A 57671-nucleotide genomic window follows, 5' to 3' on the forward strand; every position below is an offset into this window, starting at 1 on the left:
AGGCGGGCAATGCGCCATTTGGAGTATCTGCGGGTGGAGGCGCGCTCTAAAAAGCGAAATGCATTCGTTTCCGTCCGCAGAAGACGAACAATACGGTGTTCGATCCCCGCTTCATAGCCGTCATAAGGGGAAAAATCGAAGTCGGCGCCGAAATGCGCGCGGTAGAGCAAATACAGGCCGGAAAATAGCGCGGCTTCGTCAAATTGCGGCGGCGTGGCCGCACAGTATTTTGTCGCGCGCGCGGGATTTGTGCCGAAGATGCGGCGAATTTCGCTCGCATGCATTGTAGGAAATGCGCCGTCTTCTTTTCGGGGGATCGGTATCAGTGATATGGGCAGATTCTGATCGGCGATGGCCCTATAATAACCGAAGGCGAGGAGGGCATTGCCCTGAAAAAGATGTCGCCATGCGGTATTTTTCTCTTCCAGCGCCATGCGATACGCCGTGGCATAGGAAGCGCCGTCATTCAGGGACGATTTGAGCCGGTCCCGAAAGTCCTTTGTTTTCGTATAGAGGCGAATGGCCTCGAAGGTGCGCGTATCGCCCCATTCCGTGCCGCAACAAATACTTCGAATGCCCGGCACATGGGCCAAGGCGGAGACGGCGCCATAGGAAAACATCTCTCCATGGGCTATCGCCGTTTGCACGGGATGGGTGAGAACCAGATCGCCGCCGTTTTGGAGAATGTCCTTTGCCCGCGTAAATTTGTCCGTCACCACGGGCATGCCCCGTTGGGTAAATGCGCCGCTTAAGAGGACCACCACGCCGTCTGCGCGCTGTCTTGCTTCTTGTAAAATCTGCAAATGCCCGTAATGCAACGGGTTCATTTCCGCTACGACGGCGGCATAGTTCATGGTATCCGATCCTTTCGTTTATTTCGCCATTTGTCCCTTATATGATATAATAACGGAGGTAAATTTTCTAATTCATGAGGAGGAAATGTATGAATATTTTAGTCATCAACTGTGGGAGCTCTTCGCTGAAATATCAACTGATCGATATGAAAGACGAAAAAGTCCTCGCCAAGGGATTGGCCGAACGCATCGGCATCGAAGGCGGCAGAGTGAAATACGAAGCGGAAGGACACGACGAGGTGGTTATCGAAGAAACCCTCGCAGACCACAAAGCGGCCTTGAAGATCGTATTGGATTCTTTGAAACACGAAGAATACGGCGCCGTTAAGAGTCTCGATGAAATCGACGCAGTCGGCCACAGAGTGGTACACGGCGGCGAAGACTTTGCGGAATCCGTTGTTATCGACGAAAAGGTGATGAAGGTCGTAAACGACAATGTGGAAATCGCCCCCCTCCACAATCCGCCGAACATCATCGGGATCGAAGCTTGCCGCGAAATCATGGGCGATGTCCCCATGGTCGCCGTATTCGACACCGCCTTCCACCAAACCATTCCCGCGGTCAACTATATCTACGCCTTGCCTTATGAATACTACGAAAAATATAAGGTTCGCAGATTCGGGTTCCACGGCACTAGCCACCAATATATCACCGAAAGAGCCGCAAAAATGCTGGGAAAAGATTTGGACGATGTCAATCTGATCACCTGCCATTTGGGCAACGGATCCAGCATCAGTGCCGTAATCGGAGGAAAATGCTACGATACCTCTATGGGATTTACGCCGCTTGAAGGCCTTGCAATGGGTACCCGCACCGGCGATATGGACCCCGCCATCGTACCCTTTATTATGGAAAAAGAAAAATTGACGCCCGACGAAATGTCTTCCGTTATGAACAAGAAGAGCGGCGTTTTGGGCATCAGCGGCGTCAGCAGCGACTTCCGCGACTTGGAAGAAGCCGCAGAAGAAGGCAACGATCGCGCGCAACTCGCGTTGGATATTTTTGAAAATCGCGTGCGCAAATACATCGGCGCATATCTCACCGAAATGGACCACTGCGACGGCATTATCTTAACCGCAGGCGTCGGCGAAAACTCCATTACCACCCGAGAAAGAGTCGCCGCCGGCTTGAAGAGCCTCGGCATCAAGCTCGATACGGAAAAGAACGATATGCGCGGCAAGGAAGCCATCGTGAGTGCACAAGACTCTTCGATTCCCTTGCTCGTCATTCCCACCAACGAAGAATTGATGATCGCTATGGAGACCGCGCGCTTGGTATAAGCCTCTTGACAGAAAAGCCGGATTTAGAATATAATAATTTGCAGCAGTTTTAGAGGTGATAGCTTTGCGTACCGATATTTCTGAATTTTTACGGGGCAGTGAGGTTCACAAGCATCTTGTCGGCAGTCTTCAAAAAGAAGACAGCCCTTTGAAAGTCGACGGTCTGTCTTTGATGGATCCCATCGAATACGAGATGGACATCTACAAAGTCGATCGGGACTTGGAGGTCGATGTGGAAGTGCGATACACCTTAGACCAACGGTGTGATCGCTGTCTGCAACCGGCAAGGCGAGAGATACGAAGTGAATCCCACGTGGTTGTGACGGCAAATGTCACAGAAGAGGACGAAGACGACGACGTACTCGTCGTGGAATCTTTGGAAGAATTCCCCCTTGAAGAGTTGGTATTTTCACAAGTCATTACCTCGGTACCGACGAAAATTCTTTGCAAAGACGATTGCAAAGGCCTGTGTCCGGTCTGTGGTGTAGATTTGAACAAGCATCCCGATCACGAGCACGAGCAGCCCGAGATCAACCCGTTCGAATCGCTAAAAAATCTATTTGAAAAGTAAGATAGGGAGGTGTAAACAATGGCAGTACCCAAGAGAAAAACTTCGAAACAGAGAAAAAACAAGAGACGTGCATCTTCTTATCGTCTGAATAAAACGACTGTCGTGGAGTGTCCGAATTGTCATGAAATCAAAATGCCCCACCGCATTTGTCCGTCCTGCGGACATTACGACGGCAAAGAAGTCATGGCCGCAAGCGAAGAAGCGTAAATGTTCGCAATTAAAAAGGCCGCCGGTATCGGCGGTCTTTTTTGATTGCTTAGATCGTCTTATTTGCAATTTCTTCAAATTCAGCGGCCCAATTCCCCTTCTTGAAAATCGGGAGAACCGTTCCTGCGCGATCGATGCCGTCGATATCCATATCTTCGGCACCGACCATAAAGTCCACGTGGACGAGGCTATCGTTGGCGCCGCGTTCGGCGAGCGCTTCTTTCGACAGTTCTTCTCCGCCCTTTAGGCATGTGGGGTAGGCTCTTCCCAAGGCGAGGTGGCAGGAGGCGTTTTCGTCGTAGAGGGTATTGAAAAATAAGTGGTTGCGATTGGAGATGGGGCTGTCATACGGCACCAGGGCGACCTCGCCCAAGCGCGCAGCACCTTCGTCGGTCTCTAACAAATGTTTTAAGACGTCTTTACCGATTTCGGCATCGAAGTCGACGACTTTTCCATCTTCAAAACGCAGCCAAAATTTATCGATGGTATTGCCGTTATATTGTAGGGGCATTGAGGCATAGACCACGCCATTGGCCGTATCCTTATGGGGAAGGGTGAATACTTCTTCGGTGGGTATATTGGCGACGAAGGGCTTGCCCGCGGGCGTCTTGGAGCCGCCACCCGCCCATAGATGGCCTTCGGGCAGTCCAATCTCAAAATCCGTCCCATTTGACGAACGGTACCGCAGCGTCTTCAACTCGAGCGCGGTAAGAGCTCTCGCTTTTTGATTGACCGTCTCCATATGTGTCTTCCAGTTTTCGATCGCATCGCCGTTTACGCGCGCGGTTTCAAAGATCGCCTCCCACAGTTGTGAAACGGCTGCGGCATCCTCCGCATCGGGAAAGACCTTCTTTGCCCAGGCGCGGGTGGGAACGCCCGCCACCGTCCAGGGGTTTCTATCCGCCATCATGGCTTCGGAATAAAAGGCCATGGCCTGCATGCGATGCTTGGTCGCTTCTTGCAGTCGCTTCCCGTCGATTTGCTTTAAGAGCTCCGGATCGGAACCGGTAAAGGACAAAAACGCGGCGCCTTTGTCCAGGTAATACCGGAACATATCGCGCTCGTATTCGGGTACGGTGTTCAACACCTCGTCGGGAGCATGGGTGTAGCGCAGGAGAACCAGATCGTCATCGGACCAGATGACGTGCACGCTGGGAGCGCCGAGTTCGTAAGCGCATTTTGCGCAGGCCACCGCAAGATCTCGCCCTTCGATGGGAGAGCGGATTACGAGCAGTTGTCCTTTTTCGAGTCCGACGCCGACGCGCACGAGTAGGCGCGCATAATCGTTTAATTTTTCGGTAAAGTTCATATTGCCTCCTTAATATTGAGATATGATTTCAGTATATCACAGATACCCTTTAAGGATGCTTGCGCCACATAATGTGCCGTGTTATAATATATCGGTACAAATACGCACACTTTATGCGAACGCGGCCGTTGCCTTCGGGTCGTCGCGCTCATTAAGTAAAGTGGAGGAATAACAAATTGGAGGAAACATGTCTGTAATTTCTATGAAGAGCCTGCTGGAAGCGGGCGTACACTTCGGCCATCAAACCAGAAGATGGAATCCCAAGATGAAGAAATACATCTTCACCGAAAGAAACGGGATCTACATCATCGACCTGCAAAAAACCGTTCGTAAAGTCGAAGAAGCTTACGATTTCGTAAGAGAAGTTGCACAAAACGGCGGTCAAATTCTGTTTGTAGGTACCAAAAAGCAAGCCCAAGACGCGATCGAAAAAGAAGCGAAAAAATGCGGCATGCACTACATCAACCAAAGATGGTTGGGCGGTCTGTTGACCAACTACCAAACCATCAACAAGAGAATCCAACGCTTAAAAGAGTTGGAAGAGATGGAAACCGACGGTCGTTTCGACGTCCTGCCGAAGAAAGAAGTCATCGGCTTGCGTCACGACAGAGAACGTCTCGAGAAGTTCCTCGGCGGCATTAAAAACATGAACGGTCTTCCCGATGTGATGTACGTCGTAGACCCGAAAAAAGAAAACATTGCCGTGCAGGAAGCACAAAAATTGGGTATTCCTATCGTAGGTATCCTCGATACCAACTGCGATCCCGACGAACTGGACTATCCGATTCCCGGTAACGACGACGCCATTCGCGCCGTTAAGCTGATTACCGAGACGATTTCCAACGCCGTCATCGAAGGAAGACAAGGCGCACAAGAAGAAGCAGAAGAAGTACAAGTGGAAGACATGCAGTCTGAAGACGAATCTGTCGAAGAAACTGAAAATCAAAATACAGATAGTGCGGCTGAAACAGAAGAACAAGAATAAGTTGATTTATAAGAGTTCTAAAGGCCTTTAGGACTCTTATTTTTATGAATAGGATCATTGAAAGGGGTACAAGATGGAAATCACAGCAAAAATGGTGAAAGAACTCAGAGAAAAAACCGGCGCAGGCATGATGGACTGTAAAAAAGCGCTCCAAGAAGCCGAAGGCGATATGGATCGTGCCGTCGATATTCTCAGAGAACAAGGACTCAGCAAGGTCGCTAAAAAGGCGAGCAGAATCGCAGCTGAAGGCATCGTCGACAGCTACATTCACAACAACCGCATCGGCGTATTGATCGAAGTCAACTCCGAAACCGACTTTGTCGCTAAGAACGAAGACTTTAAAAATTTCGTGAAGGATATGGCTATGCAAGTGGCCGCAGCGAACCCCAAATACGTCACCCGCGACGAAGTGCCGGCAGAAGAAGTAGAACACGAAAAATCCATCTTGAAGGAACAAGCACTGAACGAAGGCAAGCCCGAACACATCGTCGAAAAGATGGTAGAAGGCCGCCTGGAAAAATTCTATGAAGAGATCGTCCTCTTGGATCAACCCTTTATCAAAGACGGCGATCAAACCGTCAACGATCTGCTGAGTGCATTGACCGCAAAGATCGGCGAAAAGATCAGCATCCGTCGCTTTGTCCGCTATGAAGTGGGCGAAGGCATGGAAAAACGCGAAGAAGACTTTGCAGAAGAAGTCGCAAAGCAAATGAAATAAGCCCGCGACATGACCATGGAACCGAAATACAAGAGGATCGTCTTAAAACTCAGCGGGGAAGCCATGGCCGGTGACAAGGGAATCGGAATCGATTCGTCCGTGGTTCGCCTATATGCATCGGAAATCAAAAAGATCTCCGAACTGGGCGTAGAAACCTGCATCGTAGTCGGCGGCGGAAACTTCTGGAGAGGGCGCGACAGCCAAGATATGGACCGCGCCACCTCCGATTATATGGGGATGCTCGGCACCGTAATGAATGCCCTCGCCCTTCAAGACGCTCTGGAGCAGATGGACGTCATAACCAGAGTGATGACCGCCATAGAAATGAAAGAAGTGGCCGAACCCTATATTCGTAGACGCGCCATTCGACATCTGGAAAAGCAGAGAGTCGTCATTTTCTCCGGTGGCATCGGCAATCCCTACTTTTCTACGGATACCACGGCGGCACTGCGCGCCGCAGAAATCGACGCAGAGGTCATTTTGCTCGCCAAAAAGGGCGTAGACGGCATTTACGATTCGGATCCGAATGTAAATCCCGACGCGGTAAAATACGAGAGACTCGACTATATCGAAATCCTGAAGAAAAACTTAAAAATTATGGATTCTACGGCGACTTCTCTCTGTATGGAAAACAAGATTCCGCTGATTGTGTTCGGCATCGACAACGAGAACAACATCTACGATGTCGTCATGGGCAAAACTTTGGGAACCCATGTTGAATAGACTGTAATAAGGAGGAAGTTTATGGAGTTTGGCGATATTAAACGCGATATCAAAGACAAAACCGAAAAGACCATTGCAGTATTACGCGAGGAGTTGACCTCGATCCGTGCCGGTCGGGCGAACCCCTCTTTGTTGGATCGCATCACCGTCGAGGCATACGGTCAACAGACCCCTCTGAATCAAATCGCCGGTATTACCGCTCCGGAAGCTCGTCTTCTTACCGTACAGCCCTGGGATCCTTCTCTGATCGGCGCGATCGAAAAGGAAATCTTAAAATCGGATTTGGGTTTGAACCCTTCCAACGACGGAAAGATTATCCGCCTCGTCATTCCAGCGCTTACGGAAGAACGCAGAAAAGATTTGATCAAAGTCGTAGGAAAAGACGCAGAAAAATCCAAAGTCGCGATTCGCAACATTCGCAGAGAGTCCATCGACATCATCAAAAAAGCCGAAAAGAACAAGGAAATTTCCGAAGATGAATTGAAGGCCTATGAGGAAGAAATTCAAAAGGAAATCGACGCCGCCGTCGCCGAAATCGACAAGGTAGCCAAGGCGAAAGAAGAAGAACTGTCAGAAATCTAAAGAAACTAAATAGAACCCCTTCGGGGGTTCTTTCTTTTTAGGAGGAATCTCGTGGATACGGAAACCAGAAATATGCCCGATCATATCGGCATCATTATGGACGGCAATGGCAGATGGGCACAGAAGCGCAATCTTCCTCGCGGCTACGGCCACAAAGAAGGGGCTATGCGCGTTTTGGACATCGTAAAGGCGTGTTACAAAAAAGACATCCCCTATCTTTCGCTCTATGCGTTTTCTACGGAAAATTGGAAGCGTCCGGCGGAGGAAGTGCAGCATTTGATGGCGCTTCTGCAAAAGTTTATCGCCAAATACATCGCCGAAATGCACGAAAACGGCATACGCCTGAATGTAATGGGAGATATCGAAGCTTTGCCCGAAAAAGTCAGAGAATCCGTCCAAGGCGCTTTGCAGACGACCGCCGATAATAGTAAAATGGTCTTAAATATAGGGCTGAACTACGGCGGACAGGACGAAATTCTTCGCGCGGCAAAATCCCTGGCAAAAGACGTGGAGGCCGGCAAAATCGATGCCGATGCCATCGACAAAGAAGCCTTTGAATCGCGCCTTTACACCGCCGGTGCACCGCCGCTGGATCTTTTAATTCGCCCCAGCGGCGAGCTGCGGGTCAGCAACTTTATGTTGTATCAGCTGGCATACAGCGAATTTTGGTTTTCAGACGTCCTCTGGCCGGACTTTACCCCGGAAGTGCTGGACGTCGCCCTTCGGGATTACCAAAACCGAAATCGCAGGTTTGGGGGCATTTAATTGAATAATTTTTGGGTAAGGACAGCGACGGCCGTCGTCTTGTTTTTGATCCTCGCCGTCATCCTCCACTTCGGCGGATGGGTGTTAAATATCGCCGTATTGTTGATCTCGCTGCAGCTCTGTCACGAACTGAGCAGGGCGTTTCAGCACAAGGGACATTATATTCCCGAACGCTATATCTTGTTTTCCTGTTTTCTGCATTATGTGGTCTTTCAATTACAATGGCCGATGTTTATCGCATTTTCCGTATCCACCTTTCTATTGGTGCTCTTCTTGCTTCGGAGTCGGTATTTTACATTAGAAGATGCCGCGATTTGTTTTTTAATTCTGGTCTATGTGCCGTATTTTCTGTTTCCGATCATCTACCTGGACCACACCAACTATATTTATTTGGTCTTCGTCATTACCATCGCCACCGACAGCTTTGCCTATCTCGCCGGCACGTCTTTCGGCAAGCGAAAGCTATGTCCCTCTATCAGTCCGAATAAGACCGTAGAAGGGGCGCTGGGGGCGATTCTCGGTACGGTAATCTGCGGATTGATCTTTTGCGGCGTCTTCGGATTGGGTATTACTGTATTCCACGCGCTGTTTATCGGATTAGCTTCGGTGACGGCACAGTTGGGCGATTTATTCGCATCGAAAATAAAAAGAGAGACGGGAATCAAAGATTACGGCAACTTTTTGCCGGGCCACGGCGGTCTATTGGATCGCTTTGACAGCATCTTATTGATCATTCCCATGGTCTATATGCTGTATTGGTTCCCGCTCTAGGAGGTTTTATGACGACTATACTCGGTTCGATTTTTGTATTCGTATTGATCATCGCCCTACACGAATTGGGGCATTTTGCCATGGCGAAGGCCGTCGGCATTAAGGTCAACGAATATTCCATAGGCATGGGGCCCGCGCTGTGGAAGAAGCAAAAAGGCGAAACACAATACAGTTTGCGGGCACTTCCCATAGGCGGATACGTCGCCATGGAAGGAGAAGAGGATGCCTCGGACGATCCCCGATCCTTTAATAACGCATCGGTCGCGGCGCGAATGGCCGTGGTGGTAAGTGGTGCGGCGATGAACTTCGTATTGGCCTTTGTCGCCTTTACCTTATTTTTAATGATCAGCGGCTATCCGACGCAAACGGTAGATACCGTAATCGAAGGATCTCCCGCACAAGCGGCGGGGATGCGTGCAGGCGATACGATCCTTTCCGTTGACGATCGCGAGGTCCGAAGCTGGGAAGATTTTTCCGGCTATGTCGCGGATAAACAAGGAACGCTCTCCGTTTCGGTGAATCGTGACGGCAATACACTTTCTTTTTCTGTAATGCCGAAGACGGAAAACGGAAAGAGCATCATCGGCGTCAAGCCGACGAGTGAATTTCATCCCATACGCGCAATCGCGGATGGTGCGTCCATGACGGGCGGCGTCGTCCTTACGATTTTCGACGTATTGGGAAAACTCTTTAGCGGCGCCGTCGGCGTCGACAATCTATCTGGTCCGGTAGGGGTCGTAAAGATCATCGGAGATTCCGCAAAATACGGCTTTGCCTCGCTGATGTTTATCACGGGGTATATCTCCGCCAACCTGGGTTTTATGAACCTGCTGCCGATTCCCGCCTTGGACGGGGGAAAGCTCTTGTTCCTTTTGATCGAGGCAATTCGCGGAAAAGCGGTGGACGAAAAGCTGGAAATGGGTCTTTCTCTGATCAGCATCACCCTTTTGTTCGGCCTGATGATCTATGTGACAATTTTTGGAGATATTGCCCGATTTATAAAATAGAGGGAGGATATCGATGGCTGAGAATACGAGACAAATCATGGTGGGAGACGTCGCCGTCGGCGGCGGCGCGCCGATCAGCATTCAGTCCATGACCAATACCAAGACGAAGGATACCGATTCGACGGTTCGACAGATTCACCGCTTGGAAGCGGTGGGTTGCGACATCGTTCGGGTGGCCGTAAACGATGCGGACGATGCAAAGGCACTTCCTAAAATACGATCGGCGATTTCGATCCCCGTAATCGCCGACATTCAATTCGATTACAAATTGGCCCTCTATGCCGTAGAACACGGCGTAGACGGCCTTCGGATCAACCCCGGAAATATCGGTGAGGACTGGAAAATTCGAGAAGTCGCAGAAGCCGCAAAGGCCCAGGGGCTTTCGATTCGCGTCGGTGTAAACTCCGGCTCTGTCAAGCGCGCTTTTATCGACAAATTCGGGGGCGTCAATCCCGATTCTATCGTCGGATCCGCTTTAGAAGAAACAGAGATGTTGGAAAAATTTGGTTTTCGCGACATAAAAGTTTCGCTGAAGTCATCGGATGTCCACCAATCCGTCGAAAGCTACCGCAAATTTGCCGCCCTTACGGACTATCCGCTGCACTTGGGCATTACCGAAGCCGGTGCGGGCGAAAGGGGCATCGTAAAATCCGCCATGGGTCTCGGGATTTTGCTGTACGAAGGCATTGGCGATACGATGCGCGTCTCCTTGACCGGCGACCCGACCGATGAAGTACAGACGGCAAAGTTGATTTTATCGGGATTGGGGCTGCGAACAGACGGAATCGAGATCGTCTCCTGCCCGACTTGCGGTCGCACCGAGATCGATTTGATCGGTATCGTAAAAGAAGCGGAAGAGCGTTTTAAGGATCTCGACTTTCAGGGCAAAATCGCGATTATGGGTTGCAGAGTCAACGGGCCCGGCGAAGCACAAGAAGCCGACTACGGCATTTGCGGCGGAAACGGCCGCGGCGTGATCTTCAAAAAAGGCAAGGTCATCCGCTCGGTTTCGGAATCGGAGCTGCTCGACGGACTGATCGAGTGCATAGAAAGGGATCGTCTTGAAAAATAAATCCGAAAATCCATCAGAGCGCGCTCTGGTGGATTTTATGCTAAATAGAAACATCAAAGTGAATAAGATCGTCTACGCTCCCGATCGCGCGGAAATCGTCTGTTATAGCGAATCCGTAGACGACGATTCGCAGCGGTTCAGCGATCTGATGACCCGCTGTTTTTCGGGTGTATCGATTCGAATGCATCATGAACAGACACCCGAGGCCGTCCCCGTCAAAGACCTCTCTTCCGAAGATATATTGGAATTTTTGCGGGGTCGCATCGCTTCTTCGCAGGCTTGGCTCGACGCAAACAGCTGCAAAATCGAAAAAGACAGCATTACCCTCCGCGTGCCGAATGTTACCATGGAAAGAAATATTGCCGCCCTCTCTTTAGAAGCGGAACTGGAGAAAATCAGCGGCCATTCCTATCGGATTTGTTGCAAAGTGGAAGAAGCGGAGGCGGAGATAGAAGCACTGTGTTCGCAGATGGACGACGAGGAGTCCGAATTCTGTGCGCGCTATCAGGCGGAGGCGGCAAAGTTTGAAAAACAAGAAGCCGCTCAGATCGAGGAGAATTATATCTTCGGCAAGGACAATTTCGACGCACCCATGCCGCTTTCGGATTGTCGAGGCGGAGAAACTGTGACCGTAGCGGGACAGGTGTTTCAAACGGATCGCCGCAATATCAAAAACAACAAGACGCTTTTTATATTATCGATCTACGATGGAAGCGACAGCCGCAATGTAAAAGCCTTTGTCAAAGACGAAGAAGCCGATGCGTTTGCCGCGCATTTTAAGACCGGTGCGGACATTCTCGTGCGCGGAAAATTCGAATACGACAGTTTTGACCGCAACGAGAGCATTATGGCGAGGAGTATAAAGAACATCTTCGTAGAACGGCGCACCGACACGGCACCCGAAAAGCGGATCGAGCTACATCTGCACACCAAAATGAGCAATATGGCGGGCTGTGAAAGTATCGGCGCCTTTGCCCGTCGCGCAAAGGAATGGGGCCACAGTGCCATCGCGATCACAGACGACAATGTGGTCCAGGGCTATCCCGATGCGATGCAGGCAGCCAAAAAACACGATATGCGCATTCTCTATGGCATCGATGCCGATATCGTCGACGACAAAGAGAAAATTTTTAAGAATCCGGACGGCGTTCGACACGATCTAAGCTATATCGTCTTCGACTTGGAGACGACGGGTTTTTCTCCGCGCTTCGACGAAATTACGGAGATCGGCGCCGTGAAAATCGAGAAGGGACGAATCGTCTCTCGATTTTCGACATTTGTTAATCCCGGACGGCCGATCCCGGAAAAGATCGTCGAATTGACGGGCATCACCGACGATATGGTAAAGGATGCGCCGAAGATCGACGAGATCTTGCCGGAATTTGAATTCTTTATCGGCGAAGGGATCTTGGTCGCCCACAATGCCACCTTTGACTCGCGCTTTTTGGAATTTCGACGTCCCGAAAAACCGCGCTATGCGACCATCGATACGCTCTTGTTGTCCCAATGCCTTCCGATTTCTGTAAAAAACTACAAACTCGGGACCCTGGCAAAGCGCTTCGGCATCTCGCTAAACGGCGCCCACCGCGCCGTCAACGACGCCGAGGCGACGGCGGAGCTGTTCTTGGAATTGCAAAAACTCGCCGCCCGAGAAGGCGTAGATGCACCGGAGTCGTATGAAGAACTCTACCACCCCCATCCGGAGCGCCTTTTTCCGACAAAACTGACCCTTTTCCCCAAAAATTTAGAGGCCCTTACCGAACTGTACCGATTGGTCTCGGATTCGCACACAAAGACGTTTTTCCGCACGGCGCGCATCCCGCGCTCTAAATTGGAAGCCGTACGGGAGGATTTCATCGTAGGCAGCGGGGGAGAAAGCGGAGAACTCATAGATGCCTATCTGCGCGGCGCCTCGGACGCGGAATTGAAGGATCACATTCGCCGCTGCGATTATGTCGAAGTTTCCCCGCCGCCTCGGTATAGAAAAGCCTATTTCGACGGTCTGCTCCAGTCACAGGCGGATGCGGAAGAGATGATTTGCCACATTTTGCGTCTTGCCGATGCAGAAGGCGTACCCGTCGTCGCCTCCTCCGATGTGCGCTATATGGATCCGGATGATTATTTGTATTTTGAGATCTTGAAGCACGCAAAATTTAGCGGCCGGGCGATGGGCAATTCCCATGCCTATTTTATGACGACGGACGAAATGCTCGCGGCTTTTGATTTTCTGGGGCAGGAGACGGCGCATCGGATCGTGATCGAAAATCCTTTCGACATCGTCTCGGCAATCGAAGAAATCCAACCGATCCCTTCGGGTAAATTTCCTCCGAAGATTCAAAATGCCGATGTCGATTTGCGCAACGATACCTACAAACGGGCGCGGGAAATCTACGGCGACCCGCTGCCCGAAATCGTCGAACAAAGGCTCGAGAAAGAACTTACCAGTATCATCGGAAACGGCTATGCCGTGATGTATCGCATCGCCCAAAAGCTCGTCAAAAAATCCAATGACGACGGATATTATGTGGGTTCGCGGGGATCGGTCGGTTCCTCTCTCGTTGCGACGATGACGGGCATTACCGAAGTCAACCCGCTTTCGCCGCACTATGTCTGTCCGGACTGCGGATTTAGCGATTTTTCGGTGGAGGAGAGCATCAGTTCCGGTTTCGATCTGCCAAAGAGAAACTGTCCCGAATGCGGCGCGCCCTTGCGACGGGATGGGCACAAAATCCCCTTCGAAGTCTTTTTGGGCTTCTATGGCGATAAGGAACCGGATATCGACTTGAACTTTGCCGGGGAATACCAACCCACGGCGCACAAGTTTATCGAAGACAGTTTCGGCGAAGGCTTTGTGTTCCGCGCCGGCACCATAGGCACTTTGGCGGAGAAGACCGCCTACGGTTTCGTGCGGAAGTATCTCGAAGAGAATAATATCCTCAAAAATCCCGTAGAAATTCAACGCCTCGCCAAGGGCATCGAAGGGGTCAAGCGGACCAGCGGACAGCACCCCGGCGGCATTATGATCGTGCCCAAAGACGAAGACATTCACCATTTTTCGCCGATCCAATTTCCGGCGGACGATGCGAAGAAAAACGTGATTACCACGCATTTCGATTACCATTCCATCAGCGAAAACATTTTGAAACTCGACATCCTCGGCCACGACGCGCCGACGATTTTGCGCATGTTGGAAGATCTTACGCATACGCATATGGAAGATGCCGAAATCACCGACCCCGCGGTGAAAGGGCTGTTTCTTTCCGCAGAGGGTCTGGGGATGGACGAAGACGTCTTCACCTGCCAGACGGGGACTTTGGGAATTCCGGAGTTCGGCACGAACTTCGTCGTGCGAATGCTACTGGAGACCAAACCCGACAGCTTCGGTTCTCTCGTCAATATTTCTGGGCTTTCTCACGGCACGGACGTGTGGACCGGCAATGCCCAGGAGCTGGTGAATAGCAACCGAGCGAGCATTTCCGAAGTCATCAGTACCCGAGAAGACATTATGAACTACCTGATTCGCGCAGGGGCGGAAAACAAAGTCGCCTTCGATACCATGGAGGCGGTTCGAAAGGGCCGCGGCATTCCGGAAAAGTATGCGGATATCCTTCATTCTCTGAAATTGCCGGAATGGTATCTGGAAAGCTGCCAAAAAATTCAGTATATGTTCCCGCGCGCCCACGCCGTCGCCTATGTACTCACCAGTCTGCGGATTGCCTGGTATAAGGTGCATTACCCCCTTGCCTTTTATGCGGCCTACTTTACCACGAAGCTTTCGGATCTGAACGGCGAGGTAATTTTAAGCGGATCGGAGGGGGTCAAAAGGCGCATGCAAGCCATTGAAGCGCTGAATTTTGAAGCGACCAAAAAAGAAAAGGATGAATTTCAACTGCTGCGCTCGGTCATGGAGATGTTTGCGCGGGGGTATGAATTTGCTCCGATTCTGCTTGAGAAATCCCATCATAGGAAGTTTTTGATCGAAGACGGAAAAATTCTTCCACCATTCGGCGCATTGCCCGGCGTCGGCGAAACCGTAGCCCGGGAAATCTATCGGGAAAGAAAGCAGGCGCCGTTTTTGTCGGTAGAGGATCTCGTATCCCGTACCGGCGCTTCGAAGACGGTCGTCGAGATGCTTTCTGCCCACGGCGTACTGGACGGAATCCCGAAAGACAATCAGTTGAGTATGCTCGATATCATTGGCGGCATGGCCAAAATGTGATATACTGAAGTGAAGTTAGACGAGTGAAACTAGAGTGGGGCCCCCACTCTAGTTTTTTATGGGAGGTGAGTTCTTGAAAAGTTCTCAAATGCGGGAGAAGATCTGTGCCGCTGCCGAAAAAGCAGCCGCCCGATTGGATTATGAAGTGGTCGAAGTGGAGATTCTTCGAAAAGAGCCGGCGCGTATCATCATTACTGTGTATCACGCCGACGGGGTGGATATCGACGACTGCGCCGAAATCTCTCGAGATGTCGACGAACAAATCGAAAACGAAGACCTATTTCCGGGCGCCTATACCCTGGAGGTACAGTCTCCCGGACTGGACCGGCCGATCCGAAGCCGCGACGATTACAGAAGAAATCTGGGCAAAAAAGTCGAAGTCCGACTGTATAAGAAATTAGAGAATAAAAAGGACTTTGTGGGAATTCTCGCGGATTACGGCGAGGATACCGTAGATATCCGAGAGGAAGACGGCCGAATTGTCACCCTCGATTCAAAATCCATCTCTTTAATGCGACAGGTCATTGAATTTTAGGAGGCAATGAAACGATAATGAATGAAGAGTTTATTTACGCTCTGAAAGAAATAGAAAATGAAAAGGGAATAAAAGAAGAAGTCATTCTGGAAGCCCTGGAGTCCGCATTGCTCTCCAGCTATAAGAAAAATTTCGGAACGGCTCAAAATGTCGTGGTAGAGATCGATCGGGAAAACGGAGAAATTTCTATTTCCGCCGAACGCCTCGTCGTAGACGAAGTATTCGACGAAAATACCGAGATCAGCCTCGAAGAGGCGCGCGCTACGTATCCGGAGATGGAGACGGGAGATGTATATTACGATAAAATCGATCCCGAAAAATTCGGACGCATTGCCGCACAAACGGCGCGACAAGTGGTCATTCAGCGCATAAAAGACGCCGAGCGAGAAGTGATCTACGACGATTATGCCGATCGGGAAAATGAAATCATCACCAACGAGGTGCAGCGCACCAGCAAGGGGAATGTGTTCGTCGACTTAGGCAAGACCGAGGCAATTCTTCCCATATCCGAACAAATTCCGGGGGAATCGTATCGGCAAGGCGATCGATACAAGATGCTGATCCTGGAGGTCAATCGACAGCCGAAGGGGCCGCAGATCGTCCTTTCTCGGAGCCACCCGAATTTGGTACGCCGCTTATTCGAGCTGGAAGTACCGGAAATCCACGACGGCGTGGTGGAAATTTATTCCATTGCCAGAGAAGCGGGCAGTCGCACGAAGCTCGCGGTCTTCTCGAAAGACGAAGATGTGGATCCCTTGGGCGCTTGCGTGGGCTTCAAGGGCAGCCGTGTAAAGACCATCGTCGAAGAACTCCACGACGAGAAGATCGATATCGTGATCTGGGAAAAGGACATCGGCAAATTCATAGGCAATGCGCTGAGTCCTTCGAAGGTCGTGGACGTATTCATCAACCAAAAAGAAAAATCCGCCCTCGTGGTAGTACCCGATTACCAACTGTCTTTGGCCATCGGAAAAGAGGGCCAAAATGCGCGGCTTGCTGCCAAGCTGACCAATTGGAAGATCGATATCAAATCCGAAACGCAATTTCAGGAATATCTGGATGCGCTCGAGACGAATATAGCGGATTTTCGCGCGTCCTTTGAAACACAACACGGCGCATCCCACGATACCGACGTCTCGGGATATGGCGATACAGAAGACGGATCCGATAATTTTGCCAGCATTGAAGGCCTGACGGGCTTGGACCTTTCGAATCTGTTTGCCGATGCACAACCGGAGGAGAATGCAGAAGAGGCGGCGCCGGCTGATGCCGAAGAGCTAGCAGATGCGGAAGCCATTGATGCGGCAGGCGATCCGGACGTTCACGAAACGGAGCAATAGCGGGGAATACAATGGCGAAACCGAAAAAAATCCCCATGCGCAAATGCGTAGGTTGCGGCGTAGCAAAGCCGAAAGCAGAATTAATGCGCGTAGTCAGAAATCAAGAACAAGAGGTTTTTATAGACGAAACAGGAAAGGCGAACGGTCGAGGTGCCTATATTTGCAAGGACGAAGCTTGCCTGCATAAAGCACAAAAATCGAAGGCCTTTCATAGAGCGCTGGGAGCGGAAATCCCGGCGGCGACTTTTGAAGTATTGAGAGAATCTTTGAAAGATCTATAATCCTCTACTTAGGAGGTGTTCTCATGTCGAACAAAAGAGTATATACCGTAGCGAAAGAGATCGGTATGGCGAGTAAGGATTTAATGGACGTCTTAAAGCAGGCGGGCATGTCCGTAAAAAGTCATATGAGCACTCTGTCGGAAGAAGAACAAAAGCAGCTGTATGATTTTATTCGCCGGGCGCAAAACGCCCAGGAAGAAGCGCGGACTGCGGCCAATGTGGCGGAAGAGAATCGAGTCGAACCCGAAAAGCAAGCCGAAAAGCCGTCTCGCGCTTCAAAACATGGGAATGTAACATCGGACAAGGCAGAACAAGAAAAAGACGAAGAACTATCCGAGCCGAAACAAGAAAAGCGCGAAAAGAAATCCGAGTCGCCGAAGAAAGACGGTTCTAAGGAGAAAAAGACGAAGAAAAAAGATGTTTCTCGTCCGAATCTCCACACTCGAAGCGATGACGACGAAGAGAGAGAAGAAAAGAAATCGCGCAAACGCGACGGCGGAAAGAAGAAACATAAACAGCGGGATCAGGAGCCTCAAGAATTCGATAAGCCCAAGCATCCCAAAAAGAAATCGCGCAGCCAAAAGCGCAAGGAACGACAAGCGCGAGAAATGGAGAAAGGGGATCAGGCCATTAAGATTAAAGCACCGCTTACGGTTAAAGAATTTTCGGAATCCATCGGGGTCAATATTGCCCAGGTGATTACGAAGCTGATCGGCTTGGGCATTATGGCGACGCAAAACGAATCGATCGACGAAGACGTAATCGCGATTCTCGCCGACGAATTCGGCAAAGAAGTCGAATTTATTTCCGAAGAGGATTCCGACATCGAAGAATTATATGGCCTGGATCCGGAAGATCCCGAGGAATCTTTGAAAAAGCGTCCGCCGGTGGTTACCGTTATGGGCCACGTCGACCACGGCAAGACGTCGATTCTGGACGTCATCAAAAAGAGCCATGTTACCGCTTCTGAAGCCGGCGGCATTACTCAGCATATCGGGGCTTACCAGGTCTCCGTGCATGGAGAAAACATCACCTTTTTGGACACACCGGGCCACGAGGCCTTTACCGCCATGCGCTCCAGAGGGGCATCGGTTACCGATATCGCGATCCTCGTAGTGGCGGCTGACGACGGCGTTATGCCGCAGACCGTCGAGGCAATTCACCACGCCAAGGCGGCAGAAGTCCCCATTATCGTCGCCATCAACAAGATCGACCGCGAAGGCGCCAATCCCGATCGCGTGCGCCAGGAACTGGCCGAAGAAGGTTTGGTCTCTGAAGACTGGGGCGGCGATACGATTATGGTCGAAGTCTCGGCCAAGACCAAAGAAGGCATTCCCGATCTATTGGATATGGTCCTATTGGTCGCAGAAGTACAGGAACTAAAGGCCAATCCCGATCGGCTCGCCGTCGGTACGGTGGTTGAAGCACGCCTCGACAAGGGAAAGGGACCCATGGCGACCATACTCGTACAAAAAGGGACCCTTACCGCGGACAGCTTTATCGTTTCGGGAACCAGCCACGGCCATATTCGCGCCATGACCGACGATAAGAAAAAGCGCCTGAAAAAGGCGGGTCCGTCTACCCCCGTCGTGATTCTCGGGCTGGACGATGTCCCCAATGCCGGGGATACGGTCTATGCCGTCAAGGACGAAAAGACCGCCAAGGAAATCGCAAGCCGCAACATTGCCGCATTACGGGAAGAAAAACTGGCGACCAAAAACAAGATTTCTATGAGCAATCTCTTCGAAAAAATCAAAGAAGGGGAACTCAAGGATCTGAACCTGATCGTCAAGGCGGACGTCAAAGGAACGGTAGAGGCGATCAACCAGTCTCTGCTCAAACTGAACGAAAACGACGAGGTCAAGGTCAATATCATCCACTCCGGCGCCGGCGGCATCAACGAGAGCGATATCAACCTCGCCTCGGCTTCCAATGCCCTGGTCATCGGATTTAATGTACGGCCCAATATCAATGCGATCGAACTCGCCAAACAAGAAGAAGTCGACGTTCGCACTTATCGCGTCATCTACGACATTATCAACGATGTAAAGGGTGCCGTAAGCGGCATGCTCACCCCCGATATCGAAGAGGAAGTGTTGGGTCGCTGCGAAGTGAGAGACACCTTTAAACTTCCGAACAACAACATCGTCGCGGGGATCTATGTCTTGAAGGGAAAAATCGTCCGCAACGGCATGGTGAAAGTACTGCGCGACGATATCGTCATCCACGAAGGCCCGATTGCTTCCCTGAAGCGATTCAAAGACGATGCCAAAGAAATCGCCCAAGGCTACGAAGGCGGTCTTATGGTGGAAAACTTCAACGACATCCAGGTCAAGGACTTATTGGAATGTTATATTGAAAAGGAAATTAAGAAGGAATTATAGATATGAATAACAAGAGGATCCACAGAATATCTGAAGAAATCAAACGAGAACTCTCCGATATTATTCAAAACAAGTTAAAGGATCCGAGAATCCCGCCTTTAACCAGCGTCTCCTTTGTATCGGTTACCGGAGACTTGTCCTATGCGACCGTAGGCATTTCCGTTTTCGGAGATGATCAGGCGAAAGAAGACGCGCTCGAGGGACTAAAGAGCGCCAAGGGATTTATGAAAAAGGAATTGGGACGCAATATGAAGCTGCGGGCCATGCCCGAATTGCTGCTCGAACTGGACGACAGCATCGAAAAGGGGATCGAACTGCAGCAGCAAATCGACGCCCTTAAAGATTCGGAGTAGTCTATGGAACAGACGCAATTTGCAGAAATTCTGCGCCAAAAAATTGACGAGACCGATCGGATCGCCATACTGTCTCATACCAGCCCCGACGGGGACAATTTGGGCAGCTTACACGCGCTCTACGGCCATTTGAAAAATGCAGGAAAAGACGTCGTCTATTTGGGAAACGATACGGTGCCCTCGAACTTGCAGTTCTTATCGTCGGTGGAGGCGCGGGTTCCGGTCGATACCGTCGATGAGGACTTTCCCTTATTGATCGCGTTGGATTCTTCCGACGAAGATCGCTTCGGAAAAACGGCAAAAGCATTATTTCTGCGAGCAACATATTGTGTGAACATCGATCACCATTTCAGCAACACCCAATATGCGGATTTAAACTTCGTCGATGCCGATGCCACATCCACCGGAGAAGTTTTGTTCCGAATTTTAGAAGCGATGGGCGCAGAGATCACGCCGAGTATGGCGACGGGGCTGTATACGGCATTTTCGACGGATACGGGAAGTTTTCAATACGACAGCGTGACGGGCGATACCCACCGCATGGTGGCAAAACTCTACGATTACGGCTGCGATCACTATACAATGGTCAAAAACTTCTACCAATCCGAATCGCCGAATAAACTATCCCTCGTCACCGCCGTGCTTTCGAAGATTCGCTATTATTTCGACGGTCGCGTCGCCGTCTCCGATGCATCCCTCGAGGGTTTTGAACGCACCGGTGCCAAATCCGACGATACCGAGGGCATCGTCGAAAAAATCCGCAATGTAGACGGGGTAGAGCTCGCCGTATTTCTCAAAGAGAAGGAAGACGAGATCAAATTGTCTTTTCGCTCCAAATCCGAAACGGACTGTACGAAAATCGCCGAGGCCTTCGGCGGCGGCGGGCATATTCGCGCAAGCGGCGCCACCACGCATGGATCTTTGGAAGCCGTTGAGAAAAAGCTTCTCGAGGTCTTAGATGAAACATTCGGAAAATAAGTCGGCGATCGGCATCGTGGCCGTCGACAAACCCGCGGGTTGGACCTCTCACGATGTAGTGGCAAAATTGCGCCGCCTCTACCATACGAAACAGGTGGGGCATACCGGCACGTTGGATCCGATGGCAACCGGTCTTTTGCCGGTCTGTGTCGGCAAGGCGACCAAGCTCGTAGAGTATATCGCCAGGGACCGAAAGACTTACCTTGCAAAGGCGGTTTCTGGAATCCGAACCGACACCGGTGATACGACGGGAATAGTCTATGCCAAGAGCGATCTCCCCGTTCCGGACGATCTGGCGGAAATCCTCGCCTCCTTTGTGGGAGAACAAGACCAGATTCCGCCGATGTATTCGGCGCTGAAGTATAAAGGCAAAAAGCTGTACGAATACGCGCGCATGGGGATCTGCGTGCCCCGCGTCCCTAGAAGGATATGCGTCTACGATTTAGAGTGCATCGATGGCGCTGCCGATGCAATCACATTGCGCGCGAGTGTCTCTTCCGGCACCTATATTCGAACGCTTATCGACGATATCGGCGTGGAGGCAAGCTGTTATTTTACGATGGCGGGATTGCGGAGAGAGTCGGTGGGCAAATTGCATGTCGAGGAAGCACATACACTCGATGCCATCGAAGCGATGTCGGAGGCGGAACGCGAAGCGCTTTTGCTTCCGATGGACCGCATGCTGGGGCATTTGCCGGCAGCGGAGTTTCCGGCGTCGCAACGACTTGCGCTTTCGCAGGGAAAATCGTTCGAATCACCGTATGTCGAAGAAGGCGAGAACACATTCCGCGTCTATACCGACGGCGAATTCCTGGGACTCGGCGAAGTGCGAACCAAAGACGGAAGGCGAGAATTCAAGATGAAAAAGGTATTATGTTGAGGTGGGTATGGAAATAATACAGGTGGATCTCGAATCGAATATATCGCCGGAGACGTGTATCGCCCTCGGAAATTTTGACGGCATGCACCTCGGGCATCAGGCGCTGATACGAGAAGTTCGCCGCATGGCGAAGGCGGCGAACATATCCGCATCGGTTTTGATTTTCAAAGAACACACGAAAAATACCTTACACGGTGGTAGGCAGAATCTTTTGACGCTCCGCGAACAGAAATACGAGATCCTGGACGCCTGCGGCATCGACCGCGTCTATGAGATGGACTTTACCCGCGAAATTATGCAGTTGTCGCCGGAAGATTTTGTGTTGCGCTTTTTGATCTCGCATTTGAAAATCCGAGGCGTGGTCGTAGGCTACGATTACAGATTCGGCCATATGGCTGCGGGAAATGTGGAGAAAATGGAAAAACTCTGTCAATCCGGTGGCATCGATCTCTCGGTCATTCGCCCCGTGCTTTACGGCAGCGAGGCCGTATCCAGCACACGCATTCGAAACGCCGTCCGCGAAGGCGATATTCTTTCCGCCACCGGTATGTTGGGCAGGCCCTATACCATACGCGGATCCGTACAGCCGGGCAAGCAGCTGGGTCGAACGATCGGAATCCCCACGGCCAATGTGCACTTTCCCGACGACTATATCGTGCCCAAGTTCGGCGTCTATGCCGCCAAAGTCCGCATCGACGATCGCTGGTACGATGCGGCGACCAGCATCGGCACCAACCCGACTTTTTCAGAGCAGGGCATAAAAATCGAATCGTATCTCTATGATTACGGGGGAGAGGAATTTTACGGCAAGGTGATCGACATCGCCCTGGTCGATTACATTCGCCCCGAAATCCGTTTTCCCGATGTTTCGTCTTTGAAACAACAAATGGATGCGGATCTGAAGGAAATTCCTTTGAGAATTCGTGATCGGCAATTTACTTTGCCGCCCGTTCATGCTAAAATGTGAGGGTACTAGTTTTACTCGGATTGTCGATCCTCGACGCGATCTTGGTGAGACCGAATGATTTATTTAGGAGGAAAAAATGTTATCTACTGAACAAAAACAAGAGATTATTAAAGCGTACCAAAGAGAAGAGGGAGACACCGGTTCTCCGGAAGTTCAAGTTGCTATTTTGACGCACACGATCAATGCATTGAACGATCACCTCAAAGAACATACGAAAGACCACCATTCCAGAAGAGGTCTTTTGAAAATGGTCGGTAAGAGAAGAAATCTTCTGCGTTACCTGCGCAATAAGGACGTAGAGCGATACAGAACCCTTATCGAACGCTTAAATATCAGAGGATAAGAAACCACATGAAAGAGCGGGAGACCGCTCTTTCTTTATAATGAAAAGAGGGTTTTATGCATAAATCGTATACGATTAATTTTAACGGTGCGCCCCTTACGGTAGAGATCGGAAAAGTCGCCAAGCAGGCCAATGGCGCTTGCTGGATCACCCAGGGCGGGAGCGTCGTCCTCGTCACGGCCACCGCATCGACCAAGGCCAAAGAAGGCGTGGACTTTTTGCCCCTGAGCTGCGACTACGAAGAAAAAATGTACGCATCGGGAAAGATCCCCGGGGGATTTAAAAAACGCGAAGGCAGGCCCGGTACCGACGCGATCCTCACGAGCCGGTTGATGGACCGTCCCATCCGGCCGCTGTTTCCGGGGGATTTTCACCACAGCATTCAGGTCACGGCTACCGTCTTAAGCTACGATCCCGAATACCCCACGGACATCCTGGCGATGATCGGCTCTTCTGTGGCCCTTTCCGTCTCTGATATTCCCTTTGCCGGACCCACAGGCTCCGTGCGCATCGGACATATCGACGGCGAGTTCGTCGTGAATCCCTCTGTCGATGCGATCAAAAATTCCAAATTGAACCTCACCGTCTCCGGCACCGCCGACGCCATCATGATGGTCGAAGCCGCCGTAGACTTGCTCCCCGAAGAAGAGGTATTGCAGGCGATTCTCTTGGCCCATACGAAAATCAAAGAAATCGTAGGCTTTATAGACGGTATCAAGGCGGAGGTCGGCAAAGAAACCATGGCCTATGAAGGCCTCGTCGTCGACAGCGAATACGAAGAACATATTCGCAAAAGCATCTACGATCAAGTGGAGATCGCACTCGATATCGCCGATAAGACCGAGCAGGGCCATGCCCTGGGCCGCATTAAAGAGGCCCTGGTGCAAAGACTGGAAGAAGACGAAGCTTATGAGGAAGCACAGGTAAACCGCGTCTTTGAAGACGTGACGCAAGAGATCTTCCGCAAACAGATTTTGGTGGGAAAACGCCGTAGCGACGGCCGGGCCTTTACCGAAATCCGTCCCTTGTCGTCGGAAGTGGGGCTTTTGCCGCGCACACACGGCAGCGGATTGTTTACCCGGGGCCAAACCCAAGCACTCAGTTCCGTTACGCTCGCGCCGCTCACCGAGGGGCAGATCGTCGACGGATTGGATCCCGAGTATACGAAGCGGTATGTGCACCACTATAACTTTCCCTCGTATTCCGTCGGCGAAACCCGCCCGCCCAGAAGTCCTGGCAGACGGGAAATCGGCCACGGCAATTTGGCGGAACGGGCATTGATTCCGGTGCTGCCCAAAGAGGAGGACTTTCCGTATTATATTCGCGTCGTCAATGAGATCTTAGAATCCAACGGCTCTTCCTCTCAGGCGAGCGTCTGCGGCTCCACTTTGGCATTGATGGACGCCGGCGTACCCATTGCGGCGCCTGTGGCGGGCATCGCCATGGGATTGATCGACAACGGCGATGCGCCCGTCATTCTTACCGACATTCAGGGGCTGGAAGACCACTATGGAGATATGGATTTCAAAGTGGCCGGCACCGCCGATGCCATCACGGCGCTCCAGATGGACATTAAGATCGACGGCGTATCCGAAGAAATCTTACGCCGTGCGCTTGCACAGGCAAAGGAGGCACGCCTTGCGCTCCTCGAGCATCTCCACGGCACCATTGCCGCACCCAGAGACGATCTGTCTCCCTATGCACCGCGCATCCACTGCCTCTATATCGACCCCGATAAGATCGGCGAAGTAATCGGAAGCGGCGGAAAGATGATTCACAAAATCGTCGAGGAAACCGGCGCACAGATCGAAATCGAAGACGACGGACGCGTCTCGATTATTTCCGGCGACGAAGGCGGCGTAAAGGCGAAGAAAATTATCGAAGACATTGTGCACGAATTGGAAGTGGGAGAAGTGTTCGAAGGCACCGTCAAAAAAATCGTGGACTTCGGCGCCTTTGTAGAAATTCTTTGGGGCAAAGAAGGTCTATTGCACATCTCCAATATCGACCATAAGCGCATCAACAATGTCGGCGACGTGCTGGCAGAAGGGGACAGGGTGAAGGTAAAGGTGACGGCTCTCGACAAGGGCAAGATCAGCCTCTCTCGAAAGGCTCTGCTTCCCAAGCCCGAACGCAAAGAGAACGAACGCGCCGAACGCAGAGATCGCGGTGACAGATAATGAATAAAAGAAACTAAACCGCTTCGGCGGTTTTTTCATGGAGGAAAACAATGAAAATCAAAATCGTCAATCGTTCCAAACATCCCCTGCCCGCCTATGCTACCGAGGGCGCAAGCGGCATGGACCTGCGCGCCGATCTCGATGAAGATCTCGCCATCGCACCGTTTGAGCGGATAAAAGTGCCCACCGGCTTGTATCTCGAGCTGCCGGAGGGAATTGAAGGACAAGTGCGTGCGAGAAGCGGCCTGTCCTTTAAGAAGGGAATTACCCTCATCAATGCCGTAGGGACCGTAGACAGCGATTATCGCGGCGAAATCACCGTTCCCTTGGTCAATCTATCTCAGGATACCGTCGTGATCCAAGACGGAGAGAGAATCGCTCAATTGGTACTGGCACGCTACGAAAAAGCCGATTTGATCGAGGTAGAAGAACTGGAAGAATTGGACAAAACCGCCAGAGGTAAAGGCGGATTTGGGCACACCGGCCGCCTATAACTTCGCTTCTTCGAGCGGACGCGCTGTGTTATAATAGACTCGAACATATATTTGACGGGAGGGCGGACATTGGCAAAGAGAAAAAACACAAAGCGAAAGACGAAATCCGCTGCATCGGATACACAGCGGCCGGCGATGGTCGGTGGGCTTTTGATCTTGGTGGCCGTATTGTCTTTTTTAAGCATTTTCAGCGATAAAATGGGCATCTTCGGTGACTTTGCTTCCAAAGGCATCGGATTATTCTTCGGAAAGACCGGCCCCATCTTTTGCGGCCTCTTGCTGTTAACCGGACTGTTTTTAATACTCGATACCGATCGAAAAAAGATCGTACAGGTTTTTTTGCCTGCCATTACCGCCCTCGCCATCGCCATGCTGCACTTTTACGATCCCTACAGTCGCGCGCTCGATTGGGAAGCGCGAATCGATTCCTTACAGGCCGCCCCGATCGACGGAGGCCTCATCGGCCAAGGATTCAGTCGGCTGTTGACGGGTTTGTTCGGTACGATGGGAAGTCGAATCCTTTTGATCCTCCTTCTTCTCGTCAGCTTGTATCTTTTGATTTCGGATCGACAAAAAATGATCTGGAAGCGGAAGATACTATCTGCCGTCGAATCTGTCGAAAAACGTCTTAAAGCGCGAAAGACCGCTGTTCCTCGAAAAAGGCCGAGTCGCGAAACCGCACAAAAAAAGAAGATCGAAGAGGATTCTGTGCCCGCATTCGATTTTGAAGCCGAAGCTCACGAAGAGGCCGAGCCCTTGACGATACGCGACTATATGCCCGATGCAAAACCGGAGCGGGTCGATTCCTTGGACGAAGCGGAAAAAGAAGCGTTTCGCAAAGACGTTCGCACAGAGGTCGCGGAAAATGTATACGCCTTTCCGCCGCTGAACCTCTTGAAGGAAACAGAGCGCGAAAATGCCGCCGGAGACGAGAGCGTCCGCAAAAACGCCGCCGTTATCCAAGAGGTGATGGACAACTTCAATGTAGACTGCCGGGTGACGGCCATCAACAAAGGGCCCACAATCACTTCCTATGAATTGGAACCCTCACCGGGGGTAAAAATCAGTCGCATTGTGTCCCTGCACGACAATCTGAGTCTGTCTCTTGCGAGCCCGGATATCCGGATCGAAGCGCCGATACCGGGAAAGAGCGCCATCGGCATCGAAGTGCCCAATGCCGTAAAAGACAGCGTGGGACTGCGAGAAATCCTGGAGAGCGACGCCTTTCAAAAGCTGCCGTCTTCGGTGCCGTTGACATTGGGCAAAGATGTCAGCGGACACACGATCTTATCGACCATCGACAAAATGCCGCACCTGTTGATCGCAGGCGCGACGGGATCGGGGAAATCCGTATGTATCAACTCGATTTTGATGGGGATCCTCTACAAATCGCCGCCGGAAAAGGTTCGTCTCATTCTGATCGATCCCAAAGTGGTCGAACTGGGTATCTATAACGGGATACCGCATTTATTGATTCCGGTGGTTACCGACGCGAAGAAGGCCGCCTTCGCATTGGCTTGGGCGGTAGAAGAGATGGAGAAGCGCTATAAGGCCTTTGCCGATGCCGGGGTACGCGATATTTCAGGCTACAATCGAAAGATGGACGCAGAAGGCGAGCAGGAAATGGCGAAAATCGTCATCGTCGTAGACGAGTTGAGCGATTTGATGATGGTCGCCGCCAAAGAAGTCGAGGACTATATCACGCGACTCGCGCAGATGGCGCGGGCGGCGGGGATCCACTTGATCCTCGCGACACAACGTCCTTCCGTCGATGTCATTACCGGTACCATCAAAGCAAATATTCCCTCTCGGATCGCTTTTTCCGTCTCGTCGCAGATCGATTCCCGCACGATTTTGGATATGTCCGGCGCCGAAAAACTTCTCGGAAAGGGCGATATGCTCTTTTACCCGGGTTCTTACCCGAAGCCCAAACGACTGCAGGGCGCCTTCGTCTCCGACGGCGAAGTGGAGCGGGTACTGGAATTTGTCAAGAACCATACGGAAACGGCAGAATACGACGAGGAAGCCATGGACACCATGGAAAAGAAAGTAAAAAAATCCGTTTCCGACGAAGATCCGCTGTTGGGTGAAGCTGTAGATATCGTATTGACACAGGAACAGGCTTCCATCTCCTTTTTACAGCGAAAACTCAAGGTCGGCTATGCCAGGGCGGCGCGGATCGTCGATCAGATCGAAGAGATGGGAATCATCGGCCCGCACGAAGGGCCCAAACCGCGCAAGCTGTTGATGACCAAAGAAGAAATCGAATCGATGAGAAATGAGCAGGAGAATCTATGAAAAATGTTTCAATCGTAACCTTGGGGTGCTCTAAAAATGACGTCGACTCCGGCCAAATGCGCGGCGTCTTGGATCCATCCCGATTTCAGTTTACCGACGACGTATATGAAGCGGAAGTGATCGTGGTCAACACCTGCGGTTTTATCGACGCCGCAAAAGAGGAGTCCATCGATACGATACTGGATTTGGCGCAACTGAAAGATACGGGAAAATTAGAGACTTTGCTCCTCGCCGGCTGTCTCGCCCAGCGCTATCCCGAAGAACTTTTGGAGAGCATACCCGAAGCCGACGGCATCTTGGGGCCCGGTCATATTCGCTCTTTGAATGAAGCCATCGAAGAAGCAGAAAGCGGCGATAAGCCCGTGTTCACTCAATCCCTTTCCAATGCCTATATCGAGGGCATGGTACGGGAAAATGTATCGATTACGGAATACGTAAAGATTTCCGAAGGCTGTAACAATCGATGCAGCTACTGTATTATTCCCTATCTGAAAGGGAACCATCGCAGCCGAAAAAAAGAGGAGATTCTCGAAGAAGTCAATATGCTGGTCGCAGAAGGTGCGCGCGAGATCATCTTGATCGGACAAAACACGACCGATTACGGAATCGACCTCTACGGTCGATACGCCCTCGCCAAGCTGGTGGAGGCGCTGTCTACGATCGACGGTCTCCGTTGGATCCGCATCCTCTACGCCTATCCGGACCACTTCGATGCCGATTTGATCCGACAGATGCGCGACAATCCCAAAGTGCTTCCCTATGTAGACATCCCCCTGCAGCACATCTCCGATTCGGTGCTTCAGCGCATGCACCGAAAGGTCGACCGGGCGCAGATCGAAAACTTATTCGCGACTTTGCGCGAAGAGATTCCGGACATCGCCATTCGCACTACATTTCTCTTGGGCTTTCCCGGAGAGACGGAGGCGGATTTTGAAACGCTATTGAATTTCATCGAGCGTCATCCTTTCGAACGGGCGGGGGCATTTACCTATTCCCGCGAAGAGGGAACGCCGGCTGCCGAATACGCAGATCAAGTACCGGAGTCGATCAAAGAAGATAGACACCGCCGCTTTATGGAAAAACAGATGGAGATTTCAGAAAACCGTATGGCGCGTCTGATCGGAAAAACGCTCACGGTACTGATTACGGAATGCGGGGAAGGGGAGTATATCGGCAGATCCTATTTAGACGCACCGGATATCGACGGCATCGTCGTCGTCCAAAGCGACGTCGTGCTGCGGGAAGGAGACTTTGTGAAAGTTCGCATTACAGACGCATCGAGTTACGACCTGGGCGGTGAATATCTTGAACATTGCGAATAAGCTCACGATGCTGCGCATTCTGATGGTGCCGCTCTTTGTCCTATTGATGCTCTTAAAGACGCAGGAAATGCGCTATATCGGCGCGGCGGTTTTTGTGGTCGCCGCATTTACAGATTTTCTCGACGGATACTTGGCGCGAAAGTACGATCTCGTCACCACTTTCGGGAAATTTCTCGATCCTCTTGCGGATAAGATTCTCACGATTTCCGCCTTTATCCTCTTGGTGGAATTCGGCGTCATTCCCGCCTGGGGGGTGATCGTCATCGTAGCGCGCGAGTTGGCGATCACCGGATTTCGGGTTATCGCAGCCTCTGAAAATGTAACCATTGCCGCGAGCGGATTCGGAAAGATCAAGACCATCAGTCAACTCTTGTGTCTGATCGCTTTGTTATTTGCGCCCGCCATTCCCGAATCTATCGGTATTGTACTCTTTTATATCGCCGTCATTCTTACCGTTCTAAGCGGAATAGATTATTTGGTGAAGAATAAAGACCTTTTGGATTTGAAAAATATTTAGGAGAAATTATGATTTCTGAAATCATCACCATAGGTACGGAGATCCTTATCGGTTCTATTTTGAACACAAACGGTCCCTATCTGTCGCGAAAACTGACGGATTTCGGCTACGACGTCTTCTACCACGCATCGGTACGCGACCGCTATGAAGACATTCGCGATGCCATTGAAACGGCTCTTACGCGAAGCGATCTGATCTTTTTATGCGGCGGCTTAGGGCCCACCCAGGACGATATGACCAAACAGGCACTGGCCCACGCACTGAATATCGATCTGTACTTCGACGAAGAGGAATGGCGAAATATCAGAGACATCGCCATGGCCCATGCGCGGACGATCACCGACAACAACAAAAGACAGGCGGAATTTCCGAAAGGCGCCGTCGTCATTCCCAACGACAAGGGAACCGCGCCGGGATGTAAGCTGAATTACGGAGAGAAAGTCTTTTATCTTCTTCCGGGTCCTCCCAGAGAATTTGAACCCATGGTGGATTTGATCATCGATCGCTATTTGGAAAAGACCACCGGCGAAAACTTTATCGAGAGCCTTCGCCTGGTGAATATCGGCGAGTCCAATTGCGAAGATATTTTCCGCAAGGAAAAGATCGAAAACGACATCGTCCAAATCAATACCTTTGCCAAGACCGGCGAGGTCGAGATTAAGATCATGGCACACTCCGAAGGGGAAGAAGACTACGAAGAGACCAAACGCGCTTTTGACGAAGCCGTAGAAAAAGTAAAATCCCTATTTGCCTACCACATTTACGGCAATGGCGAAAAGAATCTCTTCGAAACGCTGGTGCAATATTTGGCATCCCGCAATATGACGATTTCCTTTGCCGAATCCGTAACCGGCGGACTATTGGCGCATATGATCACTTCGGTGCCGGGAAGTGCCGATGTCATAAAAGAGAGCTATATTACCTACAGCGATCAGGCGAAAATCGCCCTACTCGACGTTTCCGCCGATACCATTCTCGACAAGGGCGTCGTCTCTTCCGAAGTGGCGGCCGAGATGAGCCGAGGGCTTTATGCGCGTACAAAGGCGACATTTTGTATCTCTACCACGGGAGAAGCGGGCCCGGATACCGCGACGGATCGCGAAGCGGGCACCGTCTGCTATTCGATTCGAAAAAACGGCAGGGAAGTCGATGCGGAGGAAAAGATCTTCCGCGGCGATCGCAATACCATTCAATTTCGCAGTGCGAAGAATATCCTCGCGACAGTTTTGTTACAAGAATTAGGAGGGGAATATGGACGAGAGTAAGAGAAGGGCGCTGGACGATGCCATCGCCAAGATCGAAAAAGAGTACGGAAAAGGCGCCATTATGCGCTTGGGAGAAAATGTCAATCTAAACATCGAGGCCATACCCACCGGCTCTTTGAGTTTGGACATCGCCCTGGGCGTCGGCGGCATTCCCCGCGGCCGGATTATCGAAATCTACGGACCGGAATCTTCGGGCAAGACGACCATTGCCCTGCATATGATCGCCGAGGCACAAAAATTGGGCGGTACCGCCGCGTTTATCGACGCAGAGCACGCCTTGGATCCCGCTTATAGCAAGGCGCTGGGCGTAGACATCGAAAACCTGATTATCTCTCAGCCCGATACCGGAGAACAGGCGCTGGAAATCACCGAGAGTCTGGTTCGCAGCAATGCGGTAGACCTCATCGTCGTCGACTCCGTCGCTGCATTGGTTCCAAAGGCGGAGATCGAAGGAGAGATGGGCGACAGCCATATGGGTCTGCAGGCACGACTGATGAGCCAAGGCCTCAGAAAGCTCACCGGCGCCATCAGCAAGTCCAAGTCTTCGGTGATCTTTATCAACCAGTTGCGCGAGAAGATCGGCGTCATGTTCGGCAATCCCGAGACGACCACCGGCGGGCGCGCATTGAAGTTCTTTACTTCGGTGCGGATGGACATTCGCCGCATAGACAGCATTAAGCGCGGAGACGAAATTATCGGAAACCGCGTGCGCGTAAAGGTCGTAAAAAACAAGGTAGCGCCGCCCTTTAAGCAAGCGGAATTCGACATTATGTACGGCGAGGGAATCTCCAAGGTCGGAAGCATCCTTGATGCAGCGGTCGCCAGCGGCATCGTAGACAAATCCGGATCCTGGTTCAGTTATGGCGATGTAAAGATCGCTCAGGGGCGAGAAAATTCAAAGAAGTATTTAGAAGAGAATCCGGATCTATTGGCGGAAATCGAGGGAAAAGTACGCGAATATTACCGTCCCGAAAGCCAAAAGGATCAATCGACAGAGGATACGGAGAAGACACAGGGGGAATGATCGATTGAAGTTCCTTTACTTCACCGACAGCCATATTCGAGGAACGAATCCGAAATCGAGAACGGATTCGTTTTTCGATACGGTAAAAACAAAACTCGAAGAAGTGCGATCTCTTACACAACGGCACCAAATCGATTATGTGCTCCACGGCGGCGATCTGTTCGACAGACCGGACACATCGCTTTCGGTCATTCACGAGATCGCACCGCTTTTACAGTCGATCCCCGCTCCGATACTGGCGATCAGCGGGAATCACGACATTTACGGACACAATCCCATAACGCTGCCGCGCACCGTGATGGGGCTTTTGGACGCATTGGGGATTGTCACGGTCATTAATGGCAAAACAATGCTCTTACAAAAAGACGACACCGTCGTCCAGCTCACCGGCGCGCCCTATATCTACGGCATCGACCGGGAAGAACACAGAAATTTATATTTTGTCAAAGAAAAAGATCCGCGTGCGGATTTTGCCATTCACCTGGTGCATGGATTTTTGATGCCCAAAAAATTTCCCTTAATCGCCCATACCCGCGTAGAAGAAGTCGCCGATACGGCGGCGGACCTGACGATCAGCGGGCACTATCACGACGGTTTTCCGCTGATGGAAATCGGCGATAAAAAATTTATCAACCCCGGCGCCATGGTGCGCATTTCGAATACTTTGACGGAACTGAAGAGAAAGCCGAAGGTTCTCTTGATCGATGTCGAAAAGAGCGACTGCGAGATTCGAGAGTACCCATTACAATCCGCCTTGCCCGGCGAGGAGGTGCTCGACCGTAAGGAAATCGAGATGCATAAATTCAAGCGAAGAGAGCTCGCCGAATTCAAGGAGTCCATCGAGAGGACGGGGAATTTCGAACGCATCCACTTTATGGAGGTCATTACGGATATTGCGGAAAACGAAAAACTTGATCCCGCCGTCAAACGAGAAGCCCTACAGCGGATCGCAAAGGTTGAAGAGAGTAGGGGAGGACTATGAAATATATAGAACAGATCGATCTGGTCAATTTTCAGTCCCACGAACGGACGAGCCTAACACTGTCTCCCGGCGTCAATGTAATCGTCGGGCCTTCCGACAGCGGGAAGACCTCGATTCTTCGCGCTCTGCGGTGGTGCCTGTTTAACGAGCCCGCCGGCGTAGAGTTCGTGCGAGAAGGAGAGACCGAGGTATCGGTGACCGTGCGCTTTCGCGACGGCATTGCCGTAACGCGCCGGCGCACCAAGTCCAAGAATCAATACGTTTTAAAAGACCAAGAAGGCGAAGAGACCGTGTTCGAAGGCTTCGGAAAAAACGTACCGGAGGAAGTGGAAGATGCCTTGGGGATCCGAAAAGTATTTTTGGACGATAAAAAGGCATTTCCCCTAAATTTTTCCGACCAACTGGACGGTCCGTTTCTGCTTCAGGAAACAGATGCCTATAAAGCGCAGGCCATCGGACGCATGGTCGGGATCGATATACTGGATGAAGCCATGCGCGACGCCCAAAGGGATGTCAAGCAACTGGGCCTGGAAAAATCCGTGGCGGAACGCGATTTGGAAGCGCTATCCGAGGAAGAAAAAACGTTTTCGTACTTAGAAGGATGGATCGACAAACGAGAACAGCTAAAGCGTGTAATCGCCTCAATCGATGCCCTCTTGCAAAAAGAAGAAAAGCTGCGAGACATGGTGGTAACCGCACAGAGGATCCGAGCAGAAAAGGCACGGGTCTCGCAAATCCTTGCAGATAGCGCGGGCGTCGATGCCGCCGGCGAGAAACTGCATACGATCCGCGAACAATTTTATCGCTACGACAAATACCATGGGCTGTCCGTTCGCCGCACAAAAAACATTGCCGAGAAATCAAAAACGAAGAATATTTTGGCAACATTTCGGGACTTCGATCGGTTTACGGATGCCCTGAACCGATTGTCTTCCGCCTATACTCGCTACCGAAAAATCTTGCCGTATCGCGAACGCAGCCGCGCTCTTACATTGGAAAAAGCAAATTTGAAGCGAATCCTTTCCGATGCCGAGCGCCTGGAACGCATACCTGCAAATCGCATCAACGAGTTATACGGCCGATTGCTCGAGCTTAAGTCGCTTCAAAGCGCCAAAGCGGATATAGCGGATCGCATAGAGCGGGGAAAGGCATTTCTAGAGGGCTTCTCGACGATCGATTCTGCAGGGGAACGAAGAGATCTACTCATAAAAAAACACCAGGCGTTTATGCGGCGCCTGGCCATGCTCGAGGAAAAAGAGTCTTTAAACCGTCAACGAAAGATCGTGCAAGCACAGTATGACCAGGCCAAAAGCGACCTCTCTGCAAACAAAGCGGCCTATCTGGAAGCGCTGAAACACGTAGGCCGTTGCCCTTTGTGTCGCCAAACGATCGACGAAGAATCGCTTCGGGAAATCAGCTTGGCATTGGAGGAATAATATGGATTTTGAACAACAAATCAATGAACTCAACCGCCGATATGAACGGGCGAAAGACGTAAGAAATCGCGCACTATGGCGCATGGAAGAATTGGAAAAAGAAGAAAAGGAACTCAACGAAAGAATACTCGCCGACGGATTGGACCCGAACACCTTAGAGAGCGACATTGAAACGATTCAGGCAGAAATCGAAACGCTGCTCAAAGAAGCGGAAGCATTGCTGCCGGAGGACCGGTAATGGACCCGAAACAAGCGCAGACCCTCGACAAAATCCGCTCACGTGCCGAGGCATTTTCGACAAAAGTCGATCGGGAGCAGGGAAAGCGCGAGTCCGTTCGCGAACAGATGCGACAAAAAGAAACGCATATCAAGGAAATCGAAGCGCAAGAAAAGCTGTTAAACGGCGTCGTCTTTTTGCTGCAAAAGGCAGCGGACTACTCTCGCATCCAGGCAAAACACCAGATCGAAGACATCGTCACGCAGTCAATTGCCTATATTATGCAAAACAGCTCCCAATTTACAGTAGAGCTCTCGCAGAGTCGAAATCTGCCGGTGGCCGAATTCTTTGTCGAATCGGATTATGGCGATTATAAAGTCAAGACAAAGCCCGAACTCAGTCGCGGCGGCGGCGTGGTAGATATCGTTTCACTGGCGCTGCGCATCGCTTTTTTGGAGAATCACCGACCGAAGATTCAGGGCCCCCTCTTTCTCGACGAGCCGGGAAAGCACATTAGCGATGAATACATTTTCAATATGGGAGAGTTTTTAAAGGAATCTTCCCGTCTTTTCGTGCGGCAAGTCCTTATGGTCACCCATAATGAACACCTGACGAATATCTGCGACAAAGCGTTTCGCGTCGAAATTCGAAACGGTAAGAGCACGGTGTATGAGGTGATCGACGATGAAAAAGAGATGGCTTGAGAATTGAACAAGGTCATCCGCTCCATTGTATGGTATAATGTTTTCATGGTTTATACCATTTGAAACTTGAAAACTGAATAAGGAGGTGTTCCATTTGCCGGAAATTGTCATTTCAATTCTCGTGGCATTGTTTATTGGAATCCTCGGGGTAGCTATTGGTTATTTCGTACGTAAGAATTTAGCGGAAGGAAAGTTAAATCGAGCTGAAGAATTAGCCAAGAATATCATTATTGATGCGGAACGTGAAGCCGAGAACAATAAACGGGACGTGATGCTCCATGCGAAGGAAGAGATCCATCGCCTGAGAGACAGCGTGCAACAGGAAAATAATGCTAGAAAAACGGAGCTGCAGAAACTCGAAGAGCGTCTTTTGTCTAAGGAAAATATCTTGGATTCCAAGAGCCTGACCTTAGAAAAAAAGGAGGCCCAAATCTTTGAGCAACAGACGCGCATCCAAGAGAAAGAGAATTCCATCGACGCCTTGATCGAGGAAAAGACGGCAGAAATTCAACGGGTCTCGGGCCTTACCAGAGAAGAAGCCAAACAGCTTCTCCTCAACGAACTGGAAAGCGAATTAACCCAAGAATCTGCCGTGCGCATTCGCGATTACGAACGCCATGTGAAGGATGAAAGTCGCAAATTGGCACAGGATATCATCGTGCGCACCATTCAGCGCATCGCCGCCGATCAGGTGGCTGAAACTACGGTATCGGTGGTTACATTGCCCAACGACGAGATGAAGGGCCGCATTATCGGACGGGAAGGACGAAATATTCGCGCCATAGAGGCCTTGACCGGCGTCGATCTGATTATCGACGATACGCCGGAGGCGGTCGTAATCTCTTCCTTTAATCCCATTCGACGTGAAATCGCCCGTGTCGCGTTAGAAAAATTGGTCCTCGACGGCAGAATTCATCCCACGCGGATCGAAGAAACCGTCGAAAAAGCCAAGCAGGAAGTCGACGAAATCATCAAAGAAAGCGGCGAGGAAGCTACATTTGAAGCCGGCGTGCACGGCCTGCACCCGGAACTCGTAAAATACCTGGGGCGTCTGAAGTTCCGTACGAGCTTTGGACAAAACTGTCTACAGCATTCCGTCGAGGTTTCTAAGATCGCCGGATATCTGGCCGAGGAGATCGGCATCGACTCCAAATTGGCGAAAAGAGCCGGATTGCTCCACGACTTGGGCAAATCTATCGACCACGAAGTCGAAGGCCCCCACGTGGAACTGGGCGTCGAACTCGCCAGAAAATACAAGGAACCGGAAGCCGTCATCAACGGCATCGAAGCCCATCACGGCGACGTAGAATTCGATTCCTTGGAATCGATTCTCGTGCAAGCGGCCGATGCCATCAGTGCTGCCAGACCGGGCGCCCGAAGAGAAACCATCGAAACCTATATCAAGCGACTCGAACAATTGGAAGAGATCGCTACGGGTTTCGAAGGCATCGAAAAATCCTTTGCGGTACAAGCGGGCCGAGAACTTCGCATTATCGTCAAGCCCGAAGAAATCGACGAAGCCCATATGACTTTAACGGCGCGAAAGATCGCCAAGGAAATCGAATCCCAATTGGATTTTCCCGGACAGATCAAAGTCAACGTCATCCGCGAGACGCGCGCCACGGAATACGCGAAATAAAACCTGCCTTTGGCGGGTTTTTTCTATATATGGCATATGGCAACTGCGCATCTCCTATTCAAATACAGCAAACACCATACTTTCGACGACGGGAGGAATACATTGCAATCCAATTTACTGGAAGATTACTTAAACTACCTTCGCGCCGCCAGAGGGCGCTCGGAAGGCACCATAAAGGAATACTATTACGATATTCGCCTTTTTCTGCGCTATATGCGCAGCCGAAAAGAAGGAATCCCTGCCGATAATATGGAGGAGATCCCTATCGAGGACATCGACGCAGATTTTCTCGAATCCGTAGAAAAACAGGACATCTATGCCTATATCTCGTATCTCGACGGTACGCGCGGCAACAGCGGCCGAACCAAATTTCGAAAGATCTCGTCGGTCCGTTCTTTTTTCGACTACCTCTGCTATAAAGTGGAAATCTTATCGAAAAACCCCACCGAAAATATCGATATGCCCAAGATCGAAAAGTCTCTGCCGGTTTATCTGACCCTCGAAGAGAGCGTGCGTCTCTTAAAGACCGTACAAAACTCCGAGCAGAAAGAGATCTACCGCAGCCGCGATTATGCGATCACCACTCTGTTTTTAAACTGCGGGCTGCGGCTCAGCGAGCTTTCCGCCTTAAATCAGGCGGATCTGAACCGCAAGGGCACGCTGCGGGTACGGGGCAAGGGATCCAAGGAGCGCCTGGTATATATGAACGAAACGGTTCGCGATGCCGTAGACCGCTACCTAAAGCGACGCGAGGAGGCGGCACTGGACGAGGAACCCGCCCTGTTTCTCAGCATGCGCAAAAACCGAATGAGCAATCGCTCCATCCAGCATATGCTCGAAAAGCATCTGAAAAACGCCGGCTTCGATACCAGTAAGTACACAGTCCATAAATTGCGCCACACCGCTGCCACATTGATGTATCAGTATGGGGACGAGGATTTAAAGTCCTTACAGGAGATTCTGGGGCACGAATCGATCTCTACGACGCAAATCTACACCCACGTCGACGAAGATGATATACGCCATACCATGAGTAAGAATCCCTTGGGCAATATCCAAGAGGTAGAATCTATGCTCGACGATGTCGAGAAAGAGTAAAGGACAGGAACAAATATTCGAACATTTGATCCGAATAGGATATGGAGAAACCATCAAAGGACGCGAACAAGCAAGCGCTAAATTATACAAATGCAAGAAATTCAAATTGCGAAACGCGTATGGAATTTATATTGCGACCGACGACTGCATTCGACGTTTCAGTTTTATAAGTCGCAACAAGTTCCAATCCATAGAATGGCTTTTTAGGGCGGCAGGATTGTCCGTTTCTCGTAAAATTTCAGTAACTCGTTCACGGTCAAAAAACGCTAATTTTGAGAGAAGTGGTTCAAAATTGCAGTATTTAGTCACAAAATTTATATTTTGTGACTAAATTTATCCCGCTCTTCGCCACCAAAATTCGATATATTCCCGTCCTCCTCCCCGCAATTTCCAGTCGAACAAAAAGGCGGCGACGAATTCAATTCGTCGCCGCCTTTTTATGACTTCAATGCAGCTCGTGCCGCGTATAGATTTTCAATCGATCGCCGGGGCGCAAGTCGGCGCCGTTTTGCAGGGCGTTGTCTTTGAGAATGCGGTCTACGACAAACCGCACGTCCTCGTCGGGCCCAGAATATGCCGATGCGATTCGCCACAGGCTGTCGCCTTCTGCGACCACATATGTCTCTTCCTCTACAAAGTATGTCGGCAAATTTTCTGGTGCCCCTTTTAGTCCCAGTATGGACATCAGAATCAGAGCCGCAATCGGCAATAGACGAAGTCGCTTTCGTCTTGCTCTTTCTGCAACAAGCTGATGCGATGCCCTGCGACTTTTATATTCGTATCCTAACATCGTCCACCTCCGTAGTCCCTTGGACGGTACATATGTTTTGAATATTTGTTCGTACGTTTGTTCTAATTATAAACGAACGTTCGGAACGCTGTCAAGGTTTTTAGAATATATGTTTGAAATATATGTTCGTTTTTGCTATACTAAAATCAGCTTTCAGAGAGGAGAGATATCTATGTACGAAGATCTCAATAAACGCGAGATGGAAATACTGTTTTATATAAAGAGATTTATCGACGCCAACGGCTACCCCCCTTCTATCCGGGAGATCTGTTCCGGCGTAAATATTAAAAGCACCTCTACCGTCCACTCCAGTTTGGAAAAATTGGAATTGAAAAACTATATCCGCAGAGCTTCGACGATCAATCGCGCCATCGAAATCATCGATCAGGACGACAGTTTTTTGATGCCGAAGAAAAAGACGACCGATGTACCGATTTTGGGCAAAGTCGCCGCCGGGATCCCCATCTTGGCGACGGAAAATATCTCCGATACCGTTCCCCTTTCGGTCGATTTCGTACGGGATCGGAATCTCTTCTTTCTGACGGTACAAGGTGAGAGCATGATTAATGCGGGAATCTTGGACGGCGACCAGGTGCTGATCGAACAGACGAGCGCCGCCAAAGACGGCGAGATCGTCCTCGCCTTGATCGACGACGATGCGACCATCAAGACCTTTTACAAAGACGAAAAAAACCACCGCTTCCGATTGCAACCCGAAAACGACAGGATGGATCCGATTTATGTCGATCATCTCCAGATCCTCGGAAAGGTGATCGGGTTATACCGCACATTTTAAAAATACCTGCAGGGAATGTCCCGGCAGGTATTTTTTTACAGATTTTTTAAGACGCGCTGCAATGCGATTTTAATATGTTCGTAGGTAAGGCCGCCTTGAAAATAGACGCGATACGGCGCTCGCATGGGTCCGTCGGCCGAGAGTTCGATGCTGGAGCCTTCTATAAATCCCCCCGCCGCCATAATCACCTGATCCTCGTAGCCGGGCATATCCCAAGGATACGGCGTTACGTGGGAATCTACGGGAGATGCCTGTTGTATGGCGCGACAAAAGCGCACCAAGTTTTCCGGCGTCTTTAGGGCAATGGACTGTACGATGTCGCTACGCGGATCGTCAGAAGCGGGAATACAATCGTAGCCCAAGGTTTCAAAGGTCTTTGCGAACAATATGGCGCCTTTGATACATTGGCTGACGCGGTGGGGTGCGAGAAATAGACCCATTAAAGTGTTGCGGGTCTGGCCGAATGTCAGCCCGCATTCTTTCCCGATGCCCGGTGCCGTCAGCTCCCCCGCCACCCGCTCTACGAGATCGGAAGGACCGACGATATAGCCGCCGGAAAGGGCGAGTCCGCCGCCGGGATTTTTAATCAAAGAACCCGCCATAATATCTACGCCCACTTCGGTGGGCTCTTTGTATTCCGTAAATTCTCCGTAGCAGTTGTCGAGAAATATCGTGCCGTCATACACCGTACGGATCGCCTGCACCGCACGGCCCAGCTCCTCTACCGTAAATGCCCGGCGGTCGGAGTAACCCGTAGAACGCTGCATGATCACGAGGTCCGGCAAGGTCTCTTCGGCCGTCAAGAAATCGGGAATGGCGTCGAAATCGATCTGCGCCTCCTTGAGGGGAAGCTCTCGGTATGCCACGCCCTTTTCCCGCAGATTGCCCGGCGCGTCGCCGGAGGTACCCAATACTTTATGCAATGTGTCGTAAGGACTTCCCGTCACGGACGCGATGACCGACCCGCGTTCGGTCAATGCCTTCAGTACGAGTGCGATGGCATGGGTGCCCGAGACGATATTGGGGCGCACCAGGGCATCTTCGCTATGAAAGATTTCTTTATATACCGTCTCTACCTTTTCTCTTCCGTAATCGCCGTAGCCGTATCCGGTGGTCCAATGAAAATCCGTCGACGCCAATCGAACGGCGTTGAGCGCATTCAATACCTTTTCTTGATTGGCGAGCGCCACGGCGTCTAATTGACGAAAGGTTCCCTGTAAACTGTCTTCAATTTGTGTAATATCCATATTGACTTCCATATTTTTCCTTTACCAGTTGTATAATCTTCTCTATCGCTTCTTTTTCTCCCAGATCGGACATGGGAATAAAGATCGCATCGGTTTCTCGACGAAACCAGGTGCATTGCCTCTTCGCTAAGTTTCTGGAATGTTGCTGCACTTTTTGGATCGCGGTTTCTCGATCCCATTCTCCTTTGTAGTAGGCGACGATTTCTTTGTAGCCGATGGCGCCCATGGGCTTTACCTCGTCCTTATAACGGGCATAGAGCGCCCGCACTTCTTCAAACAGCCCCGCTCGGACCATGCCGAGCACACGTCTGTTGATCCGGTCGTAAAGTTCCTCTCGCTCCCAATCGAGCACGATATAAAGCGGATCCATATCGACGCGCTTTTTGCGCAAATTTTCTGTTTTCTTTCCGCCGCTTTTGATCTGCTCCAGTGCGCGCAGCACACGACGCGGATTGTTGAGATCGGTCTTGGCGGCCGTTTCGGGATCTTTTTCGCGCAAGAGATGTGCCATAAAATAAAGACCCCGTTTTTCGTAGAGGGAACGAACGGCATTTCGTACGGCGGGATCGGGCTTGTCGTTAAAATCCAGTTGGTAGAGCAACCCGTGTATATAGAGCGCCGTACCGCCGGCGACGATCGGCAGCTTTCCCGCATCGGACAGCGCATCGATAATCGACTGCGCTTCTTTGTGAAAGATCGCCGCGGAATACGGCTCCTTAGGATTCTTCGTATCGATCAAGTGGTGGCGAATTCCCCGCTTTTCCGCCTCGGTAATCTTGCCCGATCCGATGTCGAATCCCCTATACACTTGTACGGAATCTGCAGAAATGATTTCGGTATCAAACCTGCGCGCGACTTCCACAGAAATATCGGTCTTTCCCGAGCCGGTCGGCCCGGTGATCAATAAAAGGGGTTGCATTATACCTCCCGTAGAAACAACTTTTCCAGCGCCCGCTCTTTGAGATGAATCATCGTCGGACGTCCATGCGGACAAGTATAGGGGCTCTCGGCGCGACTTAAGCGCAAAAGCAGTTCTTCCGCTTCCCGACGCGAGAGCATATCTCCGCCTTTCACGGCAGATCTACATGCCATGCGCATAATTTTATAGATATTTCTCTCTTTTACGTCGATCCCCTCTTCCAAAGAGGCGACGGTATCGAGAAAAAAGCTGCGGAAATCCCGGATCAAAATATGCTGCGGCACTTCGCGTATCAAAATATCCTGTTCGCCGAAGATTTCCGGCACAAAGCCCAAAATCCGATACTCTTCCCTATGTGCCTTTACCGCTTCCATCTCTTCTCGGGAGAGGTGAAAGCGCATGGGCTCGATCAGCATCTGCGTCGCCACCGCCGCATTTTCGATCTTGTCGCGATATTCTTCATATAGAATCCGCTCGTGGGCGGCGTGTTGATCGACGATCAAAATCTGCCGTGTCCGCCTGTCTTCAAAGAGAATATAGGTCATAAAAGCGATGCAGAGAAATTCATAGAAAGCCGGTTCGATGCGGCGAGGATCCACAGATTCCTCTCGTCTTATATCTCTCGCTTCTGCGTTCTCTACAGTGGCAGTCAGTCTCGAATTCGAAGGTTGGTCTTCACCCTCTGCCTTCTGCGGCGATGCGGGCGAATAGGAGAGCGCCGCTTCTTTTGCCATGGCCGGTGCGTCGGGCTCTTGTTCTCTCCGCGTAGCTTCGCTGATTTCGAAGATCGTCTTTTCGGGAACGACTTCTTTCTGTTTTTTTTTGGGATCGGCGATGGATTCGACGCCGGGGATCTCCTGGGATCCGTGCAGATATTTGCGAACCAAACGCTCTAAGATCGTCACCAATTGATTTTCATTGGAAAGGCGTATGGTCTGCTTTTGCGGATGGATGTTCACGTCGATCAGGACCGGATCGATGTCGATATACAGAATGTATACCGGATAACGATGGAGGGGAATTACCGAGCGGAATTCCCTGCGGATGGCGGTCGATATAACGCCGCTTTTTACGGCTCTTCCGTTGACGAATAGAAATTCCCGATCTCCCGACGCTCGGTGCAGCAAATTGTTGCCGATAAAGCCCGCAATGCGATAGGATTCCGTTTCGAATTCTACGGGAATCAGATTCTTTGCGATATCCCTTCCCAAGATCGAATAAATGTGGTTGATCGTGTTTTTTGAGGGATGGGAATGCAAGAGCGTCTTTCGGTCCCACTGTAGATGAAAGGCGATCTCTTCGTGTCCCAATGCCAAAGTCTCGACGGTCTCGAGAATGCTTCTCGATTCTTTCGACGGGCTGTTTAAAAACTTCTTCCGCACCGGCGTGTTGTAAAACAAATCCCGTACGACCATCGTGGTGCCGTCCGGTGCGCCGATGGGCTTTGTATCGATAACCTTTCCCCCTTCGATGGTATATCGATGGGCGAATTCGTCCGCATCGGTTTTGGTGATGCATTCCATATGGCTGACATTGGCGATGCTCGATAAGGCTTCCCCGCGAAAGCCGAGGCTGCGAATCACATCCAGATCGCCGATGGTGCGCAGTTTGGAAGTGGAATGTCGTAAAAAGGCTTTGTCGATTTGATCGGCGGCGATGCCGTCGCCGTCGTCGGAAATGCGGATCTCGTCGATTACATCCTTTCCCAAACGAATGCTAATTTTACGCGCATTCGCATCGATGGCGTTTTCTATCAATTCCTTGACGACAGAGGCGGGGTTTTCGATGATTTCTCCCGCCGCGATCTGGGAAATGGTCCTATCGCTTAAGGGTAAGATTTCACGCACGTCTTGCCTCCTCCTGCAGTTCCCGTAATAACAACAAGGCCTCGATCGGGCTTGTCTCATTTATATCCAGGGCACACAACTTTTCTTCGAGCGGAGAAGGCGCCGGCGCCTCGACTTTAGAATCTGCGAGGTTTTCGATCTTCCCCGCCCCTTCTCGTACTTCCAAATGCTCGAGTACGATTCGCGCTCGCTTAATCACTTCTTCTTTGACGCCGGCGAGTTTGGCCACGTCGATGCCGAATGAATAATTGCTCTCGCCGCGTACGATTTTGCGGAGAAAGTGAATTTCGCCGTCTCTCTCTTCCGTGGCGACGGTGACGTTTACAATGCCGTCGTGGCGCTCCGCCAATTCCGTCAACTCAAAATAATGGGTGGCAAAAAGTGTCTTTGCGCGTACGACATTCGCGATATATTCCGCAATCGACCAAGCAATGCTCAGGCCGTCATAGGTACTCGTACCCCGCCCTACCTCGTCGAAGAGAATTAGCGATCGAGCGGTCGCGAGACGAAGGATTTCCGCCACTTCGGTCATTTCCACCATAAATGTGGACTGCCCGCGGGTCAAATTGTCCGATGCGCCGATCCTCGTAAAAATCTGATCCACGATGGGCAAATTCGCCGCATCCGCGGGGACATAGGAGCCGATCTGCGCCAAAATCTGAATCAATGCCACTTGTCGCATATAGGTCGACTTTCCCGCCATATTCGGACCGGTGATGATCTGCAGTCTAAAACGCTCGCCGTCTAACAAGGTATCATTGGGAATATATTCCTCTTCTGCATGTACCTCCACCACCGGGTGCCTGCCGCCTTCGATGTCGATAACACCGTTTCTATTGAGTATAGGACGAATATAATCATAGCGATCGGCCGCCGACGCAAGGGAACAGACGGCATCCAAAGCCGCCAAAGACGCAGAGAGCGATTGGATATCTTGCAGCCGACTTGTGATTTCTTCCCGTATTCTTTCTAAAATCTCGTATTGGCGATCCAAAGCCGATTCTTTGGCGTGTAGAATTTCTTCTTCCTTTTCTTTGAGCGCTTCTGTAAAAAATCGCTCGGAGCCCACCAAGGTCTGCTTTCGGACAAAATAATCCGGCACGCGTTCGATATTGGATTTTGAAACTTCGAAAAAATAACCTAATATTTTATTGTATTTGATCCGCAGATTTTTGATGTCCGTCTTTTCCCGCTCGAGAGATTCCAGCTCCAATATCCAATTCTTTCCGCCTTCCGATAGCCCATAGAGTCGATCGAGTTCGGCATCGAAACCCTCTCGAATGTATCTCTGTTCGCGATAAGCGACCGGCGGATCGTCGGTAAAGACCGCTTTCCATGCCTCTCCCCGCGCGAGCAATTCGTCTTCGGGCGAAAAACTCTGTATCAAACTCTCAATGCCGGAGTCAGTGATCGCCGCTTTGATGGCCTTCGCCCCCCGCAAACTGTCTGCTAGATGAATGATTTGCTTCGGCGTAATGCTTCCCTTGGAAATCGAAAGGGACAAGCGATCGATGTCGTAAATCGTCTTCAAGCTGCGGACGATATCGTCGAATAGGATGCGATTTTCGTGTAAGGCGGTAATGCGGTCGTATCGTTCCTCCAATGCCTGCGTGTCCATAATGGGATGAAGAATTTGGTCTTTTAGGCTGCGGCTTCCCATTTTTGTTGCCGTAAAGTCCAATACGTCGTAGAGGGAATACTCTTTTGTGGCATTAAAACTATTCTCTACCAACTCCAGATTGCGGATTGTCGTCTCCGACAGATCCATAATGCTACGCTTTTTTGTCTCTTTTCGGCAGTAGAGGTGATCTTGCCGATGCAGTTGCGTCCGTTCCAAAAAGTCTAAGAGCAAGATCAATGCGCCGTCGCTTTGGGAACATGACTTTAATAGCTGGGGATAGTCTTCTGCAATCTGCGGATTCTTTACATGCCACGGCCGCAAGAGATCTACGTCGTAGCGTTTCGCCATATCCGCGAGCGACCGATTGTGATCCATGGCATCGTCGGTCAAAATCTCCACCGGACGATAGACGGCGATCTGCTTTTCCAAGAAACTGTCCACGTCGCGGCTGTCCCACACCACGCCGGATTCAGACACACATTCGCCAGAAGCATAGTCACAGTGGATCATTTGCAGAAACGCGCCCTTTTTGCAGATCACGCTCAGATGGCGCGCGCCGACATCGCCTTCTCCTACAAAAGTCCCGGGGGAGACGATTCGCGTCACTTCTCGCTTTACGAGTCCCTTTGCCTCTTTCGGATCTTCCACCTGGTCGCAAATGCTCACGGTGTAGCCGCGCTTTACCAATCGCTTGATGTATTGGTCCGCCACCTTATAGGGGACGCCGCACATGGGAATTTTTTCGTCGAGTCCGCCGCTTTTTTTGGTCAGCGTCAGGTCCAATAGTGATGATACGACGATCGCATCTTGAAAAAAGAGCTCGTAAAAATCGCCCAGACGATAAAATAGAAAGGCCTCGGGATTTTCATTTTTCGTATCGACATAATGACGCATGGCAGGCGTCAATCTGTCCAAATCACTTTGCTTCATCTAGAATCTCTCCCTCCAAAGAGAAGGTGTTGCCGCCGGTGATGCGAACCGGTACGATCTTTCCGATATATTTCTCGTCGTAGGGCACGTGGACCAGTTTAAAGCCGGAGGTTCTGCCGCTCATCTTGCTGTCGTCGTTTTTGCTGCGGGAAGCAAAGAGAACATCTTGTGTGCTCCCCACTAAGTCGAGATATTTTTTGCGCTGAATCGTATATACGGTATTGAGCAGACGCTGAAAGCGCTCGTCTTTTACCGATTTGGGCACTTGCTCTTCCATCCTATCGGCCTTCGTGCCTTCGCGCCGAGAATACAAAAAGGTAAAGGCATTGTCGAAGCCCACCCGCTCGACGAGGTCCAGCGTATCGGCAAAGTCCTCTTCCGTCTCCCCGGGAAAACCGACCATAATATCGGTAGAAAGGGCGATATCCGGCCGCACCGAGCGGATCTTGTCGACCAATGTGAAATAATCTTCTCGCGTATAGTGGCGATTCATCGCGCGCAATACGCGATTCGATCCCGCCTGTACCGGAAGATGCAGATAGTTCGCGAGCTTCGGCAGATCGCGAAAACATTCGATCAATTCGTCGGACATATCCTTGGGATGCGAAGTGGTAAAATGGATCCGCTCGATCCCCTCGATTTCTGAGACCGCACGCAATAGGGCGGAAAAACTCGTCTTTTCGGGGAGATTTTTTCCGTAGGAATTCACATTTTGTCCCAAAAGCGTGACTTCGTTTACGCCGTCGGCGACCAATGCGCGGATCTCTTCCAAAATGTCTTCCGGCGTCCGGCTGATCTCTCTGCCGCGCGTATAAGGCACAATGCAATAGGTACAGAAGTTATTGCAGCCGAATATAATATTCACATACGCGGAATTGGAGGCGCTGCCGGCATAAATGCGATTGTCGAAGTTCGTGTAGTTGTCTTCGATTTCGACGACGGTGGCGTCTTTATGGTCGTTTTCCAGAATCAACTGCGGCAGGCGGTAGATATTGTTGGTTCCGAATACCATGTCCACGTGGTCGAAGGTTTCGAGCAGCGCATCGCGGGATTCCTTTCGCTGCATCATGCAACCGCAGACGGCGACCTTCAGCTTCTTATTCTTCTTTTTAATATGCTTTAGTTTTCCGATATGTCCGATTACTTTGTCCTCTGCGCTATGGCGCACCGAGCAGGTATTGATTACGGACAGATCGGCATCTTCTTCGCGATCGGCTTTTTTGTAGCCCATCTCTTCCAAAAGGGTGATGATTTTTTCGGAATCGTGTTCGTTCATTTGGCAGCCGTGGGTCGTCACCATATAGGTTTCGCCGCCATGGGTTTCGCGAACGCGTAGGATCATTTCATGCAGTTGATCGGTCATACTTACTCCTTTATATATTGATACTGCCTATTATAGCACAGAGATCTCTACGCTCTCGGCAATAAAAAAGACATCCGAAGATGTCTTTTGCAAATTCTATTCTTAGTATGCCACAAACGCCTTTGCCTTGGTATGGCAGATGGGGCAATCTTCTTCGTCGGCATCGAAGGTAATGTAACCGCATACCGGACAGAGCAGAATGGACTCGGCGTCGAGGTCGTTTCCTGCGTCAACGGCTTTTTTCGCTTCTTCGTAGCGTTCTGCGTGGATCTTTTCCGCTGCAACGGCATATTCCATCGCTTCGATGGCTTCGGTTTCTCCTTGCATCTTTGCCACTTCGATATAAGCGGGATACATTTCGGTAAATTCGAAGGTTTCTCCGTCGATGCCCTTTTGGAGGTTTTCGGAAGTGTTGCCGATTCCGAAGCCTGCCATACTGATTACGGGGAAGTCGCCATGTACGTCTCTGAGTGCTTTGAAGTGCAAGGTAGCGTGGATGGTTTCCGCATCACTCGTGCAGAGGAACAATCTTTCTACATTGGGGAATCCTTCTTTTTTTGCGGTTTTCGCCCAAATGCCATAGCGCATATGTGCTTGACTTTCGCCGCCGAAAGCACTTCTTAAATTATCTTGAGTCATTGCGTGCATACATATCCTCCTTATAATCCGTGTTGTTTAGGTACACTTAAATTATAAACCATAAGCGAATTTACATCAAGATTATAAAAATTGTCTTACAGGCGTTCCTGTACCCCTTCGATCTTCGCCGCCTGATCCGCCGCCGTCAATGCGTCGATTACATCGTCCAGATCTCCGTTGTTGATCTCTTCGATGCGGTGGCTGGTATAGTTGATGCGGTGGTCCGTTACCCGTCCTTGGGGATAGTTGTAGGTGCGAATGCGTTCCGACCGATCGCCGGAACCGATCTGCGATTTCTTTTCCTTACTGACCGCATCGGTTTGCCGTTGCAGTTCCATATCGTAGAGTTTCGCCTTCAAAATTTTGAGCGCTTTGTCTTTATTTTTCAGCTGGCTCTTTTCATCTTGACAGCTGACCACGATGCCCGTAGGAATGTGCGTCATGCGCACGGCGGAGTCGGTGGTGTTTACCGATTGGCCGCCGTTTCCCGAAGAGCGGAATACGTCGACGCGTACGTCGTTCATGTCGATGTCCACTTCCACATCGTCGATCTCCGGCATGACCACGACGGTCGCCGTAGAGGTATGAATCCGCCCGGAGGATTCGGTCTCGGGCACACGTTGCACGCGGTGTACGCCGGATTCATATTTTAAGCGGGAAAAAGCGCCTTTCCCCTGAATCAATAAGATCGCTTCCTTATAGCCGCCGATGCCGATCTCATTGGAAGAAAGGAGTTCGCTCTTCCAATGTTTGGCATCGGCATAGTGAATATACTGACGCAAGAGAACCCCGGCAAAAAGAGCGGCTTCGTCGCCGCCGGCGCCGCCGCGTATTTCGACGATTACGTTTTTGTCGTCGTTTTCGTCCTTGGGGATCAGAAGGAGTTTCAACTCTTCTTCAAGTCGCAAGAGCTTTTCTTCCCCCTCTTTTACTTCTTCTTTGACGAGCTCTCGCATATCTTCGTCGATCTTTTCTTCAAAGAGCCCTTTGTTTTCCGCAAGCTCTTCGTCGACGGTCTTGTATTCTCTATATTTATTTACGATCGGCTCGATATCCGCATGTTCAATGGCGGTCTTTTGCAAAAGCTTACTGTTCCCTTGCACTTCCGGGTCCATCATCATTTCGGTCAATTCGCGATACCGATCCTCATATACCGATAAATTCTCAAACATCTTTTTTCCTCCCGACGATTACGCGGTCATGTCCGCCATAATCTTTTTTGCCGTAAATATCTTCGAAGCCCGCCGCGGACATCAACCCGCTGACGGCATCGTATTGATCATAGCCGATTTCGAATACCAAATATCCCCCGGCGTACAAATACGCCGGCGCCTCCATGGCGATCTTTTGATGAAAATCGAGCCCGTCTACGCCTCCATAAAGCGCGCCGTGGGGCTCATAGTCGTATACGCCCGCATCCAGCGCCTTCATATCTTCGGCGGAGATATACGGCGGATTCGAATAGATCAGCGCATAGCGCCCCTCAATTCGGTCGAAGAGATCGCTCTGTAAAAACCGTAGATTTGTGGCATCGTGCTTTTCTCGATTGATTTTCGCCACGCGCAGCGCTTCATGCGAGATATCCGTCGCCGTTATCTCCGATCCCGGAAACAATTTGGCGAGGGTTACCGCCACGCAGCCGGAGCCGGTTCCGATCTCTAAGATCGCGTCTTTATCTTTCGCCACTTCCAAAATCGCTTCCACGCTCCGCTCCGTATCGAATCGGGGAATCAGGACGTTTTCGTCGACATAAAATTCGCGACCGTAAAAATACGCACTCTGAAAAATATAATCGATGGGAACGCCCGCCGCATACGCCGAGAGAACTTTTCGAAGACGAAATACTTCCTCTTCCGAAAGTTCCCGTTCGGGCTCGAGCAAAATTTCCTTTTTCCCGATCCCCAAGGCACGGTCAAAGAGCGCATAAACGCGGTGGCGCACTTCTTGCGCATCTCCGACGACGCAGAGCGCTTCTTTCAGGGCGCAGCTCAATTCCATAAATCGCTCTCTCCCGCTTCCGGAAGAACCGCTTTCAGAGAAGCGATTCCCACGGCGATCTGCTCTTCATCGGGTTCGCGCACGGTAAAGTGTTTTTGAATGGCGAGCCCGGGATAGCGAAGAAGTTTCGTCAGGGCATTGTCATATTTTCCCACCAGGCGATTGACTTCGTATCCGATCCCCGCGATCAGCGGGAATGCGAGAATTCTGGAGAAAATACGTCCGAGCAAAGTCGGCCAACCGAAAAAGGAAAGCACGAATATAGAAAGAAGCACCACCATAAAGAGAAAGCTCGTACCGCAACGGGGATGGAGGCGAGAATACTTTTTGACTTCTTCTACTTCCAGCGGCGCGCCGGCCTCGTAGCAGGCGATCGATTTGTGTTCCGCACCGTGATAAGCGAAGACCCGCGCAATGTCTTTCTGGCGAGAGACCAATGCCAGATACAAAAAAAAGACGAACAAGCGGAATATGCCTTCCACCAGATTCAAAAGAAACACGCTTTCGATCCGGCTTTCAAAAAATGTCGCCATAAGGTTGGGGAGAATCATAAAAAACAGTACGGCGAGCAAAAACGATACACCGACGGTAAAAATACTCTCCAGTGTCTTACTGTGTTTCGGTAAATGGCGCTCAAAAAAACTCTCTTCCTCTTCTTCTTCCCAAAAGGAAGCGGCGTACATCATCGCATCGATGCCCGTTGCCATGGCTTCGACGAGCTTCACCACACCGCGCACAACGGGCAGATTTAAAAACCGATAGCGATCCAAGACGCTGTTGTTTTCATCGACGCGCAGGGCGATTTCGCCGTTCGGCTCCCGTACCGCATAGGCCGTTTTGGAAGGCCCCTTCATCATAACCCCTTCGATCAGCGCCTGTCCGCCGATAGTAGTCTTAAAAGACTCTTTCATAGAAGCTCCTTATAAAAAATGGTCCGCTTGTTACGGACCATTTCGCTATCTCTTGTATTTCTTGTTGAACTTGTCGATACGTCCGCCGGTATCGGTAAACTTTTGGCGCCCGGTGAAGAAAGGATGACATTCGGAACAAATTTCCACTTTTAAATCCTCTTTTACAGAGCCCGTTTTAAAAATATTGCCGCAAGCACAGGTGACCGTAGCTTCTTTATATTCGGGATGGATACCATTTTTCATCTGTCCACACTCCTTTCTTTAAGATTTAATGTTCATATTACTAACTCGAACATATTACCATATATGCGCAGAGAAGTCAATTCTACTTGGCATATTCCGGCTTGTGGCGCAGATCGTGAATGCTGTCGATAAAGCGAATGGTCTTGGAGGGCAGGCGCAATACCATGGATTGGGTGGTTGCCTTGTTGTCTTTTTTGAAGCGCACACCCTTTAGCAAATCCCCTTCGGAGACCCCGGTGGCGGCGAAGATCACATCGTCGCCGATCACCAAATCCTCTATGGTATAGATCTTTTCCAAGTCGGAGTGAAGCTCTTGGCACCGCTTCTTTTGCGCCTCGTCGTAATGCATCAACTTTCCTTGGAAGTCGCCGCCGAGACATTTTAAGGCAGCCGCGGCGATGACGCCCTCCGGCGCGCCGCCGATTCCCATGATCATGTCGATGCCGCTCTCTTCAAAACAGGTATAGATCGCCGTTACGATGTCGCCGTCGGTGATCTTTTTGATGCGCGCACCGGTGGCGCGAATATCGCGAATCAAATCTTCATGACGGTCCCTGTCGAGTACGGAGATCGTCATCTCTTCCGGCGACTTGCCGATGGCTTCTGCCACGCGGCGAATGTTATCTTCTACGGAATCCTCCAGGCGAATCTTTCCCTTTGCCTTGGGGCCGCAGGCGATTTTTTTCATATACACATCCGGCGCGTGCAAGAGGCAGCCCTTGGGCGCCACGGCGACGACGGCGATGGCGTTGTTCATACCATTGGCGATGGCCGTGGTTCCGTCGATGGGATCGACGGCGATGTCTACGGCATCGTCGGTTTCTCCGCGCGTGCCGATCTCTTCGCCGATATAGAGCATGGGCGCTTCGTCGATTTCCCCTTCTCCGATCACCACGGTTCCGTTAATGTGAACGGTGTCGAACATGCGACGCATGGCATCGACGGCCGCACCGTCGGCGGCATTTTTGTCGCCCTTGCCCAAATACTTCGCACCGCTTAGTGCGGCTGCTTCTGTGACTCTTGCTAAATTTAAACTTAAATCTCTATCCATTGATTCTCTTGGTCCCTTCGAAATCCTTTTGAAACTGTGCGATCCCCTTATCCGTCAAGGGATGTTTCAGCATCTGCATGAAAACCTTGTGCGGGATCGTCGCGATATGCGCCCCGGCCTTGGCGGCGCCGATAACGTGCATGGGGTGACGAATGCTCGCGGCAATGACGCGGGCGTCCAAACCGTAAAAGTCGATGATGTCGACGATGTCTTTTACCACGGCGACTCCGTCGTGGCCGATGTCGTCGAGTCTTCCCAAAAAGGGGCTGATAAAGCTCGCACCGGCGCGCGCCGCGAGCATCGCCTGATTGGCGGAGAAGATCAGCGTGCAGTTGGTGCGAATTCCCTCTTCTTCCAGTTTCGAAATCGCACTCAAACCCTCGGCGCAAAACGGGATCTTTACGACGATGTTTTCGTGAATGGCGGCGAGCTCTCTGCCTTCCTGAACCATACCTTCCCAGGATTCCGAGAGGACTTCAGCGCTGATGGGCCCGTCGACGAGAGAGGCGATCTCTTCGATGACCTCTTCAAATACCACGCCGCCCTCTTTGGCGATAAGGCTGGGATTGGTCGTGACACCGGAAAGTATTCCCCATCGCTCAATTTCCTCGATCTCTTGGATATTGGCCGTATCGATAAAAAATTCCATTACTTCCAAGCCTTTCCGTCGCTGCCAAATACGCGGATCTTTTCTTTGACGGTTTCGGACATGGCGCTTCTCGCCGGTTTCAAAATCTTTCTGGGGTCGATCTCGTCGGGATTCTCGCGAATGAAATCGCCGACGGCACGGGCAAAGCTCGCGCGGATATCGGTGTCGATATTTACCTTACGGATTCCCAAAGAAATCGCCTTTTCCAAGGTAGAATAAGGCACGCCGCTGGAGCCGTGGAGTACTAAGGGAACGGAAACCACACTGTCGATTTCGCGGATGCGGTCGAAGTCTACCTTCGGCTCGCCCTTGTAGACGCCGTGCGCCGTTCCGACGGCCACCGCCAGAGAGTCGACGCCCGTTTCTTCTACGAAAATGCGGGCTTCTTCCGGGTCGGTATAGGCGACTTCCGCATCGGATACGACGACTTGGTCTTCGGTGCCGCCGATTTTTCCGAGTTCCGCTTCGACAGAGACGCCGACCGAGTGGGCGATGCGCACGATTTCTTTGGTGCGGCGAATGTTTTCTTCCAGATCGTATTTCGAGGCGTCGATCATAACGGAGGTAAAGCCGTTGCGAATACATTGGATGATTTCGTTAAAGTCCGTACCGTGATCCAGGTGCAGCGTAATCGGCACGTCGATCTTCTCTGCGGTAGTTTTTACCAGTGCGGTAATATATTCGATGCCCGCATACTTAATCGCACCTTGGGACGCCTGGAGAATAATCGGCGCGCGGAGTTCGTCGGCGGCTGCCGCAATCGCCTGAATGATCTCCATATTGTTTACATTGAATGCGCCGACGGCATAGCCGTTTTCGTCCGCGTGTTGTAAGATTTGTTTTCCGGTAACTAACATTTTATCGTCCTTTCTTGGATTCAACGGGTTTTAGCAGCACGACCGCCATGGCGGTTATGCCCTCTTCTCTACCTTCATACCCCATTTGCTCTGTGGTGGTAGCCTTCACGGAAATATCGTCGATATTTTTTGAGAACACGGCGGCCAAATTGGCGCGCATCGCATCGATATAGGGCGAAAGTTTGGGCCGCTGTGCCATAATGGTGGCATCGACATTGCCCAGCGTATAGCCCTTCTTTTGCATAAGCGCCACCACTTCTTCGAGCATTCGAATACTCGAAGCGTCCTTATACTGCGGGTCCGTATCGGGAAACAGTTTCCCGATGTCGCCCAGGGCGAGGGCCCCCAAGATCGCATCTTCGATGGCGTGCACGAGTACATCCGCATCCGAGTGTCCCAGGAGCCCGGCTTCGTGGGGAATCTTAACCCCGCCGAGAATAAAATCCCGCCCCGTCGTCAATCGATGAACATCATAGCCGATTCCGATTTTCATAATTCATCCCTATCCTCGCAAATGGCCTCCGCCAGAATCAAGTCTTCCGGCGTCGTGATTTTAATATTGTTATAAGAGCCCGGGATCAAGCGAACGCTCTTTCCCGTCTTTTCGACCAGGGAACAATCGTCCGTGCCGTAATATCCTTCGTCGAAAGCCTGCCTATAGGCATGCACCAGGACGTCCTTTTGAAATCCCTGGGGCGTTTGAATGGCATACAATTTGGAACGATCGGGGGTGACCCGCGCCCATTTGCCGTCGCTACTGATCTTGACCGTATCCTTCATAGGCGTCATCAGGCAACAGGCGCCGTATTCTTCCGCACAGCGAATGCTCTCGAGGATCTCCGCACGTGTGATAAAAGGCCGCGCGCCGTCGTGGGTCAAGACGATGCCGTCCCAGTCCGAAAGAAACTGCAGTCCCTGCCAAATGCTGTCCTGTCTTTCCTTTCCGCCGATCACGATGTGAATGGGGTGAATCGGCTGCATCGCATGAAGGATCGATGCGATCATGGGCTCTTCCCCTTCGCGAATCAAGAGCACGATTTTGTCGATCTCCTCCATGACGTCGAACTTTTCCAGCGTTCGGCGGATCATGGGCTTGCCGCGGATGGGAAGAAACTGCTTATTGAGTTCGTAATTCATGCGCCGGCCCATTCCCGCCGCGGCAATCATCGCACACACTTCTTGTTTACTCATCTTGGCCCTCTGCTGCGATATGTCGCAATCCATAGGAGAGGATGTCGGCGGCGATCGGTGCCGCCGCCGCCCCGCCGGTGCTGTTCGCCTGCTCTACCAAGACAGCGACCGCAAGCTGCGGGTCCTCTGCCGGCGCGTAACCGATAAACCAGGCGTGATCCTTGCCGGAGGCATTTTCTGCCGTACCCGTCTTCCCGGCCACCTGTACCGAACGGAGGGAGGCCTTTTTTCCGGTTCCGTCCTGTACCGCAGAGATCAAGTACTTGTTCAAGGTCTCCGCGATTTCCGGCGAAACGGATTCTCGCAGGACCTCGGGCTCTCTCCCTTCGATCTTGGTGCCCTTGGCGTCGTCGATTTCTTTGACGAGGATGGGCCGCATCATTTTGCCTTCGTTTCCGATGGCAGAGGCGACCATCGCCATATTCAAAGGCGTCGCCAACACATCCCCCTGCCCGATGGCGGAGGCCGCCAAAGTGGTCTTGGGGAGGTTTTTTTGGTAATCGAAGACCGAGACCGATACGGGAAGGTCGAAGGGAATTTTCGCATTGAAATGGAATTTATCCGAGGCATTGCCCAGGGCTTCTTGTCCCAGCTGTGATCCCTTACTGACGAAATAGGTATTCACCGACTTCATCAAAGCTTCCCGGAGATCGATTGCGCCGTATTGTCCCCCGCCTGCATTTCTAAATTCTCTGCCGTCGATGACTTGGGAACCCGTATCCTCATAGTTTAGATTCACCCGATCCTGATCCAACAGAGCCGATGCCGTAATCACCTTAAAGGTGGATCCGGGCGGATATTTTCCGTTGATCGATCGGTTCAGTAGCGCGCCCGCTTCGTTTTGTTGCAGCGTATTCCAATCCTCCGCCACGGTTGCCGCATTGTAGTCCGGGAGCGAGACCATCGCATAGATTTCTCCGGTTTTCGGGTTCATCAGCACGATGCTGCCCTTTTCGGTATTTTCCTCGAGGATTTCCCGCGCCTTGGATTGCACCTGCGTATCCACCGTTAGGATCAAAGAGTTGCCGTCCTGTTTGCGGTTTCGGATCATATCCGAAAGTTCTTTTAAGGTGCGGTTTCCGTTTCTGTTCAGCAGATAATCGTTATAGCTCGATTCTAAGCCGCTCTTTCCCAAAGAAGTATGAGAGTAGCCGATCAAATGCGAATACAGAATCGGATAGGTATACTCCCGATAATACTTGCCCGGCTCTCCCTTGGAGGTGGCGAGCAACTCGCCGTTTCTATCGTAAATATCGCCCCGCTTAACCTGCGCTTCGGCGATATAACTCCGCCGATTGGACGGATGCTTCTTGACGGTTTCCGCTTCGAAGAAGTAAAAATACGTCAAATACAGAATCGCGCCCAAAAAAAGCAACATCAGGCCCGCCAGGAGGATGATTATCTTTCGATTTTCGGATTTGTTCACGATATCTCTCCCATATTCTTCGCCTCTTCCGGCTCCGTCGATTTTTCGTACTTCCAGGACAGATCTTCAGAGGCGACCTGTAGGATTCCCAAGGCGATAAAGCTCGAAAGAATAGAGCTCCCGCCGTAGGACATAAAGGGCAGCGTAATCCCCGTCATGGGAATCAATTTTATGACCCCGCCGATGTTCAAAAAAGCCTGTACCGAAATCAAGACCGTAGCGGAGATCGCCAGCATGCGGTAGAACTTGTATTCTTGTTCCAGTGCTATCTTTATGCCCCGGTAGACGAGGAGCAGATACAAGAGGATGACGGCGAATCCCGCAAACAGACCCATCTCTTCACAGATGACCGGAAAGATAAAGTCCGAAACGGATACGGGGATCAGCTCCGGATGCCCGAAGCCGATGCCCGCGCCGAAAAATCCGCCTTCCGCGATGGCAAAGAGAGATTGTACGACCTGCCTTCCTGCGTTATATACGTCCTCCCAGGGATTCAGCCAAATATTCACGCGGGTGCGCACGTGACCGAAGAGAAAGAACCCGGCGACGCTCCCGACGGCGAGTAGGCCGAGGTTTACAAAGAAAGCCTTAATATCCGGATCGTAGATAAATTGGATGGCGAGATACATCGCCATAAAGAGCACGGCCGTTCCCAAATCCCGCTGGATAAACAGGAGCAGGACGAAGAAATAAATGACCGCCAAAATGATGTAGCTGGCATAGGGAAAGCGCGTATACTTTTCGTAGTTTGCATAAAACCCGCCCAGAATAAACATCAATAGAATCTTAATAAACTCCGTCGGCTGAAAGACGATAAAGCCTAGATTGAGCCAGTTGCGCGCTCCGCCTACGGTTTTTCCGAAAATTAACGTCGCCAAAAACAACGCCACACT

Annotated in this window: 55 protein-coding genes (2 of these 55 running past the window's edge); 35 read left to right on the forward strand and 20 right to left on the reverse strand. The window is 51.0% G+C overall.

Translation table 11 applies throughout. The features are described 5' to 3' along the window. Window positions 1-854, reverse strand: the 5' portion of a protein-coding gene (locus tag QO008_RS01190) for a nucleotidyltransferase family protein (protein WP_307383579.1). 295 nt of this gene lie to the left of the window's left edge; the window shows 854 of its 1149 coding nt (coding positions 1-854); its start codon is at window positions 852-854; the stop codon falls past the left edge of the window. Window positions 855-943: 89 nt separating this feature from the next. Between QO008_RS01190 and QO008_RS01195 the strand changes: the two genes are divergently transcribed. The 3 genes from QO008_RS01195 to rpmF all read left to right on the forward strand — a co-directional run bounded on the left by QO008_RS01195 (window position 944) and on the right by rpmF (window position 2912). Continuing rightward, complete coding sequence (locus QO008_RS01195) at window positions 944-2134, forward strand: acetate kinase (protein ID WP_307383580.1); 1191 nt, start codon at window positions 944-946, stop codon at window positions 2132-2134. Between the two features lie 64 nt (window positions 2135-2198). Beyond that, window positions 2199-2705 (forward strand): YceD family protein, encoded by a 507-nt coding sequence (locus QO008_RS01200; protein WP_307383582.1) that lies wholly within the window; start codon window positions 2199-2201, stop codon window positions 2703-2705. A gap of 18 nt (window positions 2706-2723) precedes the next feature. Next, window positions 2724-2912: a 50S ribosomal protein L32 gene (gene rpmF / locus QO008_RS01205; RefSeq protein WP_126465392.1), complete on the forward strand. Its 189-nt coding sequence runs from the start codon at window positions 2724-2726 to the stop codon at window positions 2910-2912. Window positions 2913-2961: 49 nt separating this feature from the next. Here the strand turns inward: rpmF and QO008_RS01210 are convergent, their stop codons facing one another. Next, window positions 2962-4221: an aminopeptidase gene (locus tag QO008_RS01210; RefSeq protein WP_307383587.1), complete on the reverse strand. Its 1260-nt coding sequence runs from the start codon at window positions 4219-4221 to the stop codon at window positions 2962-2964. 187 nt (window positions 4222-4408) lie between these two features. Between QO008_RS01210 and rpsB the strand changes: the two genes are divergently transcribed. The 31 genes from rpsB (at window position 4409) to QO008_RS01365 (ending at window position 38300) form a co-directional block, all read left to right on the forward strand. Continuing rightward, window positions 4409-5206 carry a 30S ribosomal protein S2 gene (gene rpsB, locus QO008_RS01215; protein ID WP_126465394.1) on the forward strand — a complete coding sequence of 266 codons (798 nt, stop codon included), beginning with the start codon at window positions 4409-4411 and terminating at the stop codon, window positions 5204-5206. A gap of 73 nt (window positions 5207-5279) precedes the next feature. After that, on the forward strand, window positions 5280-5924 hold the full coding sequence (gene tsf, locus QO008_RS01220; RefSeq protein WP_126465395.1) for a translation elongation factor Ts: 645 nt from the start codon (window positions 5280-5282) through the stop codon (window positions 5922-5924). Between the two features lie 15 nt (window positions 5925-5939). Next, window positions 5940-6647, forward strand: a complete 708-nt coding sequence (gene pyrH, locus QO008_RS01225) for a UMP kinase (protein WP_126465396.1) — start codon at window positions 5940-5942, stop codon at window positions 6645-6647. Between the two features lie 21 nt (window positions 6648-6668). Continuing rightward, window positions 6669-7229, forward strand: a complete 561-nt coding sequence (frr, locus tag QO008_RS01230) for a ribosome recycling factor (RefSeq protein WP_126465397.1) — start codon at window positions 6669-6671, stop codon at window positions 7227-7229. 51 nt (window positions 7230-7280) lie between these two features. Further along, a complete protein-coding gene (locus QO008_RS01235; RefSeq protein ID WP_269471185.1) occupies window positions 7281-7994 on the forward strand; it encodes an isoprenyl transferase in 714 nt (237 codons plus the stop codon). Continuing rightward, window positions 7995-8765: a phosphatidate cytidylyltransferase gene (locus tag QO008_RS01240; RefSeq protein ID WP_126465398.1), complete on the forward strand. Its 771-nt coding sequence runs from the start codon at window positions 7995-7997 to the stop codon at window positions 8763-8765. 8 nt (window positions 8766-8773) lie between these two features. Then, window positions 8774-9772, forward strand: coding sequence for an RIP metalloprotease RseP (rseP, locus tag QO008_RS01245; RefSeq protein ID WP_126465399.1), 999 nt, complete (start codon window positions 8774-8776; stop codon window positions 9770-9772). A 13-nt stretch (window positions 9773-9785) separates the two neighbouring features. Next, window positions 9786-10844, forward strand: a complete 1059-nt coding sequence (gene ispG, locus QO008_RS01250; RefSeq protein WP_126465400.1) for a flavodoxin-dependent (E)-4-hydroxy-3-methylbut-2-enyl-diphosphate synthase — start codon at window positions 9786-9788, stop codon at window positions 10842-10844. Beyond that, window positions 10834-15063: a PolC-type DNA polymerase III gene (locus tag QO008_RS01255; protein ID WP_307383603.1), complete on the forward strand. Its 4230-nt coding sequence runs from the start codon at window positions 10834-10836 to the stop codon at window positions 15061-15063. Before ispG ends, QO008_RS01255 begins: the two co-directional genes overlap by 11 nt. A 73-nt stretch (window positions 15064-15136) precedes the next feature. Beyond that, window positions 15137-15598, forward strand: coding sequence for a ribosome maturation factor RimP (locus QO008_RS01260; protein WP_164715212.1), 462 nt, complete (start codon window positions 15137-15139; stop codon window positions 15596-15598). 17 nt (window positions 15599-15615) lie between these two features. Then, complete coding sequence (gene nusA, locus QO008_RS01265; RefSeq protein WP_307383606.1) at window positions 15616-16938, forward strand: transcription termination factor NusA; 1323 nt, start codon at window positions 15616-15618, stop codon at window positions 16936-16938. An 11-nt stretch (window positions 16939-16949) separates the two neighbouring features. Continuing rightward, window positions 16950-17219, forward strand: a complete 270-nt coding sequence (rnpM, locus tag QO008_RS01270; protein WP_126465404.1) for an RNase P modulator RnpM — start codon at window positions 16950-16952, stop codon at window positions 17217-17219. Between the two features lie 23 nt (window positions 17220-17242). Continuing rightward, window positions 17243-19603 carry a translation initiation factor IF-2 gene (gene infB, locus QO008_RS01275; RefSeq protein ID WP_307383609.1) on the forward strand — a complete coding sequence of 787 codons (2361 nt, stop codon included), beginning with the start codon at window positions 17243-17245 and terminating at the stop codon, window positions 19601-19603. A 2-nt stretch (window positions 19604-19605) separates the two neighbouring features. Further along, window positions 19606-19956, forward strand: coding sequence for a 30S ribosome-binding factor RbfA (gene rbfA / locus QO008_RS01280; RefSeq protein ID WP_126465406.1), 351 nt, complete (start codon window positions 19606-19608; stop codon window positions 19954-19956). Window positions 19957-19959: 3 nt separating this feature from the next. Then, window positions 19960-20934, forward strand: coding sequence for a DHH family phosphoesterase (locus QO008_RS01285; protein WP_307383613.1), 975 nt, complete (start codon window positions 19960-19962; stop codon window positions 20932-20934). Beyond that, window positions 20915-21814 (forward strand): tRNA pseudouridine(55) synthase TruB, encoded by a 900-nt coding sequence (gene truB / locus QO008_RS01290; protein WP_126465408.1) that lies wholly within the window; start codon window positions 20915-20917, stop codon window positions 21812-21814. The genes QO008_RS01285 and truB overlap by 20 nt, the downstream gene beginning before the upstream one ends. Window positions 21815-21821: 7 nt before the next feature. Further along, window positions 21822-22781, forward strand: a complete 960-nt coding sequence (locus QO008_RS01295) for a bifunctional riboflavin kinase/FAD synthetase (protein ID WP_307383616.1) — start codon at window positions 21822-21824, stop codon at window positions 22779-22781. 76 nt (window positions 22782-22857) lie between these two features. Further along, window positions 22858-23124: a 30S ribosomal protein S15 gene (rpsO, locus tag QO008_RS01300; protein ID WP_126465410.1), complete on the forward strand. Its 267-nt coding sequence runs from the start codon at window positions 22858-22860 to the stop codon at window positions 23122-23124. Between the two features lie 56 nt (window positions 23125-23180). Beyond that, window positions 23181-25304 carry a polyribonucleotide nucleotidyltransferase gene (gene pnp / locus QO008_RS01305; protein ID WP_307383619.1) on the forward strand — a complete coding sequence of 708 codons (2124 nt, stop codon included), beginning with the start codon at window positions 23181-23183 and terminating at the stop codon, window positions 25302-25304. Window positions 25305-25354: 50 nt separating this feature from the next. Further along, entirely contained in the window at window positions 25355-25798 is a 444-nt protein-coding gene (dut, locus tag QO008_RS01310; protein WP_126465412.1) for a dUTP diphosphatase, read from the forward strand. A gap of 69 nt (window positions 25799-25867) precedes the next feature. Continuing rightward, window positions 25868-28096 (forward strand): DNA translocase FtsK, encoded by a 2229-nt coding sequence (locus QO008_RS01315; RefSeq protein WP_126465413.1) that lies wholly within the window; start codon window positions 25868-25870, stop codon window positions 28094-28096. Continuing rightward, window positions 28093-29418: a 30S ribosomal protein S12 methylthiotransferase RimO gene (gene rimO / locus QO008_RS01320; RefSeq protein ID WP_307383625.1), complete on the forward strand. Its 1326-nt coding sequence runs from the start codon at window positions 28093-28095 to the stop codon at window positions 29416-29418. Before QO008_RS01315 ends, rimO begins: the two co-directional genes overlap by 4 nt. Then, the gene (pgsA, locus tag QO008_RS01325) at window positions 29402-29935 is read left to right on the forward strand and encodes a CDP-diacylglycerol--glycerol-3-phosphate 3-phosphatidyltransferase (RefSeq protein WP_307383628.1); all 534 of its coding nucleotides are present in this window, start codon (window positions 29402-29404) and stop codon (window positions 29933-29935) included. The genes rimO and pgsA overlap by 17 nt, the downstream gene beginning before the upstream one ends. Window positions 29936-29943: 8 nt before the next feature. Further along, window positions 29944-31200, forward strand: a complete 1257-nt coding sequence (locus QO008_RS01330) for a competence/damage-inducible protein A (RefSeq protein WP_126465416.1) — start codon at window positions 29944-29946, stop codon at window positions 31198-31200. Continuing rightward, window positions 31187-32224: a recombinase RecA gene (gene recA / locus QO008_RS01335; protein WP_126465417.1), complete on the forward strand. Its 1038-nt coding sequence runs from the start codon at window positions 31187-31189 to the stop codon at window positions 32222-32224. Before QO008_RS01330 ends, recA begins: the two co-directional genes overlap by 14 nt. A 4-nt stretch (window positions 32225-32228) precedes the next feature. Then, entirely contained in the window at window positions 32229-33206 is a 978-nt protein-coding gene (locus tag QO008_RS01340; RefSeq protein WP_126465418.1) for a metallophosphoesterase family protein, read from the forward strand. Then, entirely contained in the window at window positions 33203-34642 is a 1440-nt protein-coding gene (locus tag QO008_RS01345) for an AAA family ATPase (protein WP_307383633.1), read from the forward strand. The genes QO008_RS01340 and QO008_RS01345 overlap by 4 nt, the downstream gene beginning before the upstream one ends. Before the next feature lies 1 nt (window position 34643). Further along, entirely contained in the window at window positions 34644-34880 is a 237-nt protein-coding gene (locus QO008_RS01350) for a hypothetical protein (RefSeq protein ID WP_126465420.1), read from the forward strand. Continuing rightward, the gene (locus QO008_RS01355; RefSeq protein ID WP_307383635.1) at window positions 34880-35563 is read left to right on the forward strand and encodes an ATPase; all 684 of its coding nucleotides are present in this window, start codon (window positions 34880-34882) and stop codon (window positions 35561-35563) included. The genes QO008_RS01350 and QO008_RS01355 overlap by 1 nt, the downstream gene beginning before the upstream one ends. A 94-nt stretch (window positions 35564-35657) precedes the next feature. After that, a complete protein-coding gene (gene rny, locus QO008_RS01360; RefSeq protein WP_407653954.1) occupies window positions 35658-37202 on the forward strand; it encodes a ribonuclease Y in 1545 nt (514 codons plus the stop codon). A 102-nt stretch (window positions 37203-37304) separates the two neighbouring features. After that, entirely contained in the window at window positions 37305-38300 is a 996-nt protein-coding gene (locus tag QO008_RS01365) for a tyrosine recombinase XerC (protein ID WP_232006447.1), read from the forward strand. A 445-nt stretch (window positions 38301-38745) separates the two neighbouring features. Here the strand turns inward: QO008_RS01365 and QO008_RS01370 are convergent, their stop codons facing one another. After that, window positions 38746-38949: a LysM peptidoglycan-binding domain-containing protein gene (locus QO008_RS01370; protein ID WP_164715214.1), complete on the reverse strand. Its 204-nt coding sequence runs from the start codon at window positions 38947-38949 to the stop codon at window positions 38746-38748. A gap of 313 nt (window positions 38950-39262) precedes the next feature. Between QO008_RS01370 and lexA the strand changes: the two genes are divergently transcribed. Further along, window positions 39263-39886: a transcriptional repressor LexA gene (gene lexA, locus QO008_RS01375; protein ID WP_126465424.1), complete on the forward strand. Its 624-nt coding sequence runs from the start codon at window positions 39263-39265 to the stop codon at window positions 39884-39886. Between the two features lie 35 nt (window positions 39887-39921). Here lexA and QO008_RS01380 read toward each other — a convergent pair whose 3' ends face one another. The 17 genes from QO008_RS01380 to QO008_RS01460 form a co-directional block, all read right to left on the reverse strand. Then, window positions 39922-41133, reverse strand: coding sequence for a methionine gamma-lyase family protein (locus QO008_RS01380; protein WP_232006448.1), 1212 nt, complete (start codon window positions 41131-41133; stop codon window positions 39922-39924). Then, a complete protein-coding gene (gene miaA / locus QO008_RS01385; RefSeq protein ID WP_307383643.1) occupies window positions 41114-42052 on the reverse strand; it encodes a tRNA (adenosine(37)-N6)-dimethylallyltransferase MiaA in 939 nt (312 codons plus the stop codon). Before miaA ends, QO008_RS01380 begins: the two co-directional genes overlap by 20 nt. Further along, window positions 42052-43899, reverse strand: coding sequence for a DNA mismatch repair endonuclease MutL (gene mutL / locus QO008_RS01390; protein WP_307383645.1), 1848 nt, complete (start codon window positions 43897-43899; stop codon window positions 42052-42054). The genes miaA and mutL overlap by 1 nt, the downstream gene beginning before the upstream one ends. Further along, window positions 43892-46450, reverse strand: a complete 2559-nt coding sequence (gene mutS / locus QO008_RS01395) for a DNA mismatch repair protein MutS (protein WP_307383647.1) — start codon at window positions 46448-46450, stop codon at window positions 43892-43894. The genes mutL and mutS overlap by 8 nt, the downstream gene beginning before the upstream one ends. After that, a complete protein-coding gene (gene miaB, locus QO008_RS01400; protein ID WP_307383650.1) occupies window positions 46437-47813 on the reverse strand; it encodes a tRNA (N6-isopentenyl adenosine(37)-C2)-methylthiotransferase MiaB in 1377 nt (458 codons plus the stop codon). The genes mutS and miaB overlap by 14 nt, the downstream gene beginning before the upstream one ends. 102 nt (window positions 47814-47915) lie before the next feature. Further along, on the reverse strand, window positions 47916-48461 hold the full coding sequence (locus tag QO008_RS01405; protein WP_307383653.1) for a rubrerythrin family protein: 546 nt from the start codon (window positions 48459-48461) through the stop codon (window positions 47916-47918). 86 nt (window positions 48462-48547) lie between these two features. Then, window positions 48548-49624, reverse strand: a complete 1077-nt coding sequence (prfA, locus tag QO008_RS01410) for a peptide chain release factor 1 (protein ID WP_307383656.1) — start codon at window positions 49622-49624, stop codon at window positions 48548-48550. Continuing rightward, complete coding sequence (prmC, locus tag QO008_RS01415) at window positions 49617-50450, reverse strand: peptide chain release factor N(5)-glutamine methyltransferase (protein WP_307383658.1); 834 nt, start codon at window positions 50448-50450, stop codon at window positions 49617-49619. Before prmC ends, prfA begins: the two co-directional genes overlap by 8 nt. Next, window positions 50441-51361 (reverse strand): DUF1385 domain-containing protein, encoded by a 921-nt coding sequence (locus QO008_RS01420; RefSeq protein WP_307383660.1) that lies wholly within the window; start codon window positions 51359-51361, stop codon window positions 50441-50443. The genes prmC and QO008_RS01420 overlap by 10 nt, the downstream gene beginning before the upstream one ends. A gap of 45 nt (window positions 51362-51406) precedes the next feature. Then, window positions 51407-51604, reverse strand: coding sequence for a 50S ribosomal protein L31 (rpmE, locus tag QO008_RS01425; RefSeq protein WP_307383662.1), 198 nt, complete (start codon window positions 51602-51604; stop codon window positions 51407-51409). Window positions 51605-51686: 82 nt separating this feature from the next. Further along, complete coding sequence (gene glpX / locus QO008_RS01430) at window positions 51687-52655, reverse strand: class II fructose-bisphosphatase (protein WP_126465435.1); 969 nt, start codon at window positions 52653-52655, stop codon at window positions 51687-51689. After that, window positions 52648-53304, reverse strand: coding sequence for a fructose-6-phosphate aldolase (gene fsa / locus QO008_RS01435; RefSeq protein WP_307383666.1), 657 nt, complete (start codon window positions 53302-53304; stop codon window positions 52648-52650). The genes glpX and fsa overlap by 8 nt, the downstream gene beginning before the upstream one ends. Further along, the gene (locus tag QO008_RS01440; protein ID WP_126465436.1) at window positions 53304-54161 is read right to left on the reverse strand and encodes a class II fructose-1,6-bisphosphate aldolase; all 858 of its coding nucleotides are present in this window, start codon (window positions 54159-54161) and stop codon (window positions 53304-53306) included. The genes fsa and QO008_RS01440 overlap by 1 nt, the downstream gene beginning before the upstream one ends. Before the next feature lies 1 nt (window position 54162). Then, window positions 54163-54654 carry a 2-C-methyl-D-erythritol 2,4-cyclodiphosphate synthase gene (gene ispF, locus QO008_RS01445; protein WP_307383670.1) on the reverse strand — a complete coding sequence of 164 codons (492 nt, stop codon included), beginning with the start codon at window positions 54652-54654 and terminating at the stop codon, window positions 54163-54165. Beyond that, the gene (ispD, locus tag QO008_RS01450; protein WP_126465438.1) at window positions 54651-55352 is read right to left on the reverse strand and encodes a 2-C-methyl-D-erythritol 4-phosphate cytidylyltransferase; all 702 of its coding nucleotides are present in this window, start codon (window positions 55350-55352) and stop codon (window positions 54651-54653) included. The genes ispF and ispD overlap by 4 nt, the downstream gene beginning before the upstream one ends. Further along, entirely contained in the window at window positions 55345-56778 is a 1434-nt protein-coding gene (locus QO008_RS01455) for a peptidoglycan D,D-transpeptidase FtsI family protein (RefSeq protein ID WP_307383674.1), read from the reverse strand. Before QO008_RS01455 ends, ispD begins: the two co-directional genes overlap by 8 nt. Next, window positions 56775-57671, reverse strand: the 3' portion of a protein-coding gene (locus QO008_RS01460) for an FtsW/RodA/SpoVE family cell cycle protein (protein ID WP_126465440.1). 372 nt of this gene lie beyond the right edge of the window; 897 of the gene's 1269 nt are visible here — the last part of the coding sequence; the start codon falls outside the window, past its right edge — the gene reads right to left on this strand; its stop codon occupies window positions 56775-56777. Before QO008_RS01460 ends, QO008_RS01455 begins: the two co-directional genes overlap by 4 nt.

Source organism: Aedoeadaptatus ivorii (assembly GCF_030815095.1).
In the GTDB taxonomy this organism is placed as follows: domain Bacteria; phylum Bacillota; class Clostridia; order Tissierellales; family Peptoniphilaceae; genus Aedoeadaptatus; species Aedoeadaptatus ivorii.

Coding starts and splice junctions, on each gene's coding strand:
- QO008_RS01405 (WP_307383653.1), bottom strand. CDS start 48,461: ATGCACGCAATGACTCAAGATAATTTAAGAAGTGCTTTCGGCGGCGAA.
- infB (WP_307383609.1), top strand. CDS start 17,243: ATGTCGAACAAAAGAGTATATACCGTAGCGAAAGAGATCGGTATGGCG.
- rimO (WP_307383625.1), top strand. CDS start 28,093: ATGAAAAATGTTTCAATCGTAACCTTGGGGTGCTCTAAAAATGACGTC.
- rpmF (WP_126465392.1), top strand. CDS start 2,724: ATGGCAGTACCCAAGAGAAAAACTTCGAAACAGAGAAAAAACAAGAGA.
- pnp (WP_307383619.1), top strand. CDS start 23,181: ATGCATAAATCGTATACGATTAATTTTAACGGTGCGCCCCTTACGGTA.
- rnpM (WP_126465404.1), top strand. CDS start 16,950: ATGGCGAAACCGAAAAAAATCCCCATGCGCAAATGCGTAGGTTGCGGC.
- pyrH (WP_126465396.1), top strand. CDS start 5,940: ATGGAACCGAAATACAAGAGGATCGTCTTAAAACTCAGCGGGGAAGCC.
- QO008_RS01345 (WP_307383633.1), top strand. CDS start 33,203: ATGAAATATATAGAACAGATCGATCTGGTCAATTTTCAGTCCCACGAA.
- tsf (WP_126465395.1), top strand. CDS start 5,280: ATGGAAATCACAGCAAAAATGGTGAAAGAACTCAGAGAAAAAACCGGC.
- glpX (WP_126465435.1), bottom strand. CDS start 52,655: ATGGATAGAGATTTAAGTTTAAATTTAGCAAGAGTCACAGAAGCAGCC.
- miaA (WP_307383643.1), bottom strand. CDS start 42,052: ATGCAACCCCTTTTATTGATCACCGGGCCGACCGGCTCGGGAAAGACC.
- nusA (WP_307383606.1), top strand. CDS start 15,616: ATGAATGAAGAGTTTATTTACGCTCTGAAAGAAATAGAAAATGAAAAG.
- rpsB (WP_126465394.1), top strand. CDS start 4,409: ATGTCTGTAATTTCTATGAAGAGCCTGCTGGAAGCGGGCGTACACTTC.
- QO008_RS01420 (WP_307383660.1), bottom strand. CDS start 51,361: ATGAAAGAGTCTTTTAAGACTACTATCGGCGGACAGGCGCTGATCGAA.
- rpsO (WP_126465410.1), top strand. CDS start 22,858: ATGTTATCTACTGAACAAAAACAAGAGATTATTAAAGCGTACCAAAGA.
- miaB (WP_307383650.1), bottom strand. CDS start 47,813: ATGACCGATCAACTGCATGAAATGATCCTACGCGTTCGCGAAACCCAT.
- prmC (WP_307383658.1), bottom strand. CDS start 50,450: ATGGAATTGAGCTGCGCCCTGAAAGAAGCGCTCTGCGTCGTCGGAGAT.
- prfA (WP_307383656.1), bottom strand. CDS start 49,624: ATGTTTGAGAATTTATCGGTATATGAGGATCGGTATCGCGAATTGACC.
- rseP (WP_126465399.1), top strand. CDS start 8,774: ATGACGACTATACTCGGTTCGATTTTTGTATTCGTATTGATCATCGCC.
- ispG (WP_126465400.1), top strand. CDS start 9,786: ATGGCTGAGAATACGAGACAAATCATGGTGGGAGACGTCGCCGTCGGC.
- truB (WP_126465408.1), top strand. CDS start 20,915: ATGAAACATTCGGAAAATAAGTCGGCGATCGGCATCGTGGCCGTCGAC.
- QO008_RS01195 (WP_307383580.1), top strand. CDS start 944: ATGAATATTTTAGTCATCAACTGTGGGAGCTCTTCGCTGAAATATCAA.
- lexA (WP_126465424.1), top strand. CDS start 39,263: ATGTACGAAGATCTCAATAAACGCGAGATGGAAATACTGTTTTATATA.
- QO008_RS01355 (WP_307383635.1), top strand. CDS start 34,880: ATGGACCCGAAACAAGCGCAGACCCTCGACAAAATCCGCTCACGTGCC.
- dut (WP_126465412.1), top strand. CDS start 25,355: ATGAAAATCAAAATCGTCAATCGTTCCAAACATCCCCTGCCCGCCTAT.
- fsa (WP_307383666.1), bottom strand. CDS start 53,304: ATGGAATTTTTTATCGATACGGCCAATATCCAAGAGATCGAGGAAATT.
- QO008_RS01440 (WP_126465436.1), bottom strand. CDS start 54,161: ATGTTAGTTACCGGAAAACAAATCTTACAACACGCGGACGAAAACGGC.
- QO008_RS01295 (WP_307383616.1), top strand. CDS start 21,822: ATGGAAATAATACAGGTGGATCTCGAATCGAATATATCGCCGGAGACG.
- frr (WP_126465397.1), top strand. CDS start 6,669: ATGGAGTTTGGCGATATTAAACGCGATATCAAAGACAAAACCGAAAAG.
- ispD (WP_126465438.1), bottom strand. CDS start 55,352: ATGAGTAAACAAGAAGTGTGTGCGATGATTGCCGCGGCGGGAATGGGC.
- mutS (WP_307383647.1), bottom strand. CDS start 46,450: ATGAAGCAAAGTGATTTGGACAGATTGACGCCTGCCATGCGTCATTAT.
- QO008_RS01330 (WP_126465416.1), top strand. CDS start 29,944: ATGATTTCTGAAATCATCACCATAGGTACGGAGATCCTTATCGGTTCT.
- ispF (WP_307383670.1), bottom strand. CDS start 54,654: ATGAAAATCGGAATCGGCTATGATGTTCATCGATTGACGACGGGGCGG.
- QO008_RS01210 (WP_307383587.1), bottom strand. CDS start 4,221: ATGAACTTTACCGAAAAATTAAACGATTATGCGCGCCTACTCGTGCGC.
- rpmE (WP_307383662.1), bottom strand. CDS start 51,604: ATGAAAAATGGTATCCATCCCGAATATAAAGAAGCTACGGTCACCTGT.
- rbfA (WP_126465406.1), top strand. CDS start 19,606: ATGAATAACAAGAGGATCCACAGAATATCTGAAGAAATCAAACGAGAA.
- recA (WP_126465417.1), top strand. CDS start 31,187: ATGGACGAGAGTAAGAGAAGGGCGCTGGACGATGCCATCGCCAAGATC.
- QO008_RS01350 (WP_126465420.1), top strand. CDS start 34,644: ATGGATTTTGAACAACAAATCAATGAACTCAACCGCCGATATGAACGG.
- QO008_RS01380 (WP_232006448.1), bottom strand. CDS start 41,133: ATGGATATTACACAAATTGAAGACAGTTTACAGGGAACCTTTCGTCAA.
- QO008_RS01285 (WP_307383613.1), top strand. CDS start 19,960: ATGGAACAGACGCAATTTGCAGAAATTCTGCGCCAAAAAATTGACGAG.